This is a genomic window from Undibacterium sp. Dicai25W, assembly GCF_049340505.1.
Taxonomy (GTDB): domain Bacteria; phylum Pseudomonadota; class Gammaproteobacteria; order Burkholderiales; family Burkholderiaceae_D; genus Undibacterium; species Undibacterium jejuense.
The window spans coordinates 1-44546 of sequence record NZ_JBMPOQ010000025.1; the positions used below are offsets into that span (position 1 = coordinate 1).

Below are 44546 nucleotides of genomic sequence, written 5' to 3' on the forward strand. Positions count from 1 at the left end.
CTTCCACTATTTTTGTCTCCATGGGCTTTTGGATGATCTGAACGATCTTGTTCCCCAAGCCATTGAGCAGCGCATACAACAGCACTACGTGAAATGCTAATACCAGCCCCATGCCAAGGAACTTCTTACCCGGCTCTTGCTGGCGATCTGAAAAATCCATTAAAACTCCTCCCGAACCACTAGTTCTATTTCTACTATTTGACCCAAGTCAAAACGTCTCAAACAAAAAAATAATTATAAATGTTACGAGGCACTATACGGCGCATTAATTCGACCGTCACACATAAAACCATTTATAAATCAACTGGGAGCAGAAAGACCAAAATATATTTGTAATTTTCAATGAAAACGACTCATACAATTTTGCAAACCACTCATATCCTACGGTTCAATTCACATTCACCGAATTGAAATGCAATACCAAAAACTTGGTTTTTATTTTATTTGCTCGTTTTTGCTATTTTTTGTGACAACCGAACTTAACCAATAATCGCTTATATTTATACAAGTTGGTTTACATAAATCAACAATCAATCCGACACGACATCGCTCGATGTTCCACCCACAAAATGAACTACCTGTAACTTTTGGTAAAAAAAGTATATTTTAAGAAAACATTCTGAAAATTTTTACGCCAAAATTTTCCAAAGGCGCATAAAACCATTTCTTGACGCCGTCTGTCAATACTTTCACAACAGTTTTTCACTGAAATACAACATGGCGCATTTTGCCAAAAAAAAGAGACAAAAGGAAATGCATCTTTTTGTGCTTTGCAGCATATATTAACTGCGCTTAATTCTCATTTTTGAAGATTTCTTCGATAAATTTGCTTGGTACGCATATACAGCAAATAAAATTTCCTTTTTCACACAAGGGGGCCGCAAAACTCATAAAAATTGCGTTTAAATGGGAATAATTTTTAATGCACAACAGCAAAAAAAGATGCTTAGCAAACGTTTGCCACGTCATTTTTAGTAAAAAATTAAGGAATAATCCATTTTCGGATAGAAATTAAATTGATAAAAATTTTTGCTTTAAGTGCCCGAAGCACTGAAACATAGGCTAATGTTACGGCGCCATGAAAATGCGCCCTTCCCTAAGGAGTCGCGCCTACAAGCAATAACCAGGTTGTAACAAGCACTAACAAACCTTCACAGACCGTCAACAAGAACGGCATACAACGAATCTTCAATTCGTTGAAAAAATCACGAGCGGGAGATAAAGCTGTATGAAATACAAATTCGTATCAAAAAGGGACACTCGGTTGAATCTCGAAGGCACGCTTAAGAAAGTCATCGGTACTTTATCCGGAATATTTTTGATGGCGAGTGTTCCAATTATTTCATTAGGTATCTCTGCAGAAGCACTCGCACAAACGACAGCAACTAAGCTCAACAGTGCTAACACAACGGAATTCGCTGATCCAGACAAAGTATTACGGACCATTTTTCCGGTGGCCGAAACTGGCTTTGACCCGGCTGGCTCTCGAGATTTGTATTCTCACGCCATTGTTGAAGTTGTTTTCGAACGCCTGTATAGCTATGACTACCTGGCAACTCCAGCAAAAATTATCCCGCAGACAGCAGACGGCTTACCCGACATCTCAGCCGATGGCAAAACATACACCATAAAATTAAAAAAAGGGATTTACTTTACGCAAGACGAGGCATTCAAAGGAAGAACCCGTGAATTAACGATGAACGATTACGTGTATTCGATTAAACGTTTGATGGATCCACGTATCGCATCCAGCCACAGTTGGTTATTTGAAGGCAAAATCGTTGGTCTCGATGAGCTGGTAGCTAAAGCAAAAAAGACTGGAAAATTTGATTACGACGCCAAAATTGCAGGCATAGAAATTCCAGACAAATACACTTTACGTTTGCACCTGACCCGTCCTGACTTTAATTTACCAATGATTTTGGCTTACGTAGCGACTTCCGCTGTAGCGCGAGAAGTGGTAGAGCATTATCAGGATTTGCAAGGCTTAGTTATGGCCAATCCGGTCGGCACCGGCCCCTACAAGCTAACGGAATGGGTACGTGGTTCAAAAATGGTTTTGGATGCCAAACCAAATTACCGTCCCGTTTATTGGAACTTTCAAGGAAGTAACAATGCTGAAGATCAAAAAATAAGTGCTGCAATGAAAGGTAAACGGATTCCTCAAATTGGGCGCATCATCGTCACCGATATTCTGGAAGATCAATCCCGCCTACTCGCCTTTCAAAAGGATGAAGTCGATCTGTTTCAACTTTATGGGGGATTAGCACCACAAGCCATGCGTGATGGTAAATTAAAACCGGAATTCCAACAAAAAGGAATTCAACTATCACGCATAGTCGATCCGGAACTGACCGTTTATTACTGGAATATGAGAGACCCAGTATTCGGCGGTTTGTCTAAGGAAAAAATTGCGTTACGCCGTGCCATCGCAATGGCACACAATGTAGATGATGAGATTCGGATTGTGGATAATGGTCAAGCTGTCGCTTTAGAATTTCCCATTCCGCCGGGTGTCGTGGGTCACGATCCTGATTATAAAAGCAGTATTCAATATGACCCCGTTGCTGCCAACGCGCTGTTAGATAAGTTCGGTTATAAAAAAGGCGCTGATGGTTACCGTAATCTGCCTGATGGCAAACCGTTTCAAATCAATTACACCTCACAAACTGAATCGCGTGGGCATTTGCAAGCCGAAGTCTGGAAGAAAACCTATGATAGCGTTGGCATACGCATGAATGTGGAATTCCGACCATTCGCAGAGATTTTAAAAGCGGAAAAAGACTGTCATCTGACGCAACGTATTTCACCATGGATCGCAGATTATCCTGATGGCGATAATTTCATGCAATTATTTTACGGTGCCAACATTCATCTCAATAATGCAGGTTGCGTGGCAATTCCGGAATACGACAAACTCTATGAAGAATCGCAAAAACTTCCGGCTGGTCCTGAACGCGATTTGTTGTATCACAAAATGACACGCATCTTGGAAGTATACGCAGCGCAACGCATAGGCTATGCACGTTATCGCAATATGCTGTCGCAAGCGCGAGTTATCGGTTACAAAAAGCATCCGGTCATGTTGACGGAGTGGATGTATATCGATATCGACAAAAGCAAGTAACGAAGCAACCGAGTAAATACGTAACCAATTCTCTTGAATAAGATACTCGTGAATAATCAAGAAACGCCAATGAAGAATTTCTCATGATCACTTATATATTCCGCCGTTTATGGCAAATGGCACCGACGATGCTTGGTGTTATTTTGCTGGTCTTTTTCCTGTTTAACTGGGTAGGCGGCGACCCTGCCTATATCCTGGCCGGCAAAATGTCGAATCCGGCACAAATCGCTAACATCCGCACTCAGCTTGGGATTGATCAGCCCTACTACGTCCAACTGTGGATTTTCATCAAACAAATTGCCACCTTTAATTTTGGCAATAGTTGGAGCACGGGCGAACCGGTATCATCCATCATTCTGACCCGCTTAGGTCCTTCGCTGACGATACTCGTTCCATTAACCATTTTAGAAACGATGATCGCGATTGCGCTGGCTTTGGCAGTTGCGTTTCGTCGTGGATCTTTTACCGATCGTGCCGTAATGGTGATCTGCACAACTGCGATGTCTATCAGTATTCTGGTCTACATTATTGTGGGGCAGTATTTTTTTGCTTATCAATTAAATTTATTTCCAGTACAAGGCTGGGGCAATAGCTTTGCCGAAAATTTATTCAAGTATTCAGCGTTGCCGATTTTGATTAGTCTGGCAGTCAGCGTTGCGCCAAGCCTGCGCTTGTTCCGCACTTTTGTGCTGGATGAAGTGAATCAGGATTATGTCCGCACAGCCCGTGCCAAAGGCGTCTCTGAACATCGCATAAAATGGGTGCACGTGTTACGTAATGCAGCGATTCCTATCATCACTTATGTGATGTCCAATTTACCAGCTTTGTTGATTGGTGCATTTTTGATCGAGCGTTTTTTCTCAATTCCAGGCATTGGTCGAGAAGTAATTCTGGCCGTTGAGCGTAGCGATTTTCCGGTAATTAAAGCGATTACCGTGTACGTTGCTGCAGCCACGATGTTATTTAATTTGCTCACAGATCTGCTGTATCAGGCGGTTGATCCACGCGTTCAATTGAAATAAGGAATGAACATGCATCAAACGCTCTCACAGACAGCTTCTGGCACACACATGGATGATCCAAAACAAACTTCTCTTGGCCTATGGGCATTGGCATGGCGTCGATTACGCGCTGATAAAGTAGCGATGGTTGGGCTGACGATTGTCGCCGCATTTTTACTGACGATCGCGCTGTCATCCAGCGGCTTCATTGCCGCCGATTGGGAACAGGAAACTGGCGTTTCCTATGCACCTCCAAGTTTCACTTCCAGCACAGATAGTATAGACAGCAACCAGCATGACTCGCCAACGAGCAAGCATTCCGCAGTACAAGCGGAGGTTACCGATAATCCACTTGACCCTATACGTGATGTGATCAAAAGCCTGCGCCAGCAAGAAAATGGCACCAACGCGGTGATTGTCAATGATTACGGCATTCAAGATCCGATTGGCGCAGAAATGTCTGAAATCCGTACTGCCTTAGCAAAATCAGGCAAAGCGAAAATTGCGACACGTGCAGCCACCCTGCCCTTTGGCGCGGACAAATGGGGGCATGACATCATCAAAAAAACCATTAAGGGGGCAGAGACGTCCATCCTCGTCGGTATTATCGCCGCCTTTCTGGCAACGCTGCTGGGTACTCTATTTGGTGCGGTAGCTGGCTATTTTGGCGGAAAAATCGACGATCTGTTTAACTGGTTTTACAGCATTTTCACATCCATCCCTTACCTGCTGTTGATCTTATCAGTAGCAGCGGTACTACAACAAAAAGGGCTCTCAACGATTATTTTGATTCTGGCTTTTACTGGCTGGACTGGTCCTTTCCGATTAATGCGTGCCGAATACATGAAGCATAAAGCACGTGAATATGTATGGGCTGCAGACGCCATCGGTGCGTCACATTGGCGCAAGATGTTTATCCATATTTTCCCGAATGTCAGTCATGTGGCTTTGGTGCAAGTGTCTATTCTGGTGGTCGGCTTTATCAAATCCGAAGTCATTCTTAGCTTTTTGGGGTTTGGCGTGCCAGTCGGCACGGTATCGTGGGGCAGTATGCTTAATGAAGCGCAAAATGAACTGATCCTTGGTAAATGGTGGCAATTAGTGGCAGCAACGGCGGCAATGGCCGTGTTGGTCACCGCCTTTTCCTTATTCACCGACGCCTTGCGTGATGCGCTTGACCCTAAGCTGAAATAAGGACCGATATGAATACCCACTCTCAAACAGCAGCCTTGCTCAAAGTTGATAATTTACGCGTCTCTTTTCGCGTCAATAAAAAAGAAAACGTAGAAACCGTTAAGGGAATTTCGTTTGAGATTCCTTACAACGCCACCGTTGCCCTGGTAGGCGAATCTGGTAGCGGCAAATCTGTCAGCTCGCTCGCCGTCATGGGACTGTTACCGGCTGACACGTCCAGCATTTCCGGCGATAGCAAAATTACTTTTGAAGGTAAGAGTTTGCTGGAACTGAGTATCAGCCAGCGCCGTCAGTTATGCGGCAAAGATATCTCGATGATTTTTCAGGAGCCGATGACCTCGCTCAATCCGGTCTTTACGGTCGGGTTTCAGATCGCAGAAGTACTACGCTTACATATGGGCATGGATGCGAAGCAAGCGCGCGCGCGGGCAATAGAATTGCTTGATGAAGTTGGTATTCCTGACCCAAAAAATAAAATCGACGCCTATCCTAGCCAGATGTCAGGCGGCCAGCAGCAACGCGTCATGATCGCGATGGCAATTGCGTGTGAACCCAAGTTATTGATTGCCGACGAACCGACGACGGCACTGGATGTCACCATACAAAAACAGATTATCGATTTAATCAACGCTTTGCGTATCAAACGCAATATGTCGGTGCTGTTTATCACACACGATCTGGCACTGGTTGGTGAAATTGCCAGTCACGTGATTGTGATGCGTCATGGTGAAATCCGTGAAGCGGGTTCGGTTGAGCAAATCTTTGAGCGTCCGCAGGATACTTACACGCAGGCGCTCTTGCATTGCCGCCCTTCGCTCGATAGTCGCCCGTGGCGTCTGCCCGTCATTGCGGACTTCATGAATAATCAAGGTGCCTTACCAGAACAAAAAGAACGTCAGCGCGGCTTACGTGGTGATGAAGAAATTGTGCTAGAAGTTAACAACCTCGGTAAAAGTTTTTATACACGCGAAGGCCTGTTCGGTAAAAAAGAATTTAAAGCCGTCGATGATGTCTCGTTCAAACTCGCCCGCGGAAAAACGCTGGGCGTGGTGGGTGAATCTGGCTCAGGCAAGACCACTGTCGGCCTCTGCTTATTACGTTTGCATCAGGCGACCAGAGGGCAAGCGATTTTTGATGGCAAAGACATTTTATCGATGTCAAATAAAGATTTTTTACAATACAAACGCAGAATTCAAATCATCTTTCAAAACCCTTATGCCTCATTGAATCCGCGCTTTACCATCGGTCAAATTCTGATGGAGCCCATGCATATCCACCGCATAGGTAACAATGATAATCAACGCGCTGCCATGGCAAAACAATTGCTCGACAAGGTTGGATTACCCGTCGCCGCTTTTCATCGTTATCCACATGAATTCTCAGGAGGCCAGCGCCAGCGTATTGCAATAGCGCGCTGTCTGACCATGAAGCCAGAAGTGTTAGTTTGCGATGAATCGGTGTCTGCGCTCGACGTGTCTGTACAAGCGCAAGTTTTAAATCTGCTGCAAGATCTGCAAGAAGAATTTGGCTTGTCGTATATTTTTATTTCACATGATCTGGCGGTAGTCAAATACATCGCTGATCAGGTGATGGTCATGAACAAAGGCAAAGTGGTTGAACTAGCCAACGCCGATGATTTATACCATCACCCGCAACAGGCTTATACCAAGACCTTGCTAGGCGCTATCCCGCGCGGTTTGCAGCATGCTTAAAAATATAGACAGCTATTTATTTGAAAATTAGTAAAGGCTTTCATCGCGACAAAAATATAGTACTATCAAGACAATATTGCATTTTACACATTACCACCTTGTGAAAGCACAATCAGGGTGTAATAACAGAAGACGGAGCAAGACTTGGATGCCATAAAAAATTTGTTCAAAGAATTGATGCCAGCAGTCGACTTCTGTTCTATGCGCACCGTTGATGAACGCAGTGAAGAATTAAACGTCCGACAAAATGTCTTGCAGCCACTCAACAGCATGCGCAGCCATGGTGCGATGTTCACCGTGATTCATCAGGGTGGTTATGGTTACGCCGCAACCAGTAATTTGTCACGCAGCGGCGTAAAGCAGGCAATACAACGTGCGCATGACTGGGCAACAATGAGTGCGGGCAAATCAGTCACTGATTTTAGTACGATTCCACAATCGGCTGTGCAAGGTCAACATCGTGGTCCCAGCGCGCAAAGCTGGAACCGAAAAGAAATCATCGCACTATTGATGCAAGAATCACAGGCCTGTCAGATCGATCCCCGTGTCGTTGACTGGAGCGCCTCCATGTCGCGTATCAGCACGGATCAATGGTTCATCAGCAGCACGGGTGCCGATATCCAACAGCATTTTGATTATCTGATTCCGAATCTCAGCGTCACCGCCAATCAGGGTTCAGAAACTCAGACCCGCACCTTAGGCGGCCAATACAATGGTTTCTGTCATCAGGGCGGCATGGAAGTCTTGCAACGCGCAGGCTTTTACGGCTCCGGGCATAGAATAGCCCAACAAGCGATTGATTTGTTAAGCGCCCAAAACTGCCCTTCCGGACGCATGGATTTGTTGCTGATGCCAGAACAAATGATGTTGCAAATCCATGAGTCGATTGGCCACCCTCTGGAACTTGATCGCATCTTAGGCGACGAGCGTAATTTCGCTGGCACCAGTTTTGTGACGCCCGATATGTTCGGGCATTTCCAATACGGTTCGGCACTATTGAACGTCACACATGATCCGCAAAGAGCTGAAGAGTTTGCCAGCTATCGTTGGGACGACGACGGCACACCAGCCGAGAAAACCTGGTTGATCCGCGATGGCATTTTGCAGCGCCCTCTCGGTAGCGCACTATCACAAGCGCGCTCAGGCATGCCTGGGCTTGCCAATTCACGTGCATGCGATTGGAACAGACCACCGATTGATCGTATGGCAAATCTGAATATCGAACCCGGTAGCAGCAGTTTAACCGACATGATTGCGTCCGTTGAAAATGGCGTACTGATGAATACCAATGTGTCGTGGTCTATCGATGACTCACGTAATAAATTTCAATTTGGTTGCGAATATGGTCAGCTCATTCAGAATGGCGAACTCAAAGGTCTGGTCAAAAATCCCAATTACCGCGGTATCTCAGAAAGCTTCTGGCGCTCATTAAAAATGGTCGGCGATGCTTCCACCTACGCGGTCATGGGCACGCCGTTCTGCGGCAAAGGCGAGCCCTCACAAGTGATCCGCGTTGGTCACGCGTCACCGGCTTGCTTATTCGATCAGGTCGAAGTTTTTGGAGGAGAAGCCTGATGCAAGCCTATTTTCAGCAATTGACACACGCTCTACAACAACAGATATCTGATACCGAAAGTTTTACTTGCTGGTTGTCAGCGGAAGCAACCGATTTTGTCCGTTTTAATCGTAGCGCCATACGTCAGCCTGGTCACGTAGCACAAATCGTTTTGCGCTTACAACTACTCCAAGGCCAGACGCATGTCAGCAGCAGCCTGAATCTCTCAGGTGAGATGGAAAAAGATAGCGTCAGTGTCAGAGACACGTTAAATATGTTGCGCGAACAAATCGGCGATCTGCCTGCAGACCCCCATTTATTAATCGCATCTGACGTCAAGAATAGCAGCCACATTCAGTCGTCATCATTACCGGATGCGGAGCAAATAGTGGCTGATATTCTGGAAGCGTCTGCCAGTCTGGATATGGTCGGAATATTGACAACGGGAACTCAATACCGCGGCTTTGCTAATTCCCGCGGCCAACATAATTGGTTCGAAAGCAGAAACGTCAATTTTGACTGGAGCCTGTTTCACGCTGGCGACAAAGCAGTTAAATCCAACTATGCAGGTTTTAGCTGGGACAAAAACCAATTTCAGCAAAAATTTGAAGAAGCAAAGCAGCAATTAGCCTTACTGGCGTTTCCAGCCATCAGTATTCCACCAGGGAGTTACCGCGCTTATCTGACGCCGACGGCACTCAATGAACTATTAATGATGCTGAACTGGGGCGGCTTATCAGAAAAATCGTTGCGTACCCACCAAAGCTGCCTGCGCCGCTTGCATGCGGGTGAAGTCAGTCTGCATCCGCATGTGCATCTCAGTGAAGATAGTCTGGCAGGCCTGGAACCCGTGTTTCAGGCGCAAGGTTTTATTAAACCAGATCAAATTAAGCTGATTGACGCGGGTAAATTGGTCGGTAGCATGATTTCACCACGTAGCGCAAAAGAATATGGTGTTCAAAGCAATGGCGCAGATGACGCTGAGTCAGCTAAGTCTTTGCGTATGCAGGCTGGCACCTTAGCCATGAAGGATGCATTGAAGCAACTTGGCACTGGTATTTACATCAGTAATCTCTGGTATCTGAATTTTTCTGATCGCGCCAATTGTCGGATTACCGGAATGACGCGCTTTGCCAGCTTCTGGGTGGAGAATGGCGAGATCAAGGCACCGCTGAATGTGATGCGTTTTGATGAATCCCTATTCCGCATGTTAGGCGAAGATCTGCTCGCATTAACGAAAGAAACAGAAACGATCATGGATGATCGCTCGTATGGCGAACGCCACACCGGCGGCGCAATTTTACCGGGGGCTTTACTGAAATCGATGCGCTTTGTCCTTTGATAAAAAACGGACAGTCGTACGTTTTTTATGATGAAAAACACTGATGGGCCTGAGCGCATGAAATTGGTCAGCCAAGCTTGTTAAATAGAAACTCTTTGTTTCAAAGTCATGAACTTAGTATTTGCCCGATTTGCGCTTAACAACTACAATTCCGACCTATTGTCGTGAAACGGCTTGTCCGGACGCAACAAATTCTCGATATTCGGGTACATAAATAGATGTACTAGTGCGGCTAATGCAGCAAAATCGGCCAAAGCAGCTAAAACGTTTGTCGAGTATTCTGAGAATAAAAGAAATAAGGTTTCGCTGGCAAAGTGTCGCTGGCAAAAAGAATCCTGAAAAATTAGTTAGGTCTTACGCAAATCTAGCGTGCTTGCATGTGAAGTAGATGTGCGCGAGACCTATGAGTAAAGCTTGGATTGCGCTGCTATCGTCTTTAAAAGATGGGTAGGTAAAAACTAAGCAAAAACCACAGCGTAGGATTGGTGCAGGTTTCCAAGGCAATTTGCCCTGCAAGCCTTACCAGTATTACGATAAATACCTGGAGTTAACATGGCATTTCTGCAAGGCAAAAAAATTCTGATCACTGGTTTGCTGTCCAACCGTTCTATCGCTTACGGCATCGCGCAAGCATGCAAACGCGAAGGCGCTGAACTTGCATTCACTTATGTTGGTGAACGCTTCAAAGACCGAATCACCGATTTCGCTGCAGAATTTGACAGCAAACTGGTTTTCGACTGCGACGTCGCCAGCGATGAACAAATCGAAGCCGTATTCAAAGACCTAGGACAACACTGGGATCAATTGGATGGTCTGGTGCACGCTATCGGCTTCGCACCGCGCGAAGCGATTGCTGGTGAGTTCCTCGACGGTTTCTCCCGTGAAGCTTTCCGTATCGCTCACGACATCTCTGCTTACAGCTTCCCAGCAATGGCGAAAGCCGCATTGCCAATGTTGCGCGAAGATTCCGCTTTGCTGACTTTGTCTTATCTGGGTGCGATTCGCGCTATCCCGCATTACAACACCATGGGTCTGGCAAAAGCTTCCCTCGAGGCGTCTGTCCGTTACCTGGCAGAAAACCTCGGCAAAAAAGGTATTCGCGTCAACGGCATTTCTGCTGGCCCGATCAAGACCCTGGCTGCCAGCGGCATTAAAGATTTCGGTAAATTATTGGGTTTCGTGGCAGAACATGCACCACTGCGCCGTAACGTAACAATTGAAGATGTCGGCAATACTGCAGCTTTCTTGTTGTCTAATCTGGCTAACGGTATCACTGGCGAAATCACTTATGTTGATGGCGGCTTCTCCCACGTGATGGGCTTGAATGCGGAATCGTACAGCCAATAATTTCTGGCTTAAGATTTCAAAGTAAAAAAGCTGCGAGTGATCGCAGCTTTTTTACTTTCCGGCGCCAGGTTATATCTACGTCTCAGGGAAAAATCATAGGACTAAACGCCTTCGCTGCAATCGCAATCGTATCTCCAACACGCAAGTTCTCTACTTCATCCTGCGCAGCGATAATTTCCACAATATCCTGCCCGACTAACAGCGATAAAATAAACACCACGTCTTCTTTGCGTATCGCTAAAACCTGCGCTTGCAGTTGCAATTGACCTTTTAATTGCTGTTGCAAAAATACGGCGGATGGCGAGCCAGAACGAATCACTGCGCCTGCTTCAATCACAAACACCTGCTGCGATAATTTAAACACCTCAGCAATATCGTGACTGACCATGACCGTGGTCAGTCCAAACTCACGGTGCAAGGCAAGCAACTCATCCTGCAACTGCACGCGCAAAGTCGTATCTAGCGCAGACAAAGGCTCGTCGAGTAAGAGCAATGGTGATTTGCCATCAATCGCCCCGCTCAACACTCTTGCCAATGCACGCGCCAGCGCTACACGCTGTTTTTGTCCACCAGACAGATTCGCCGGTAAGCGATCTTGAAGCGCAGACAAGCCACTCAGTTCTAATAGCCGAGCCAAGCGATGTGCCTGTGACTTATCCAGTGCATACGCAACATTCTCAGCAACAGTCAGATTCGGGAATAAAGCATAGTCTTGAAACACCAACCCCAGTGAACGCTGTTGCGGTCGCAATGCGATCCGCTTATCGCTATCAAACCAGACCTCACCAGCGACTTCGATAACACCGCTATCAGGATGGGCAAGACCAGCCAACATGCGCAACAGCGTGGTTTTACCCGCACCTGAAGGGCCAAACAAAGTGACGAATGCATTGCATTCGATATGCATCTGCACGTTTAATTGCAAGCCACCTGTAGCACTAGCGAGATGTTTGCGACATTCAATTCTGATCATAAGCGCACCGTCCCTGCCCGCAGCAGATGAGCATGACGACGATTAATCAAATACACGATTAACAGCACGCTAAAACTGAGCACAAACAAAACGGCCGCATACAAATGTGCCGCCGGATAATTGAGGCTTTCAACTTCGTCATAAATCGCAATCGACGCCACTTTGCTGACGCCAGGAATATTCCCACCTATCATCAATACCACGCCAAATTCACCTATCGTGTGGGCAAAACTTAAAACGATGCCGGTCAAGATCGCAGGTTTAATATTTGGCAGCAAAATATGCCGCAAACTATACCAATCGGATTTGCCAAGAGTACGTGATGCCTCGAGCAAATTTGGCGGTAAATTTTGCAACCCTGCCTGAATAGGGTGCACCATAAATGGCAAACTGAAAATCATCGAACCGATAACTAATCCTGGAAAACTAAATACCAGCTTAATGTGCAGATATTGCTCCAACCAATGACCAAACGCATACTGCGGGCTGAACGCCAACAACAAATAAAATCCCAATACAGACGGTGGCAACACCAAAGGCATGCTGACCAAGGTTTCCAGTACAGGTTTAAAACGACTTTGTGTGTAGGCAATTTTGTAGGCAAGCGGGATGCCGCAAAGAATCAGCAAACAAGTCGTCCAGCTCGCTAATTTAAACGTCAACCACAGTGGTTGCCAATCAAGATCCATCATGATGAAATTTCCGTATCAGATAGAGCCTGTATCGTCATTTCGTTCGATTTCACTAACGCTTCGACTGTATCGCCTATCGCCAGATTTAAATGTGTCGCGGAACGGGTAGTGATGACGGAACTGATGGCAACAGCCTTGAAATCTTGAACGGCAATAACGACGCGCGTCAAAATCTGGCCTTTTTCTATCGCCAGAATCACGCCCGGTATACGATTGCGCAAACTAATCTGGCCTTGCAAATTTTTTGCAAGTGCAACTTCCGTTTCTTTAAACAAGACCTTGACTGACTGAGTCAGGCGCCATGTTGCGAGCTGATCTGGATGTCCCAGCAAAGTTGCTGATAAGCGCAAACCACCTTCTACGCTCACATCCACCAGCGCCACACTGCCATGTGCTTCGACCGCTGCGATCAACCCTGTCAATTGATTCATGGCAGCAAATAACCAAAACGTTCAAAAATCGCGCGCGCTTTGGCGGAATACAAGAAATCGTAAAACTGCTGTGCTGTTTTAGCGTGATGCTCTTTACCGTAATTTAAGATGACTGCACCTTGCGCAATCGGCTGGTAAGTTGACTTGGGCACATCAACCCATTTTCCCTGTCCCTGCATTTCCGGTGAAAGCACAACCGATTTTGCGGTAAAGCCCGCCTCTACTACGCCAGAATGAATATATTGATTGGTTTGTGCAATGCTTTCACCAAACACCAGTTTAGGCTGCAAGCTCTGATCCAACTTCAGTGCTGACAAGACTTTCATGGTTTCGCGTCCATAAGGTGCTGCCTTCGGATTGGCCACTGCGATATGTGCAACCTGATTGCTGGTCAGCGCCGATTGCCACTGCGTCAGATCGATATTTTTTGTTGTCCACAATACCAGCGCACCGTAGGCATAGACTTTTGGTGCAGCAGTGGCGAACCCATCTTTGTATAATTTTTCAGGAAACTCCATGTCCGCAGATAAAAACACATCAAATGGTGCACCATTACTAATTTGAGCGACAAATTTGCCAGATGAATTAAATGTGCCAACCAGATCATTGCCGGTTTCTTGCTTAAACGCAGTTTTTAAATCTTCAAACGCATATTGCACATTGGCTGCCACAGCAACGGAGATAGTTTCTGCATAACCCGCACCAGCGAGCGCGGACAAAGACACAAACAATGAACCGACGATCAGATTTTTGAATCTCAAATTTGCCTCCATAGATTACACTGTCGGACGACAGCAAAAACACTTGTAGTTTATCGGTATTTAATATGTCAGGCATCGTATCAGGCTCACTTGCTTTACTCAACGAAACTATGAAACCACCAAAGTACTTTTTACGACACTCATTGCGCCAGCAATGGAAAAAAGCGCTCATTGCCGTCTCTGCCGGACTCGTCAGCCTTTTCACTTCACAATCAGTAATAGCCAGCGCCACTTGCTCAGGCACATGGTCAGAATGGGAGCAATTCAAACGCACCTTCATCACCGCCGATGGTCGCGTGGTTGATCATAGCGGTAGCATCAAACCCACGGTGTCTGAAGGCCAGGCTTACGCGATGTTTTTTGCCCTTGCGGCTAACGACAAGGCTAGCTTCCAATCACTCCTGACATGGACCGAAAATAATCTTGCCAGTGGCGACCTGACGGCCCATTTACCAGCGTGGCAATGGGGACAAAGGCCAGACAATACTTGGGGTGTGGTCGACAATAACTCAGCATCTGACGCCGATTTGTGGATCGCCTATGCACTCGGGATTGCGGGTGAAGTCTGGAAAGATAAACGGTACACGGCCCTTTCAACACTGCTTGCCCAGCGTATACTCAGTGAAGAAACCGCAGAGTTGCCTCAACTTGGGCTAACGCTCCTACCCGCTCCCAAGGGTTTTGCATTAGCGAATAATCAGTGGAAGCTCAATCCCAGCTATACCCCACTGCAACTACTGCGTTGGTTTGAGCACAGCGACAAAGATCCGCGCTGGAAAAAATTAATTTCCTCGTCACTCAAAATTATTCTGGGCGCTTCGCCCAAGGGATATAGTGCCGACTGGATACTGTTCAATCCAGAACAAGGTTTTACGGTAGATAGCCAAGGCACAGAAAAAGGTTACGGTGGCTACAATGCGATCCGTGTTTATTTGTGGGCTGGCATGATGGCCGATAAAGATAGCGATCGGCCTATTTTGCTTAAAACCCTGCAACCCATGGCGAACTTAACTGAGAGCAAAGGCTACCCGCCAGAATTTGTTGATATCCAGACTGGCGAGGTTAAAAGCGTAGGAAGTAGCGGATTTTCTGCTGCCTTACTGCCTTTTTTGCATGCCAGCAAAAATACCAAAACATTGCAACAACAGCAATTGCGCCTGCAAGCATTACCAATCAAGCCCGATCTCTATTACGACCAGGTACTGGCCTTATTTGCCCAGGGGTGGTTGGATCAGCGTTTCCGCTTCCGCGCGAATGGCTATGCGGAACTGGACTGGCAAGGCGCATGTAAGCCAAAAAGCTAGTGTAACCAGCATAATCAACGTGTTAGGTGCAAATACTTCTGCGATATTCTTCAAAATCATGTATCATTCTGTTTTTGCACCGCAATAAATCGCAGCAAAAGAACTGTAGCATCGCAAGCCTGTGCTCATCCATCTGGATAGAGCATGTAAAAGCCCTCCCGCCCAGCATGTCTAGTCTCACCAAAGACATCATCCCGGCGCAAAGCTTTTGTGCCGAAATCTCATTGTCGTCCGTAGTTGGATTTTCTGTGTTCATTTCGTTTGGTTGGCGCTGCATTTTTGCGCGCGTTACGTTTGCATCGCGCTAAATTTTTACGAAAGAATTCCATGAGTTTTGAAGCACTAGGCCTCCACGTTAACCTGATCCGCGCATTGACTGACTCTGGCTACACCAAGCCAACATCGGTACAAGAACAAGCTATTCCTGCTGCGATTGAAGGTCGTGACCTGATGGTCTCCTCCCAAACTGGTTCCGGTAAAACAGCAGCATTCATGTTGCCAGCTTTGCACAAATTGATTTCCGCTGAAGTTGTCAGCTATGACAACAGCAAAACACCTAACCAGGAACGTCAATCGGCACGTTCTCGTGGTGATCGCCCACGTTTCGTTGCTGCAAAACCAAAAATGTTGGTACTGACACCAACACGTGAACTGGCTTTGCAAGTTACAACAGCGACTGACAAATACAGTGCTTATTCCCGCCGCATCAAGGCCGTATCGATTTTGGGTGGTATGCCTTACCCAAAACAAATGCAATTATTGTCCCGTAATCCAGAAATTCTGGTGGCAACACCTGGTCGTCTGATCGACCACATGGAATCTGGCAAGATTGACTTCTCCGAACTGCAAATGTTGGTTCTGGACGAAGCTGACCGTATGTTGGATATGGGTTTCATCGACGACATCGAAAAAATCGTTGCAGCTACACCTCCTACACGTCAAACCATGTTGTTCTCTGCGACATTGGATGGCGTTGTTGGCAACATGGCAAAACGTATCACGACTGAACCATTGATCGTTCAGATCGCCGGTTCTGCAAGTAAGCATGAAAACATTCAGCAAAAAGTCCACTTCGTGGATGATTTGTCGCACAAAAATCGCATGCTGGATCACCTGTTGCGTGACGTTTCTGTTGATCAGGCTGTGGTATTTACTGCAACTAAGCGTGATGCAGATACGATCGCAGATCGTCTGAACATCGCTGGTTTCGCTGCTGCCGCATTGCACGGCGACATGCATCAAGGCGCCCGTAACCGTACATTGGATGGCTTGCGTCGTGGTCAGATCCGCGTTTTGGTTGCAACTGACGTTGCTGCCCGCGGTATCGACGTACCAGGCATCACACACGTATTCAACTACGATTTGCCTAAGTTCCCAGAAGATTACGTACACCGCATCGGTCGTACTGGTCGTGCGGGTCGCAAAGGTCTGGCAGTTTCTTTGGTGAATCATGCAGAAAGCATGCACGTCAAGCGTATCGAACGTTTCACAAAGCAATTGATTCCTGTCGATGTCATTGAAGGTTTTGAACCAAAGAAAACGGCTGCACCATCGCGCTCTTCTACAGCACGTAAGCCAACCGGTTGGAAACCAGGCGACAGCCGCAAAACTGGCAACAACTTTGGCGCCAACAAGCCTGCACAACGCTCTTTCAGCAAACCAGCAGGTTCCGGTAACGGCACTGGCTCAGGTCCACGCAAAGAAGGCAGCGGCGGCTACAAGGGCAATCGCTCCAACGAAGGCAGCACACGTCGTTCATTTGGCGACTATTGATACCTGATATGCCAGACTGATAAGGTCAATATAGCCATTATCAGATAAGCCATATCATCAAAAAGCGATCACTTCGGTGGTCGCTTTTTTTATACTTAGAGAAATGATAAAAATCAGACCTAATCAGACCTAATAAGACCTAATAATACCTAACAAGCTCAATGGCTCTTTGCCATAAGTTTTATTGTGTTACCGCTAACCAGTCAATGTCGGGCGTATAATCAGATGTTTGATGAACGCCACAATAGAAAAAGCCATGACAACGAATACCGAGCCACCAATACGTTTAACCTCTTTTTCCCACGGTGGCGGCTGCGGCTGCAAAATTGCACCAGGCGTTTTGTCTGAAATTCTCAAAAAATCGACTGGCTTTCCGGTTCCACCCGCGCTCATGGTCGGCATAGAAACCTCCGATGATGCCGCCGTCTACAAACTCAATGATGAGCAGGCACTGATCGCGACCACTGATTTCTTCATGCCTATCGTCGATGATCCATTTGATTTTGGGCGCATTGCTGCCACCAACGCAATTTCTGACGTGTACGCCATGGGCGGCACACCTATCATGGCATTGGCACTGGTCGGTATGCCGATCAACAAGCTGCCTTTGGATATGATCGGCAAAATCATTCAGGGTGGAGAATCCATCTGCGCCGAAGCAGGCATTCCTATTGCTGGCGGCCATACAATCGATTCAGTTGAACCCATTTACGGTCTGGTCGTAATGGGTTTAATTCATCCATCTAAAGTCAAACGCAATGCCGACGCCAAACCTGGCGATAAGTTAATTCTGGGCAAACCCCTGGGCGTAGGAATCCTTTCCGCCGCACTCAAAAAACAAGCACTGGACGAGACTGGCTATGCAAGCATGATCGCCAGCACCACCAAATTAAATCGTCCCGGTCAACATCTGTCGCAACTCGTTGGCGTCAATGCCATGACAGATGTGACTGGTTTCGGACTGTTAGGCCATTTATTAGAAGTCTGTCGTGGTGCCAAAGTACAAGCGAATCTGACGATGCAACATATTCCGCGGCTAGACAAAGTCGAACAATTAGCAACTGATGGCTTTATCACCGGCGCTTCCGCCAGAAACTGGGCAGCCTATGGTGCCGACGTCAAATTACACACCGACATCAGCCCGGCACAGCAAGCATTACTCACCGACCCGCAAACCTCGGGCGGCTTATTGGTCTCGTGCGATGCTGGTGCTGTAGAACAAGTTTTAGCTATTTTCCGTGAGGGTGGCTTCTATGAAGCTGCCGTGATTGGTGATATCGTTACAGGATCACCTATCGTTGAAGTCAACCCCTGATGTTTTTGATATTGTCCACACTATGAATCAATTAGAACAACTCAAGCAGTACACAACTGTCGTTGCCGACACTGGCGATTTCCAGGCAATCAAGGCTTACACTCCGCGCGACGCGACCACCAACCCATCGCTGATTTTAAAAGCGGTACAAAAACCAGAATATAAGCATTTGCTGGAAAAAGCCGTTGCCGACACCAAAGGTAAATCGATCGACGAAACCATCGACCATTTGCTGATCGCTTTTGGCTTAGAGATCTTAAAAGAAATTCCAGGGCGCGTTTCTACGGAAACAGATGCACGCTTGTCTTTTGACACTGAAGCAACCGTCGCCAAAGGCCGTCAACTGATCGCCATGTACGAAGCTGCTGGCATTTCACGTGAACGCATTCTGATCAAGATCGCCTCTACTTGGGAAGGCATCCGCGCTGCGGAAGTTCTGGAAAAAGAAGGCATCCGCTGCAACATGACCTTGTTATTTAGTCTGGCACAAGCAGTTGCATGCGCAGAAGCGGGCGCGCAATTAATTTCACCGTTCGTTGGTCGCATTTACGACTGGTATAAAGCAAAAACCGGTCAGGAAATTTTCGGCGCCGATGACCCGGGCGTGTTGTCGGTTAAACGCATTTACTCGTACTACCGCAAGTTTGGTTACAAAACCGAAGTCATGGGTGCAAGCTTCCGCAATACGTCACAAATTCTGGAATTAGCAGGCTGCGACTTATTGACCATTAGCCCGGATTTATTGCAAAAACTGGCTGACTCTAGCAGTACCGTAACCCAAAAACTGAGCACAGAACTGGCTCAGGCATCGGATGTCAGCAAAATCGACATGAACGAAAAGGTTTTCCGCTTCCAGCTCAATGAAGATGCGATGGCAACTGAAAAACTGTCCGAAGGCATACGTGCATTCTGTGCTGATACAGTCAAGTTAGAACAAATGATTGCAGCAATGCGTTAATCGTTAATTAAACCCTTGCGCTAAGGCATCGCTAGGCTCGTACTGAGTTAGCACAAGAAAAAATTTGCTAAGCATGACAAAATAGGGATAGTCTGACTATCCCTATTTTTTTGGCAATGGCCATCGCATTGCCCTCAGCCGCACTGACCACCGAATATGAAAAAAATTCTCGACCTTAGCACCTGGAATCGCCGCGAACATTACCAATTTTTTTCGCAATTAGATGAGCCATTTCACGGCATTATTGCCGATGTCGATTGCAGTAAGGCATATGCATTCTGCAAACAAGAGCAACAATCATTTTTTCTGTATTACCTGCACAAAACCCTGATCGCCATCAATCACACCGAAGCCATGCGATATCGGATTGAAAATCAACAAGTGGTCGTGTATGACACTATCCACGTCAATGCCACGATTAGTCGCGCCGACCATACATTTGGTTTTTGCCCGATTTACTTCAAACCAGATTTTTCGCAATTTGCGCCTGAGGCACAATTGGCAATGCAAAAAGTGAAGGACAGCAGCGGACTATGCTTCAATGACGAATGCGCACGTGATGATGTGATCCATTTCTCGGCGATGCCATGGATTAAATTCACTGGGATCACACATGCACGCCAACTCGATGGCCGTGACAGTGTGCCGAAGATTTCAGTGGGAAAGTGTGAACAAAAACATGGAAAAATGCTGATGCCAGTCGGTACATTTGTCCATCATGGCCTGGTGGATGCGTATCACGTGCATCAATTTTTACAGCGTTTGGAAATAGAACTGCAATCATAAGACGCTACTCAGTAAAAAAAAGAATACGTAGTTTTCCTGATACGGAAGTCATTGAAAAGTCATTAATTTGTTCTACCATGACTTTACAAAAACAACAAAAAAGGAGATCAAATGTTAATAGAAAATCTAAATGGCCAACTGGCGCAATATCGTGCGACGTGGTTTATACGCCAGTCTCGTTATCGCTCACGCTTACTAGCAATGCCGCCATCGCTTTTTATGTACTGGCAAAAAACAGCGCAATTCGAATTTCCGGGCATTCCACAGAATGCCTTTTTTTTCGCCCAGGCGAGCGAAGGACTCATGAATTTTTTCGACTGCGTTACATGCAGCCAGCAAGCTTGCGCCCTGCCATCGAAGGCAGCCGACTCTGTATGGCATGCCTGGAATAAATTCTCATCCATTTCTCTCGATAAATTTTGCATGGAACATTTTGGCCGCACCATTCCACATATAGAACATTCGGATATGCCGGGCTCGATAGAAAATGCACTTGCCGTTTGTCTGGTGACCGCCAGAAGGTTAGATGGTATATCGGAAGTAAGTTCCGAAGTTCCGTCTTTATTCACCTTAGATCTACGCCTGAAAATGCCGTATGGATACGCGTATCAACACATCGCAGACAGGCTAGGATTTCAGCCTATAACCTCCAAAGGAAAAGCATCCGGCAGCATGCATTTCCCTCACAGTTTTCAACCAGCACAATTACTCGCCCTCGGACTAATCAATCAGTACACTTTCGAACAACTTCTTCAACCAAGCCTGGCGAGTAACAGAAATCGAGCAGCATCAAAAACGAATCATTCCTCGAGTGATGGCTCAAGCTGTGGTAGTTTTTCTATCGACAGCGGATCAAGCAGCGACTGTAGCCCTGGACATTCGGGCGACTGCGGCGGTTCTAGCTGCGGATCGAGTTGCGGCTCCAGCTGTGGCGGAGGATGCGGAAGCAGTTAGCTCTTAAACCCTCTGCAAGCAGAGATATTTGCACGATTAGCTGTTCCATTTAGACTCCCTGGCCGTTAATCGAACAAGTTCAATAAAAATCTCTAAAATTACAATGTGATTTCAATCAATCTCGCATTTCGCCAAAATCTAACACGATGCCGACGAATTTGATCCTCATTTTTTCGTCGGTATTGGGATGTATTTTCGTGTTTTCACGTGACTTGCTGATATTTTAAGCATTTCTTAGAAAGAATTTAATTGAGATTGACAGATTAATCTCTCAACAATCGCTCAATATCTCCACTTCGCCAACCTGCATCAATTGCATGATTGAGCGCATCCATCAGGAATTCGCTCGCTTTATCTTTTAAAATTGCTTTTTGCTACACAACCACCGGATTTCTTATTTTTTATTTCCAGCGAAATTTAGATCGATTAATTTAATTCACTGTATTGTTGCTTATTTAACATGTTTAACAATATCTCAAATAAATACGTTTTAGATAATTAATGTAGTATATGATGCAATTTCTGCGTCATCTCAATGAGAGCAGTGAATATCAAATAGCAATTCAGGTTTGCAATTTTAAGAAGTTAATGTTCGCCGTTCCTTACAAGAATCGAGGCAATTAATGAATAAAATCAGCACCAGAAATATCGATCCCGCGCACATTTGGCAAAACTGGGGACAATCAGTCACTACTACCCCGGAAAAAATTTATACCCCCCATTCTATTGCTGAAGTCATCACTATTGTCAATGATGCGCGCCAAGCGGGAAAAACTATTCGTGTCGTAGGAACAGGTCATAGCTGGAGTCCCTTAGTACCAACGAATGACATCCTGATTTCAATGTCCAAATTCAATACTATATTCGTGGCACCAGACCGTAGTCAGGTAACGATCGGTCCTGGAGTTACCGTGGATCAACTCACGCCTATCCTGATCGAAAATTCAGTCTGCCTGCCATCGGATGTAGGACAAGGTGTCGGTGAGGCCACCTACGGTGGCATTGTCTCCACCGGCTGCCATGGATCTGGCATCAATATGCTGACCACGTCAGACTATGTTGTAGCGCTCGAAGTTATCACGTCTCATGGAGAGGTGGCTAGCTTTGATGAGACCGATCCCGCTTTATTGAATGCTGCTAAACTGGCATTAGGGATGTTTGGAATTATCGTCAACATTACCTTTAAGGTACCGCCTGCATTCAATGTACAAGTTAATGAATTCAAGTGTTCAATTGTCGACTGCCTAAAAGAGCTGAAGTCCTTTGTATTAGATAATGACTACGCAGAAGTATCCTGGTTTCCATTTAATGATCAGGTCTTTATGCAGAAGGCTAACAAAACGACCTTACCTGTCACACGTGTCGGCCCCGCACCACCAAGCTCTGCTTTTGATGTGACGTTAAATGCTGCGATCGGAGCAACTTCATTGAGCGCATTAGAAACGGATCCGACACAAACTCCCGATATCATCAGAGCTGGTTTTCGTATGATGAGCTTGTACGACTATGTCTGCAATATCACCGACTACCTACATAACACCGATTACAGTCCGATACTCCCGTACAAAATATTAGATATTGAATTTGCCTTCAATATCGATGAAGAGTTCAACGATGTACGCAAGGCATTCCGCATTTGTATTGAGCGCGTTGAGAAATGGCAGCAAGCTGGCCTCTATCCACTCAATGGTGCAATGGGATTTCGGTTCACAAAAAATAGCCATGCAACGCTCTCACCAGCCAAAGGAAATACCTATACAGCATGGATGGAATTCAACAGTTTTTATAAAACTGACCTGTTCACTGAGTTCGCCGGTCAATTAGTACAAGACCTGCTCCATGAATTGCCACAGGCTCGTCCACATTGGGCAAAAGGTTTTCAATTTATGCCGGAAACCATACCCAATATGAAACGCGCTTTCGGAGCACAGCTAAACGAATTCAATGCTTTAAAAGCAAAAGCTGGCGTTGATCCTGAGGGCGTCTTTGTCAATCAATATTTGAAGTCCCTCTTTTTTACCTGATGTAGACGTATTGGCTGGGCGGGAATACCTCTGGCCACATTGTTTGGCGGCGCTTTCTTTGTAATGGCAGCATCCACTTTTCTACACCGGGAAAAAATGATGACAACCGAATATATAGATACCATCCAATTCACCAAATGGTGGTTAAAAAACCCTCAGGGCAACGAGCAGGTTATGGCAGCATTTCGTGAGTTTGTGAAACAAATAAACGAAACCGAACCGGGCACTTTTACTTATTTGATGTATACGCCTAATCTGCAAGTCGCAAATCAACCATCCCAGGTCCCAACAGAACTATTTTTCATCGAAAGCTATGCTAGCCCAGCGGCTTTTTCCACGCACATCGATGCGTTCGTAAAAGCAATTAGTGACCCATATAAGAATAGCTTTTATCCCTATGCAATGAACACTGCAGAGCCTTTGGTCTTGACGGATTGCTGTGCGCGTTTTCGCCCCACATCAGGAGGTGCACCCTGTGGATTTATTCGCCCGGATGGATTCAAGCACGCCCAGGTTACACAAAATGCGAGATGGTGGGTAAAGCCAGAAAAAAACAAGCATGAGCTCCTCAACGCCCTTTATGAATTTTCGTTATGGGTGAAAAAAAATGAGCCAGGAACGTTGATGTACTTCTTTACAAATCCAGAGCAAGGTAAGACTGCTCCTCCGGCACCAGACGGTGAAATCAATTTCATCGCGGCTTATCAAAATGAGCAAGCACAGACAGAACACTACGCCAATTGGAATGCACGTTTTCTCAGCAAGTACAAAGACTATTTTGTCGCGTCATGTAATGCCCCATCCGTACCTTTTATTGAAGAACAAAATTTGCGCTTCTTTGATGGATTTATTCGCCAAAAAAACTGGGATTGAACATGGTTACGATGAAACTTATCGATGAATTAAAAAGTATTATCGGCGGCACGGTCGCATTGCCAAACGAATCGGCCTACCTGCATGCCATCACTCTAGACAATGGAAGAGCCCAAAGAGAACCAGCGGCGATTATTTTTCCGATCAATGCAAAAGACATTGCCAATGTTTTAAAGTTCTCCAAACAGCATAAAATCACCGTCACCGTTCGTGGCGGTGGGCACAGTGCTAATGGGTATTGCTTAAATAATAGTGGTTTTGTTATCGATATGTGCAACTTAGTGGCCAAACATATCGATACAGAACAAAGCACCTTACGTATGCAGGCAGGTGTTTCCTGGTTAGATGTCTATCAATTTCTTGGTGCGAGTAATACCGGACTGATACCGGTTGGTGGTGCCTGCTCAACCGTAGGTGTCGGTGGTTTTATTTTGGGGGGCGGCTTAAGTTGGGTTTCACGCTCTTTGGGTATGGCCATTGATAGCTTACTTGAAATAATGATTGTTACTGCTGATGGCGACATAAAAACGATACAACGCGACGCCTACAAGTCGAAAGAAGACGAAGATTTGTTTTGGGCTTGCCAAGGCGGTGGCGGCGGCAATTTTGGTATTGTAGTTGAAATGAAAATTCAACTTCATAGAACAAATACACCAACTATCTTTGGTGGCTCATTAAGTTTTCCGATAGAACAAATTCAAGAAATACTTTCCTTTTACAATGAATGGATTCTCACCGTTCCAGATACCTTAGCAGTCTATGGTTATTTGGGAATGACGCCACCAGAAGCAGGGCAACAGGTTCAAGCCTTGTGTTTGACCGCAGTTTATAACGGCAGCTACGAAGAGGGATTTGAGTTAATTTCTCCACTGCTTAAATTCAAGCCTATCTACACCAACATCTACAATACCAGCCTGATTGACTATGAAATCGCCAATGGAAAATTTACCTTGGTCGAAAATCGAGATGCCTATATTCGCTCAGCGGTCTTTGCACCAGGTGCATTAACGCCAGAAGTGGCAGAAATATTCAAACGAAATATGCTCTCAGCACCGTCGTCGGAAAGCTTTGCGACGTGGATGCATACGGGTGGGCGTATCAAAGCCAAACGTCCGGACGAGACGGCCTATCCTCACCGTGAAGCAGAGTTTGTCTTCCAGCTAAAGACCATCTGGGACGACCCTACTACTGCTTTTTCGAACGTCGCATGGGGCTATCAATTCGTCGAGGAATTGCTCGTTCATGCGGATGGTGGCTATGTTAATTATATTGACCCGCTACTACATGATTGGAAAGTGCAATATTACGGGCCAAATATAGAGCGTTTGGAAAAAATCAAAAAACACGTTGATCCAGAAAACGTATTCCATTTCCAACAGGCCGTGAATTCAGATTTTAATCCTGAAAAACTTGATTTCAGTCGACCAGAAACTGTTGATTTAAGTCCGCTTAATCGAACTAATTTTAAATAATCATAGCAAATAATACATGATTCAGGATGCTGATTTACCGTCTAAAAATTGCTTCAAAAAGCCGCTTATAAACAATGTAATTCAACTATTTTTAAATTATGAATACACACAAAAGTAATGCAGATTTATTTCTGACTATTTCAGTTTGGCTAACCGGTTTTGATGAAGTTGAACTACAAGGTACGGGAATGGTTGACACGTATTTTCAAACGATCATCACCAAGAATACGGCGTCATGCATCGATCATTTTTTTCAAGCTGTCCAGACTGTTCTGGCTGAGGGCGGGGGCGATGAAGAAAAAACGAACGCACTCATATCGCGCTTATTATTTCCAACTTCCTGCTATAACAATCTGGCGCAGAACATCATCAACATGTGGTACAACGGCGCGTGGATGCCCGATGTCAATGCGCCAAATGCCAATATTGCGCAAGTCAGCAATATCAGTCCCGATGCCTATGTAAAAAGTCTTGTTTGGCCGGCATCTGAGACGCATCCACCAGGTGCCAAGCAACCCGGATATGGGTCGTGGGCGGTTCCTCCGGTTCAGATTTCAAAGTAATGCGTTAGTACATATCTCAAGTCAAATAATGCATCAATTCAGCGACTAAAAGCAGGCATTTTCCATTGCACGTAAGCTGCAATTGAAAATGTAATTCATGAATCAACGGCGAAGAAAACTATGACTCAAGAATTCGATGTGGTGATTGTAGGTACCGGTATTGCTGGCGCCATTATGGCTAAAACACTGACCCAAGCGGGTAAGTCTGTTCTTATGTTAGAGGCAGGATTGGAAGCTGGCATCGCCATGGATCGTGATATTGCATACAAAAATTATCAACAATACCTTACGACCTTTTACAGTAAAACAAACAAAGCGACGAACGGCCCTTATCCAGATTTGACCGATGCGCAATCAGTAGACGTATTACAAATTCAAGCAAAAACACCTTACAACTCGGGCTATTTAGTTCAGATGGGACCGCTACCCTTTGCCAGTGATTGTTTGCGGGGGCCTGGCGGTACGACGCTGCATTGGCTAGGAAGCGTACCACGCATGTTGCCGCGTGACTTTCAGTTAAAGACACTCTATGGTCAAGGGGTGGACTGGCCTATTTCATATGATGACCTAAAACCATATTATGAAATGGCGGAAAATGAGATCGGCGTCGCTGGCGATGTCGCATCTCAAATTGGACCAGATATGAGTCCAGCGAATTATGGCAAAGATTACGTTTTTCCGATGTTGGAAATTCCGCCGACTTATCAAGATCAGATGTGGAAGAAAAATACAGAAAATCTGAAAGTCAATCTGTATGGAAAACAATATACCTTGTCATGCCTGACCATCCCTCAAGGTCGTAACTCTGTTCCGAATCCTCAATATCGTTATGGAGATGTCGTGTGGGATCCTTCTACCCAAAAACTTAAATTACTTATTAACAAGCTCACCTATCAGGTGGTAGGGTCTATTTGGAGTCCTTACACAGGAGAACGATGCGAAGGCAATGCAAGTTGCACACCTATTTGCCCCGTACAGGCAAAATACAATGCGCTCAAAACGCTCAAAAAATCGGATCGCACCAAACTAAAAATCATCACTCAAGCGGTTGCCTCAACATTAAATATTGACGATAAAACGAAGGAAATTACAGGTATTGTTTATAAAATGTATGACCAACCCGATTCCACGTATTACACGACAGCGGTAGCAACCGGCAAGATTTATATTCTGGCGGCGAGTGGGTTTGAGAATGCAAAAATTTTATTGGCGTCCAATGCGGCCAATTCCAGCGACCAGGTCGGGCGTAATATCATGGACCATTTGGTCATGCTGACCTGGGGACTTTTTCCTGAAAAAGTCTATCCATATCGTGGCCCGGGTTGTACAAGTTATATACCAACCTTCCGCGATGGTGAGTTCCGTAAAGATTTTGCTAGCTGGATTTCTCCTTTTGATAATTGGGGCTGGGCATGGCCAACTTTTGCCCCGGGCACCGATGTTAGTAATGCTCTGGCTGCTGGTAAATTTGGTAAAGCATTGCGACAACATTTGAATTCAACAGTGACCCGACAAGCTTTATTGCACTTTGAATGTGAACAACTTCCTGAGCCAACAAACCGAATGACAATTGATCCTAATTATATGGATCAACTCAACAACTACAGACCTGTTATTCAATATGATGCTTCGGACTATATGCGCAAGTCTTTTGCTGCAGCAAAGATCGTATCTGATCAAATTTTTGCTGCAAATAATATTGAAGACCATACGCAATATAACCCTACCGATCCCGATTATGTGACATGGGAGGATCGTGGTTATACATTTTGGGGGGCCGGCCATATTGTTGGTACGCACCGTATGGGTTCATGCAAAGAAGATTCCGTTGTCAATTCTTCACAACGCACCTGGGATCATGACAATCTGTATTTGATTGGCTGTGGAAACATGCCCACATTAGGGACATCCAACCCAACCCTTACCATGGCTGCAATGACATATATGGCAGCCGAAGCGGTCATTAAACAATTGGAGGAGATCAAAAAATGAACAAGCACCCATCCCCAGATCAAATGCCACGACGTCGCCAGCAGTTGTTGTTCGTAGAGACCGATTTTAAAATATGTGGAAGCATCACCTCAATTGACAAGCTGCGTGGTCACCTGCAAACGGCGATAGAAATCGAGCACTCAACGATTCCGACCTACCTTTGTGCGCTGTATTCTATCAATGCCCAAAGTAATTCATTTGCTTATCAAACGATACAAAGCATTGTCATGGAAGAAATGCTACACATGATTCTGGCAGCGAATATCCTTAATGCAATCGGCGGCAGTCCGGCCATCAACAAACCTGAATTCATTCCAGAATATCCAACGTATTTGCCGCACAGCGACAAAGCATTTTTAGTGCCCTTACAAAAACTCTCCAAAGACACATTGACCATATTCTTGGATATTGAAAAACCAAAAAAACGTCTCGCACCGCCAGAAGCAGATAATTATAAAACGATTGGACAGTTTTATGATGCGATCAAACATGCACTTCGCTACTTTGACTTCATCACTCCGGGTGGCATTTTTACTGGAAAAAAAGAGCGCCAGGTTTCCTCTCACCACTACTACGGTGGTGGTGGAAAACTTATTCCCATTTTCGGTCTTTCCGACGCCATAGAAGCGATCAATGAAATTATTGGCCAAGGTGAAGGAATGAATGGTTCGATCATTGATCCTGACCACAAATTTTTTGATGAAGAAATTGAGTACGCACACTATTTCCGTTTTAACGAAATTATGCTCGCGCGTCGTTACCAACCAACGGATGCGCCGCAAGATCCACCGAGCGGCTCCCCAGTGCAAGTTAACTGGGATGATGTTCTGAATATGCAACCAAATCCAAAAATGAAGGATTACCCAAAGGGAAGCGAACTTTGGAATAAAACTTATGAATTCAATCGCACCTATATAACGTTATTAACCAGCATTCATGATGCATGCAATGGTAATCCTGAGTTATTAATGAAAGCTATTCCACTTATGTACGATTTGAAATATAAAGCACTGGATTTGATGAATACACCAATCGGCAATGGCAAAACAGCAGGACCCAGCTTTGAGTATGTACCGTTGTAGATGTAAATTCACAGGCCATTGATTTTGGTGATGGGCACATTGCTGGAAGTTAAATTTCTTTGGAGTATAAACCATGAACTTTTTTTCCTTTTTTGCAGGCGTATTACTTTTTTGCGTTTCAAGTATTACGTGTGCCCAAAACTTACCACCACTTAACAGTAATGCGTGGAATTTTATTTTTGTTCAGAATTTCGAATCAAATCCAGAAACTAACAATTTATCTGTTCAAGGCTTTAATCATGCTAATTTATATGGGCAATTGCTAAGTACAGCAACTGCTGGAAAATTAAAAGATATCAGAAAAATTTACGCCTTCGATCTGCAATCTAAAGCTAGCAGCATGAAGTCGGTAGAAAGTATAGAACCCTTCGGCATATTGAGTAACCTTGGCATCACACGTAGTATCGTCAACGCCGGTGATCGCACCACTTATAATTCTCCGTCCTACATTATCAGCAATATTCTCGCCAATCACCCCCATGGAAATTATGTTGTTTCTATGCCGGTCGAGTTAATCAATAGTACCGTCAGTGAAATCCTTAATTCACCAACTCCAGCGCCTGTCATTAGCAATAACAATTACAATCAATATATTGTTTTATCGATCGAGAACGGCATTAATTCTGCAATTGTGTACGATGACAACATTGTTTCTGGTAAAACTTACCCCTCTCTGAAGTTAAAAGGCGGCGAAACCTGCAGTCAGGCAGCGGTAAAATTTCATGCCGATAAACCCATCGCATCGTCATTCGCTTTTAACAAAAATCAGATAGTACATTTGCTCAGACATGTCGAAGCACACCCTACTTCAACGTTTGAGAATGGAAATTTAGTTTGCCAAGGTGCATGGCGTGCGATCGGTGTGAATGAAATTTTAAAACGTAAAATTGGCGTTCCGGCTCATTTTTTCACTTCCAACCCCAGCAATATTATTTCTTGTGATTCTACGTGCTCCTATATCAGACCATCACTTACCATTGCCCCGTTTGCTATTGAGCAGAATAAGCAGTTGGAACTAGCATCGTTTCAGTGGAATGATCCAGCATCATTGGCAACTGCTTTATTTACTCGTAATGCGCCATATGGCGGCAGCTTTGATCAATCAAGTGTATTGGTGGGATGGGAGCATGGAAATATTAAGAACGCGGTGACTTATTTATTCAACACGATTTACAACAATCCCGCTGCTGCAAAACAGATACCAAAATGGAATTTCGATGACTATGACACTATTTGGACTATCAGCATAGATGAAAAAGGAGGCGCTACATTTTCTAATTCATGTGAAGGTGTGCCAACAGAATCGCTACCATCAACATGTCCTGCCTTTATGCCAAATGTAAGGTAAATTTTGAAATAGAGCAAATTAAGGTTTTGTCGCATTAGTAAAACCAGTCGTCTTTCTAGTAGACGGTTGCATCCACCTTCGCAATTGACGGAATTATCCTGCCCACGCATAAAATTGGTCAGCAAAATTCAGATCATCGCGGCCTTCTTTCATCAGCTGACCTTTGCGAATCATATGCATCAGTTCGATTCCAGCTAAAACGTTTTTAGCTGCTCGAAAGGATTTGAGTCCAAGCATAGGTCTAGTCACTCTTCTAAAGATGCGCGAATCGGATACGCAGTTGTACTTGCTTTCATTCAATGTGGTCAGCTCATGGAAGGACTTTCACCTCCATGATCGCACCCATGCTGGGCGCGCACATCCTCCCCGCCCTAAACGACGGAGATTCCTACGGCGCTGCGCAATGATTTGCGGCGCCAGCCGTTGCTGGCGGATACGGTAGCAGTTACCCCTTAAGCCCTCTGTAAGCAGAGACATTTTCACAATTAGTTGCAAAAAAAATTGATATAATCATATTTCCAATTCCTTTCATATTGCCTTGCATGCACATCACGCTAATTGCAATGCCCGGAAGTCTGGCGATCGTCAACACAATACAAATCATCCATGAATAAAGCGCAATCAAAATCAGCTCTTTTGTTCTTTTTTGCATTGATTGCTGGCTCTGCTACATTTCTTTTTGTTCCTAAAAATTCGATAAGCGATTTTGAATCTAAGCATCAGCCTCAATCGCCTGAAACGTGGAAGCACTCTCCGTTTGACAAAACTCATGCTGCATCAACAATATCCACTCCACGGCTAGCGTTTGTCTTCTTATCTGATTAACGTTTGCAGGAAAGCTAAATCCAGCTCTTTACGCCTCACCCGCCAACACTTTTTCCACACCACGATTAGCAAGTTGATCCGCGCGTTCATTACCGTGATGTCCGGTATGGCCACGCACCCAGCGCCAGTCGATTTTGTGGGTGGACTGCGCTGCATCCAGCGCTTGCCATAGGTCGACGTTTTTGACGGGTGCTTTGGAGGCGGTTTTCCAGCCCTTTGCTTTCCAGCCAGTAATCCACTCGGTAATACCCTTGAGCACATATTGGCTATCGGTATGCAAAGTGATATGACATGGACGCTTTAAGGCACCCAACGCTTGAATCACCGCCATCAATTCCATGCGATTGTTGGTGGTCTCTTTTTCACCGCCGCACATTTCTTTTTCTTTGTCACCAGCAACAAGTAGCGCCCCCCAACCACCAACGCCGGGGTTACCTTTGCATGCGCCGTCCGTATAAATTTCAATTTTATCCATGGTTTATTTTTTTGCTTTGTTAACGACGGCAACCGCATTTCCACGTGCCATACGTTTTTGCTTCCAGGCGGGGCCGATCAGGTGCATACCGCGTACGCGCTTGACCGCTTGCACCATGTACACAGCGCCCAGGTATGGCCACCATTTTTGACCAGCGTTTTCCATAAAATGAAAGCGCTGTAGCCATTTTTCAGAACGACATGGTGGCACATAACAACCAAACTCATGTCCACCCACTTCCATATTTAATAATTTTAACCAGTCCTTCATCCGCGCAAAGCTGATAAATTCGCCTTGCTGTGGCAAAAAATAATTCTTATTCAAACGCCCAGCGAACTGTCTCGCACCCCACAAACTGGCTTGATTAAAACCACTGATGATCAAACGACCTTCTGGTATTAAAACACGCTCCACCTCACGTAAGAGTTGATGCGGCTCTTTGGCGAATTCCAGTACATGCGGCAAAATAATAAGATCAATGCTTTGCGTATCAAATGGCAATTCAGAAAAATCGTGCAATAAGACTATGGGTCTTTGCGCCTTTTCATTGTCATCCGGATTTGCGTCGCGCAATATGGTATTGGTCAGCCATCGGTTTGGCATCCGGCTCGCAGCCAGGCCATCAATTTGCGGCATCCCAATTTGCACAGCGTTATAGCCAAAGATGTCCACGGTCAATTTAGCCAGTAAGGCTTGCTCCCATTCGAGCACATAGCGCCCGGCCGGTAACTGCAACCAGGCATCGAGGTCTATAATGTTCTTTTCCATTGCATCCATGTGTCTATGAAAAACTCTCTGACGATATTGACTGTGCCTGCGTTTCAGGACAATTATTTGTGGATCATACACAATGGCAAATACGCCGCTGTCATCGATCCGGGTGACGCAACGCCTATATTACATGCGCTGGCACAACATAAGCTCATATTATCGGCGATTTTACTCACGCACCACCATGCTGATCATATTGGCGGTGTTAAGGAGTTGCTAGCGTCCAATGCAGCACATCTTACAATTCCAGTGTATGGCCCGGCAAATGATAGCATTTCGTCAGTTACGCATCCCTTACATGAAGGAGATACGGTTCATCTACCAGAACCAGGTATTGTTTTATCAGTGATCGACGTTCCGGGTCATACTTTAGGTCATATCGCTTATTTTGCAGCGCAAGAACACTGGCTGTTTTGTGGCGACACCCTGTTCGCTGGAGGTTGCGGACGAATATTTGAAGGCACGCCAGCACAAATGCTATCGTCCCTCGATAAACTGGCGCGCCTGCCGGATGACACGGCGGTTTATTGCGCCCATGAATATACGATGGGAAACTTGCGTTTTGCTGCGACCGTTGAACCCGACAACCAACAACTTGCACAACGTATCGCCGTTGAGCAAGCAAAACGCGATCGGGGGCAGCCTACTGTACCGACGCAGATTGGATTAGAAAAATTGACCAACCCGTTTCTGCGCATCAGAGAACCTAGCGTGATTGCTGGCCTGCGCAAGCATCAAAAAATTAGCCCATCAACATCTGATGCAGCGATAGATGAGTCAGAAAACTTTTATGCCTTACGCGAATGGAAAAACAATTTCGCGTGAGCGCGATCTCGCTCTAAAATACCGACATTTTTTGGTTCAGGGTTCAAATTACCATGCTCGAAGTCAGTAACAACAAAGATGCTCAAACAACGCTCGCCTTATTTTGTAAGGTAGTTGATAACTATGGTGACATTGGTATCTGCTGGCGTTTGGCAAGACAACTTGCGCATGAGCATGGAATCACCGTAAATTTATGGGTCGATGATTTAATCAGCTTTAAACGTATTTGCCCAGAGATACACACAAATCAAGCCAAGCAAGATGTCGCTGGCATCAAGGTTACACATTGGCGTGATCAGGATGGTGTTTTTAAGGTGAATGATATTGCCGATATCGTCATTGAATTTTTTGGCTGCGATATTCCACCTGCCTATATTGCAACGATGGCGCAATGCACTCCGCGCCCGCTCTGGTTTAACCTCGAAGGGTTAAGCGCTGAAGAATGGGTAGAAGGCTGCCATCGCTTGCCATCGCCGCATCCACAGTACTCGTTGACCAAGTATTTCTTTTTCCCGGGCTTCACCAATAAAACTGGTGGCTTGATCAAAGAAGCCCAATTAAGCGAACAGCGCCAGCAATTTCAATCTGATCCCCAAGCCGTCATGCAGTTTTTGTCGCAACTTGGGGTCACTGCAGCCGAACAAGAAGCAATCAAAGTCTCTTTGTTTTGCTACCCACATGCGCCCGTGAATGAATTATTTGAGGCCTGGAAAAACAGCCCGGTCGCTGTAACTTGCCTGGTACCAGAAGGCGTAGCGAGTGATGCAATCACCCATTTCCTCGGGCAAACTGCCGTTGCCGGTACTCATGCGACACAAGGTGCATTAACGGTGCGTGTACTGCCATTCATACCGCAATCGGATTACGATCGCCTGCTATGGGCGTGTGACCTGAATTTTGTCCGTGGTGAAGACTCATTTGTGCGGGCACAATGGGCGAACAAGCCCTTTGTCTGGCATATTTATCCTCAGGATGAAAATCTGCATCACGTCAAACTAAAGGCGTTTTTAAATCGCCACACAGCCAAAACCGCCACCTTGGATAAGCTCTCCCTGACATGGAATGCCGCAAGCGACCTTCACGGTAACTGGGCAGATGTATGGCAAACTTTGCTCACTGAGCTACCCCAAATTACACTTTTGAGCACCGAATGGGAGCAAGAAATGCTCAAAAATGGCAATTTCAGCACTAATTTACTGCAGTTTGCTACGACACTTGCTTAATTACTGGCAAAAAATGGGGTAAAATATGCGGTTAATTTTTACCGTATTTTCAAATTCAATCGGACGTGGGCTTGCAGGGCTTTTACCAGTAGGCAACAGATGATTTTTATGCAATCACCTTTTTACGTATATTTACTATGAAACCTGCAAAAGAAATTCGTGTTGGCAACATCATTATGGTCGATAGCAAGCCTATGATCGTTTTGCGCTCTGACGTCAATGGTTCAAGCCGCACGGGCTTCACCTACAAGTGGAAGATGAAAAATCTTTTGACTAACAGCCCACAAGAATCCGTTTTCCGTGGCGATGACAAGTTTGACGTAGTTGTTCTGGACAAAAAGCCAGTCACCTACTCTTACTTCGCTGACCCATTGTTCGTATTCATGGACGCAGATTACAACCAGTACGAAATCGAAGAAGAAAACCTGGGTGATGCATTGCACTACCTGAAAGACGGCATGGAATGCGAAGCGGTATTCTACGACGGTAAAGCTATCTCCGTAGAATTGCCAACAACAATCGCTCGTCAAGTTGTGTACTCCGAGCCAGCAGTTAAAGGCAACACTTCCGGTAACGTATTGAAAGAAGCAAAAATCGAAAACGCAATCGAAGCACATTGCCATATCGTTCAAGTGCCACTGTTCGTGAGCCAGGACGACGTGATCGAGATTGATACACGCACTAACGAATACAAACGCGTTGTACGTAACTAAAATATTGCATCTCGTTGAGATGCATACTAAAACGCCGCATCATTTGCGGCGTTTTTTTTCGACCTAAAATCTCCGTAGGGCGGATGCAACCCACCTCGTTTTACAACGCCAGGTTTGAGATTAAACGTAAAAAAACCTCACTTACTTTCATACAAAAATAAGTGAGGTATAAACTTGTCACCTTGAGACAATTTCTACTAAACGGCATGGCACAGCCACGCCGAATTTGATACTCAATTAAAACGCTGGAACCACAGCGCCTTTGTATTTTTCTTCGATGAATTTCTTCACTTCTGGCGATTGCAAAGCGGCGATCAGTTTTTTGAAAGCTGGGCTGTTTTTGTTATCATCACGCGCTACCAACAGGTTCGCGTAAGGTGAATTTGCATCTTCGATGAATAAAGAATCTTTGACTGGATTCAGTTTCGCTTCAATCGCGTAGTTGGTATTGATCAATGCCAAATCAACCTGATTCAATACACGTGGCAGCGTTGCGGCTTCCAGCTCCTTAAATTTCAAGTTCTTAGGATTGGCGATGATATCTTTCTTGGTCGCCGAAATATTGGTTGGATCTTTCAGCGTCAACAAACCCTGCTTTGCCAACAACAATAAGGCACGGCCAGAATTGGATGGATCGTTAGGGATCGCCACTGTTGCACCGTTAGGGATATCAGCGACTTTTTTATATTTCGTTGAATAAGCGGCAAACGGCTCAACGTGTACCTTAGCAACAGGTACTTCGATATCATTGGAATGGCTTTTCTTAAATTCATTTAAATACGGTTGATGCAAAAAGAAATTACCATCTAAGTGTTTTTCATTCACTTGTACTGCTGGTTGAATGTAGTCAGTAAATACTTTGACTTTCAGATCCACGCCTTCTTTTGCCAATTGAGGCTTAATGAATTCCAGGATTTCTGCGTGAGGGACCGGGCTTGCAGCGATCGTCAACACATCAGCGGCATGCGCCATGCCAGCAGCAAAAACGCTGGCAACAGTCAAGCTCGCGGCGACTGCAGTACGCACACTATGTTTAATTGTTTGTTGAAATGAGAGCTTCATATTACCTATCCTTATTTTTATTAAGAGTAAAAGAGTAAAAAAGAAAAACAAACTACTTACGGGTAAATCTTGCGACCAACTTGTCGCCAGAGAACTGCAATACCTGTACTAACAAAATCAAAATCGCGACCGTCACGATCATCACATCGGTCTGGAATCGTTGATAGCCAAAACGTAAAGCCAGATCACCAAGACCACCACCACCAATCACACCAGACATTGCCGCATACGAAACCAAGGCAATCGTCGTCACCGTTGCTGCAGCAATTAAACCTGGCAAAGCTTCCGGCAAGAGTGCGTGAATGATGATTTGATGAGTCTTTGCGCCCATCGCCTGGCACGCCTCGATAATGCCGCGATCCACATCACGCAACACGTTTTCGACTAAACGCGCAAAAAATGGCGTGGTACCAATCACCAAAGGTGGAATTGTTCCAGCAACCCCCAAAGACGTGCCGACCAAAAACAAAGTAAACGGAATTAAAACGATCAATAAAATAATAAATGGCACCGAACGTAATACATTTACCAAGACCGATAACAAGGCATAAATGCCGCGTTGTTCCAGCAACTGTTTTTTGCCGGTAACGAACAACAAGACGCCCAAAGGCAAACCTAGCAAGACCGTAAAAAACAACGAACACCCCGTCATCGTCAGCGTATCCAGCGTTGCCTGGGCAATGTCTTCCCAATCAATATTCGAAAAATCCATTAGTACTTACTCCCACTCAAACCCAACACATCCGCTCGCACATCCGCCGCACGCAAAGAAACCAATACCGTATTGATCTCATCCGTCGAACCAATCAGCTCGACTAGCAATTGTCCGTATGGTGTATTTTTGATGCGAGAAATAGTTCCCTGCAAAATCACCATCTGCACTTGGGTTTGCGCTGCGATGCGACTCAAAATAGGCTCATGGGCAGCAGCACCGACATAAGTCAACCGGATCAATAATCCGTTTTCTCGTTCATTGCGAATTTGTAATACATCGAGATCGAGTGCGAGATTTTCCGCCACCATACTTTGCGTCACGGCGTGCTTTGGATGCAGAAAAACGTCAGCGACATCACCTGTTTCGACAATTTCACCCGCATCAATCACCGCAACCTGATCACAGATCGTACGAATGACCTGCATTTCGTGGGTAATCAAAACGATCGTCAGACCCAACTTCTGATTAATGTCTGACAGCAAACGCAAAATGGATTGCGTTGTTTCTGGATCAAGCGCCGAAGTCGCTTCATCACACAACAACAAAGTTGGATAATTCGCCAATGCACGAGCGATGCCGACGCGTTGCTTTTGACCACCTGAGAGTTGCGCCGGATATTTATCGCGTTGATCGGCTAAACCGACCAAATCCAATAATTCATCCACGCGCTGACGACGTTGTTCTTTGCTGTAAGAACCTGCTAACTTGAGCGGGAAATCAATATTCTGTGCAATGGTTTTTGCACTGAGCAAATTAAAATGTTGAAACACCATGCCGATACGCTGACGCAAACCGTGCAATTGGTCAGCATCGAATTGGGTAATATCAGCACCGTCGATCAGGATCTTGCCTGAAGATGGTCTCTCCAATAAATTCAGAGTTCGAAGTAACGTACTTTTACCCGCCCCTGACCGCCCGATAATGCCGAAAACTTTTCCTTGTTCTATTTGCAAATTAATGTCACGTAAGGCCTGCACTTGCGCACCGACACCACCACGACCCACTTGATAAAACTTCTGTACTTGCTCAATCCGTATCACTGATAACCACGCCAAAAAATCACAGAAGCCGATCTTACCTAAAGCTTCAAATGCTTTCCAATCATATAAATTCACTTGCATATATGAAATTTCATATATAAAGACAGTCAATTAAAAAATTGCTCAGACTTGATAAATCCGGCTTAGCCAAGAAATTCCATCTCGCGAATTATTTGCAACTTCTAATAAAATTCGAGATCTTCGTGGAACTAATTCTTCTACTCGCCATCTGAGTCAGCAACATATCGCTTTCAATGCAAGGATGATAAGTTCAATTTTCTTTGTTATGATATGGTGCTATGCAGTAAAAAACCCGAGGCAATAAATGAGTACTTGCGGAGTACTTGCTGAGTACTTGCTTCAAACCTGAACCTGAAAAATATCCATTTTAATGTTGAGCAATAAACTTCCATCTGTGCAGTACCGACAGAGACATGCCACACAAAGCCTGCCCATGGCCTTGGTGCAGTCTTTCGTTGTGCGCGGCTGGAAGGCAGGCGTTGCTTTAATTACCGCCCTGACTTTTGCTTTACTGATTTCGACGGCAGCCACGCATCATCATGCGAACTCCATCGAAGATCAGGCTTGCTCACTTTGCAGTGCGATCTCAGATAAACTTGACCACGTCACACCGACCGCGCAAGCGCCGCTCACACTGCAATTGTTTGCATATACACTGCAAACTGGCGTTGCTTATCTGTCAGATTTCGCTGCACCGTCATTACTTCCTCCTAGTTGCGGTCCACCCGACCTCGCTCGATCCAAGCTGCTTAATTCCTGATTTGCAGGATGTGTTGATGTGTATTGCTGAGCGTTTTTTGCGCTTAGTACCCCTCATCAACTCGCTTATGTCTGCGCGTCTGCATCGAAAATGCTGAGCGCATAGAAGACAGAAGCCCTGCACTTCATAACTAAAATAAGCATCTCCAGTAACACACCAAAAACAAGATCTCGTGCGCCCTAAGCGGTGACGCCGTTTCGCTTGTTACTACTTCATTTTTTAAAATACGCATTAATAAAAGGTTCACCATGACTACGCAAGTTCTTCGCGCCTCTCTCCGCTTACGCCCACTTCCTTTGCTGTTAGCTGGCTTATTTGTCGCCACCTCAAGCTATAGCATTGCAGCAGAAAATGACGATGCCAATTCCGACGCAGCCACAACAGCAAGTGCAGGCGCAGGCGCAAATCCCATTACGGATCAGGCGATATCTACAGTAGAAGTCACCTCTGCACATCTGAAAAGCGCACGTATAGAACTGTCACCAAAGGTGGGAACAACGGTCTATACCATCGATAAACATATGGTAGACATGATGAGTCAGGGTGATTCGACACCGTTTAATGAAATCTTGTTGCGCTTGCCTGGTGTCGCACAGGATTCGAAGGCATCTGGCGGCCTGCATGTGCGTGATGATCACGCAAACGTTCAATACCGCATCAACGGTGTGCAATTACCTGAAAGCATTACTGGTTTTGGTCAATCCATCGATACTCGCCAGATTGACTCTACCGATTTCATTACCGGCGCATTACCAGCGCAGTTTGGTTTGCGTACGGCTGGTATTGTGGACATTCAAACCAAGGAAGGCTCAACTAAACCCGGCGGCCGCATAGGCATCCTGGTCGGAGGAAATAATTACTACAATCCTAGCGCAGAATTTTTCGGTACAGTTGGTGCTTTCAATTACTATTTATCTGGCAGCTATTTGTCGAATGAGCTCGGCATAGAAAATCCAACTTCCGCTAAAAGCGCCATTCACGACAAAACCCAGCAGACTAAATCCTTTGGCAATTTGTCGTACTTTCTGGATGACGACACCCGTCTTGGGATGATGTTCGGCACGTACAACGGCAAATTTCAGATCCCCAACAATCCCTCACAAGCACCGGCTTTCTCGTTGGCTGGCGTTAGTGACATGACTAGCGGAATCAGCACCTTACCATCATCACAACTTGATGAAAATCAGCGCGAACTAAATCGCTTTGTTGTTTTGTCTTACCAAAAAAATCTGGGTCCATTGAATTTTCAATTATCCGGATTCAAACAATATTCTGAACTTCATTTCACACCAGATCGGGTCGGTGATTTAGTCTATAACGGTGTATCTACTGATACTTTGCGTTCAAATTCATCAGCAGGTCTACAAGGTGATGTGAGCTACAAAATCAATCCGCAACACACGTTCAGAACTGGTTTTGCGTACACGCGCCAATCAACTGAAAGCAATAATACCGTCGGTGTTTTTAATGTGGATGCTAATGGTGCGCAGTCATCCAACACACCGCAATATATCGTCGATAATTCCGGCAAAGTTGGCCAACTTTATAGCCTGTACGCACAAGATGAATGGCACATTTCTGACCCACTGACACTGAATTATGGCGTGCGCTTTGATCGTGTGTCGGCATTTGTGGAAGAACAACAGTGGAGCCCACGTCTGAATCTGGCATATAAAATGAACGATGCCACTGCTTTCCATGCAGGTTACTCACGTTACTTCACGCCACCACCGCAAGAATTGGCTTCGCAAGCAAGTATCAACTTATATTCAAATACAACAGCAGCACCACAGATTCCGACGTCGGACAACGTCAAATCTGAGCGCACGCATTATTTTGATGTCGGGATCAGCCATAAAGTGAACGACAAGCTCAGCCTGACTGCCGACGCCTACTACAAAAATATCAGCAATATGCTCGATGAAGGCCAGTTTGGGCAGGCATTGATTTTGTCACCGTTCAATTACGCCAAAGGTTTTGCAAAAGGCCTGGAAATATCCGTGGTGTATAGCGAAAAGAACTGGGGAGCGTTCTTAAACACTTCTATCCAAAAAGCGCAGGGAACAAACATCGTCTCGGGTCAATCCCTATTTGCGCCGGATAAGTTAGCGTATATCGCGAATAATTACGTCTATGTCGATCACGACCAGACTTACACCGTTTCCGGTGGAGCCCATTACCACTTTGGAGATTCACAAATCAGCGGTGATTTTTTATATGGTAGTGGCTTGCGCAGAACGCCTGATGGTGGCGCACCGAACTCAGCGTCGCTCAATTCTTACACTACGTTTAATGCAGCATTTGTTCATCATTGGAAAAAAACAGCAGTTGGCGATATTGAAGGACGTCTGTCCCTGGTGAATATTTTCGACAAATCCTACTTACTGCGTGATGGATCTGGCGTTGGCGTAGGTGCCCCACAATACGGCGCGCGCCGAACTTTGTATGCAGGCATTTCTACTAGCTTCTAAAAAATTTAAAACACTACACTAACAGCTCAAGCAAAAAAAATGCGACCAACTGGTCGCATTTTTACGCCTTAACATATCCAGACCCTGTCGAAGTACCGACAATCAAGACTTCGTCAAAACGGTCTGGCAGCTTGCTTTTTGTGGGTCGTTCGCTGGTAATTTGGCACAAATGCCGTCTAACTGTGCATGGATTTTCTGGAACACAGCTTGATGCTGACCATCTTTATTCCAACTGATCAATTTCTTACCCATTTTATCCAGAGACGCGCGATTACGTTCGTAAAAAGCGTTTTCTGTTTTCGACAATTCAGTAAAAATACCGGTGACGGTACGCTCGATCCGTGCATCATCGCCTGGCGCCAGATCCACCAGATTACCGACGTAGTTTGCACCCCACTGCAAACGTGTTGCAGGGCCTTTTGACGCATCGTAAGCCTGCGAATACCAACTCAACGCCGCTGCCTTATCACCACGTTTTTTTGCATTACTACCAAGGGTGGACATAAAGTAATACGGTGAATGCGAACGTTGTAATTCGGCTTTCAACAAGGTATCTGAATCATCCAGTAAATCGGCACTCCCCAAAGCCTCCGCCGCAGAATGCACAACGGATTGTCGCTCGTAGGCATCTGTCGTTGCATGATCAATGGCGGCTACACGCTTTTTAACGTCTTTTTGTAAGGATGGGCTTAATGCCGCATTATCCAATTTAGCCAGTGCAACTTGTGCAATGACGGCACCCAATCTATCGGCCTTAGAAATGGTCGCATCATCAGATGACTTCACCAATGCCTGATTCCAGACTGTGACCAGTTTTACACGTTCTGGCGATTTTGCAGTCGTCAGATAGCCAGTCACCTCTGCCGCCGGACCAGCAACTAAATCCAGATTATCACGTGCCACCTTAGGACTAGCAAGCGCATTGGAAAGTTTGCTGATCGCCTTTGCTTTATCTATCGTCGCAGATTTCGCAGGCTCAGCGGTAGCGAGTGCAAACAAACCTTTCAGATAAAGACGCGTTGCCGCTGCTCCTGGTGGGCAAATCTCTGCCAGACGCAAAAGGGTAGCCGGTACTTCTTTAGCAGCAACTAACTTTTGATCAGGATCATCCCAGGAATAATCTGCTAACAAACTCCAGTCTTCGGCTTTCAGCGTTTTTGCGCCAGCCAATGCAGCTTTGTAGGTATCATTGACGGACGTGGAGGTGTTCATTGCCAGACTCAAGACTTGCAAATAACGCTCAGAGTCAACTTCACCTGGCAAACGTGTAATCTCGGTACCATCTGGCTTTAATAAGATCATGGTTGGATAACCGCGCACTTTGAACTGCGCACCAAATTTTTGTGCGCTCGGGCTATCACCATCCAGATATACAGGAATGAAATGGCGAGATTTTTCGATGAATTCCTGACGATTAAAAATCGTTGCCTTCACCTGATTGCAAGGTGGGCACCACACTGCACCCCAATACAGGAATAAAGGTTTATTGCTGGACTTTGCCAACGCAAATGCCGCATCCAGATTATTATCCTTGCGCCACTCTATACCGCCGGGTTGCACCGTATGCAGATCTGGGGCAACGGATTCCGCCGCAAAGCTGCTTGAAGTCGCCAGCACGGCAGCAACCAAACCTGCCAATAATTTAACTGAAAAAGGAGAAATAATTTTCATAAAACTTCAGTAATCAAAGTGAAGCGAACAGTGTAACAAAGTTATCTTCTCACATGAAAATTTTCAGTTCAAACGAAATAGAATGTTTTCATCTATCCATATATCCTCAAAATCTGAATCTCTGCCCCGATATTTATACCCAAATCATCTATACATAGAACAATAATGTTCTTTGTTTTGCACTAGGAATTAGAGAAGATACTTACTATCGAACCAAGGATAGCCATCACTTATGAAAACAAACTCCAAAGTTACAGCCAAAACGGCAAACGTCGCAAATAACCGTCGTGTGTTAATCGGTATGCTTGCCACGATAGCGATCACTTACGTCGGCATCCAATCTGCTGCCCGCGCCGGAGAACCGCTATTGAACGCTTCTTACGATGTGACCCGTGAATTATTTAAAGAGGTCAATCCAGCCTTTGTCTCAGACTGGAAGAAAAAAACCGGCGAATCGATCACTATCAATCAGTCCCACGGCGGCTCTAGCAAGCAAGCACGTTCCGTCATTGATGGCCTGAATGCATCTGTCGTGACAATGAATCAAGCCAATGATATTGATGCCATTGCTGACAAGGGGTTAATTTCGCCAAATTGGGATAAAGCGTTTCCGAACAACGCCGCCCCTTTTTATTCAACAATGGTATTTTTAGTCCGCAAAGGCAATTCTAAACATATCGCTAACTGGGACGATCTGGCGAAGCCAGGCGTACAAGTCATCGTGCCGAATCCAAAAACCTCGGGCAACGGTCGCTACACCTATCTGGCAGCATGGGGTTCAGTCATTAAAAATGGCGGCACCGAAGCACAGGCCAGAGATTTAGTAGGACGCTTATTCAAAAATGTACCCGTGTTAGATGCTGGTGGCCGCGGTGCTACAACCACTTTCACTCAAAGACAAATCGGTGACGTCTTAGTGACGTTTGAAAATGAGGTGCAATTAGTCAGGCAAGAATTTGGCGATAATTACGATATTGTTTATCCAAAATTCTCTATCCTCGCTGAATCACCTGTTGCTGTCGTTGATAAGGTTGTCGATAAGATAGGCACACGCAAAGTAGCAACGGCTTATTTGCAATTCTTGTATTCAGATGTTGGACAAGATATCGCTGCGAAACATTTTTTCCGTCCACGTTCTGATGCTGCTGCAAAAAAATATGCAGCTAACTTTAAACCTGTGAGTTTATTTACGATTGATGAAGTATTTGGAGGCTGGAAGCAAGCGCAGAAAAAGCACTTTGATGATGGCGCGGAGTTTGACAAGATTTATCAGGGCAAAAAATAGTTTTACTCTGATACACGGGCGCAGGCCGCTGGCTCGCTTGCAAGCTCGCCCCTTCGAATCCCCTACACGAGGAGCAAAACTTTTTGCTCCTCTCTGCTCCGGAAAAAATA

The 44546-nt window shown here is 45.5% G+C and carries 37 protein-coding genes and 1 pseudogene; 27 read left to right on the forward strand and 11 right to left on the reverse strand.

The genetic code is table 11. The annotated features are described in order from the left end of the window. Positions 1 to 1264: 1264 nt before the first annotated feature. The 7 genes from ACO0KY_RS17905 (at position 1265) to fabI (ending at position 11278) form a co-directional block, all read left to right on the forward strand. Complete coding sequence (locus ACO0KY_RS17905; protein WP_423048341.1) at positions 1265 to 3127, forward strand: ABC transporter substrate-binding protein; 1863 nt, start codon at positions 1265 to 1267, stop codon at positions 3125 to 3127. A gap of 83 nt (positions 3128 to 3210) precedes the next feature. Beyond that, positions 3211 to 4149, forward strand: a complete 939-nt coding sequence (locus ACO0KY_RS17910; protein ID WP_423048343.1) for an ABC transporter permease — start codon at positions 3211 to 3213, stop codon at positions 4147 to 4149. Between the two features lie 9 nt (positions 4150 to 4158). Beyond that, positions 4159 to 5322, forward strand: coding sequence for an ABC transporter permease (locus tag ACO0KY_RS17915; RefSeq protein ID WP_423048345.1), 1164 nt, complete (start codon positions 4159 to 4161; stop codon positions 5320 to 5322). Positions 5323 to 5330: 8 nt separating this feature from the next. Further along, on the forward strand, positions 5331 to 7034 hold the full coding sequence (locus ACO0KY_RS17920; RefSeq protein WP_423048347.1) for an ABC transporter ATP-binding protein: 1704 nt from the start codon (positions 5331 to 5333) through the stop codon (positions 7032 to 7034). Between the two features lie 177 nt (positions 7035 to 7211). Continuing rightward, on the forward strand, positions 7212 to 8609 hold the full coding sequence (locus ACO0KY_RS17925; protein WP_423048418.1) for a TldD/PmbA family protein: 1398 nt from the start codon (positions 7212 to 7214) through the stop codon (positions 8607 to 8609). After that, a complete protein-coding gene (locus ACO0KY_RS17930; RefSeq protein WP_423048349.1) occupies positions 8609 to 9931 on the forward strand; it encodes a TldD/PmbA family protein in 1323 nt (440 codons plus the stop codon). The genes ACO0KY_RS17925 and ACO0KY_RS17930 overlap by 1 nt, the downstream gene beginning before the upstream one ends. Positions 9932 to 10483: 552 nt before the next feature. Beyond that, on the forward strand, positions 10484 to 11278 hold the full coding sequence (fabI, locus tag ACO0KY_RS17935; RefSeq protein ID WP_186914040.1) for an enoyl-ACP reductase FabI: 795 nt from the start codon (positions 10484 to 10486) through the stop codon (positions 11276 to 11278). Between the two features lie 82 nt (positions 11279 to 11360). Here fabI and ACO0KY_RS17940 read toward each other — a convergent pair whose 3' ends face one another. The 4 genes from ACO0KY_RS17940 to modA are packed head-to-tail and all read right to left on the reverse strand — an operon-like array spanning position 11361 to position 14135. Beyond that, positions 11361 to 12251, reverse strand: coding sequence for an ABC transporter ATP-binding protein (locus tag ACO0KY_RS17940; protein WP_423048352.1), 891 nt, complete (start codon positions 12249 to 12251; stop codon positions 11361 to 11363). Further along, positions 12248 to 12943 carry a molybdate ABC transporter permease subunit gene (modB, locus tag ACO0KY_RS17945; protein ID WP_423048355.1) on the reverse strand — a complete coding sequence of 232 codons (696 nt, stop codon included), beginning with the start codon at positions 12941 to 12943 and terminating at the stop codon, positions 12248 to 12250. The genes ACO0KY_RS17940 and modB overlap by 4 nt, the downstream gene beginning before the upstream one ends. Next, entirely contained in the window at positions 12940 to 13374 is a 435-nt protein-coding gene (locus tag ACO0KY_RS17950) for a TOBE domain-containing protein (RefSeq protein WP_423048357.1), read from the reverse strand. Before ACO0KY_RS17950 ends, modB begins: the two co-directional genes overlap by 4 nt. After that, a complete protein-coding gene (gene modA / locus ACO0KY_RS17955) occupies positions 13371 to 14135 on the reverse strand; it encodes a molybdate ABC transporter substrate-binding protein (RefSeq protein ID WP_423048359.1) in 765 nt (254 codons plus the stop codon). The genes ACO0KY_RS17950 and modA overlap by 4 nt, the downstream gene beginning before the upstream one ends. Positions 14136 to 14200: 65 nt before the next feature. On the opposite strand from modA, the gene bcsZ reads away from it, so the two are divergent. The 13 genes from bcsZ (at position 14201) to ACO0KY_RS18020 (ending at position 30579) form a co-directional block, all read left to right on the forward strand. Then, positions 14201 to 15439, forward strand: a complete 1239-nt coding sequence (gene bcsZ / locus ACO0KY_RS17960) for a cellulose synthase complex periplasmic endoglucanase BcsZ (protein WP_423048361.1) — start codon at positions 14201 to 14203, stop codon at positions 15437 to 15439. A 327-nt stretch (positions 15440 to 15766) separates the two neighbouring features. Then, the gene (locus ACO0KY_RS17965) at positions 15767 to 17212 is read left to right on the forward strand and encodes a DEAD/DEAH box helicase (protein WP_422994205.1); all 1446 of its coding nucleotides are present in this window, start codon (positions 15767 to 15769) and stop codon (positions 17210 to 17212) included. A 256-nt stretch (positions 17213 to 17468) separates the two neighbouring features. Next, positions 17469 to 18527, forward strand: a complete 1059-nt coding sequence (gene selD, locus ACO0KY_RS17970; protein WP_423048363.1) for a selenide, water dikinase SelD — start codon at positions 17469 to 17471, stop codon at positions 18525 to 18527. A 22-nt stretch (positions 18528 to 18549) separates the two neighbouring features. Beyond that, positions 18550 to 19485: a transaldolase gene (gene tal, locus ACO0KY_RS17975; protein ID WP_423048365.1), complete on the forward strand. Its 936-nt coding sequence runs from the start codon at positions 18550 to 18552 to the stop codon at positions 19483 to 19485. 156 nt (positions 19486 to 19641) lie between these two features. Beyond that, a complete protein-coding gene (locus tag ACO0KY_RS17980) occupies positions 19642 to 20271 on the forward strand; it encodes a CatA-like O-acetyltransferase (protein ID WP_423048367.1) in 630 nt (209 codons plus the stop codon). A gap of 111 nt (positions 20272 to 20382) precedes the next feature. Continuing rightward, positions 20383 to 21225 carry a hypothetical protein gene (locus ACO0KY_RS17985; RefSeq protein ID WP_423048369.1) on the forward strand — a complete coding sequence of 281 codons (843 nt, stop codon included), beginning with the start codon at positions 20383 to 20385 and terminating at the stop codon, positions 21223 to 21225. A gap of 623 nt (positions 21226 to 21848) precedes the next feature. Continuing rightward, on the forward strand, positions 21849 to 23249 hold the full coding sequence (locus ACO0KY_RS17990; RefSeq protein WP_423048372.1) for a D-arabinono-1,4-lactone oxidase: 1401 nt from the start codon (positions 21849 to 21851) through the stop codon (positions 23247 to 23249). A 99-nt stretch (positions 23250 to 23348) separates the two neighbouring features. Continuing rightward, on the forward strand, positions 23349 to 24122 hold the full coding sequence (locus tag ACO0KY_RS17995) for a putative quinol monooxygenase (RefSeq protein ID WP_423048388.1): 774 nt from the start codon (positions 23349 to 23351) through the stop codon (positions 24120 to 24122). Between the two features lie 11 nt (positions 24123 to 24133). Beyond that, positions 24134 to 25594, forward strand: a complete 1461-nt coding sequence (locus tag ACO0KY_RS18000) for an FAD-binding oxidoreductase (protein WP_423048390.1) — start codon at positions 24134 to 24136, stop codon at positions 25592 to 25594. Positions 25595 to 25692: 98 nt separating this feature from the next. Next, positions 25693 to 26157, forward strand: coding sequence for a hypothetical protein (locus ACO0KY_RS18005; RefSeq protein WP_423048392.1), 465 nt, complete (start codon positions 25693 to 25695; stop codon positions 26155 to 26157). A 120-nt stretch (positions 26158 to 26277) separates the two neighbouring features. Continuing rightward, positions 26278 to 28149: a GMC family oxidoreductase gene (locus ACO0KY_RS18010; protein ID WP_423048394.1), complete on the forward strand. Its 1872-nt coding sequence runs from the start codon at positions 26278 to 26280 to the stop codon at positions 28147 to 28149. Then, on the forward strand, positions 28146 to 29231 hold the full coding sequence (locus tag ACO0KY_RS18015; protein ID WP_423048396.1) for a ferritin-like domain-containing protein: 1086 nt from the start codon (positions 28146 to 28148) through the stop codon (positions 29229 to 29231). Before ACO0KY_RS18010 ends, ACO0KY_RS18015 begins: the two co-directional genes overlap by 4 nt. Before the next feature lie 73 nt (positions 29232 to 29304). Beyond that, positions 29305 to 30579: a hypothetical protein gene (locus ACO0KY_RS18020; RefSeq protein WP_423048398.1), complete on the forward strand. Its 1275-nt coding sequence runs from the start codon at positions 29305 to 29307 to the stop codon at positions 30577 to 30579. A gap of 93 nt (positions 30580 to 30672) precedes the next feature. Here ACO0KY_RS18020 and ACO0KY_RS18025 read toward each other — a convergent pair. Next, positions 30673 to 30822, reverse strand: a pseudogene (locus ACO0KY_RS18025) (IS6 family transposase); the annotation flags it as partial. Between the two features lie 363 nt (positions 30823 to 31185). On the opposite strand from ACO0KY_RS18025, the gene ACO0KY_RS18030 reads away from it, so the two are divergent. Continuing rightward, positions 31186 to 31404: a hypothetical protein gene (locus ACO0KY_RS18030; RefSeq protein ID WP_423048400.1), complete on the forward strand. Its 219-nt coding sequence runs from the start codon at positions 31186 to 31188 to the stop codon at positions 31402 to 31404. A gap of 28 nt (positions 31405 to 31432) precedes the next feature. Here ACO0KY_RS18030 and rnhA read toward each other — a convergent pair whose 3' ends face one another. Next, the gene (gene rnhA, locus ACO0KY_RS18035) at positions 31433 to 31879 is read right to left on the reverse strand and encodes a ribonuclease HI (RefSeq protein WP_423048402.1); all 447 of its coding nucleotides are present in this window, start codon (positions 31877 to 31879) and stop codon (positions 31433 to 31435) included. A gap of 3 nt (positions 31880 to 31882) precedes the next feature. Continuing rightward, positions 31883 to 32647, reverse strand: coding sequence for a class I SAM-dependent methyltransferase (locus tag ACO0KY_RS18040; protein ID WP_423048404.1), 765 nt, complete (start codon positions 32645 to 32647; stop codon positions 31883 to 31885). 15 nt (positions 32648 to 32662) lie between these two features. On the opposite strand from ACO0KY_RS18040, the gene gloB reads away from it, so the two are divergent. The 3 genes from gloB (at position 32663) to ACO0KY_RS18055 (ending at position 35411) form a co-directional block, all read left to right on the forward strand. Beyond that, entirely contained in the window at positions 32663 to 33475 is an 813-nt protein-coding gene (gene gloB, locus ACO0KY_RS18045; RefSeq protein WP_423048406.1) for a hydroxyacylglutathione hydrolase, read from the forward strand. Positions 33476 to 33528: 53 nt separating this feature from the next. Then, positions 33529 to 34698 carry an elongation factor P maturation arginine rhamnosyltransferase EarP gene (gene earP, locus ACO0KY_RS18050; protein WP_423048408.1) on the forward strand — a complete coding sequence of 390 codons (1170 nt, stop codon included), beginning with the start codon at positions 33529 to 33531 and terminating at the stop codon, positions 34696 to 34698. 137 nt (positions 34699 to 34835) lie between these two features. Further along, positions 34836 to 35411: an elongation factor P gene (locus tag ACO0KY_RS18055; protein ID WP_186914055.1), complete on the forward strand. Its 576-nt coding sequence runs from the start codon at positions 34836 to 34838 to the stop codon at positions 35409 to 35411. Positions 35412 to 35648: 237 nt separating this feature from the next. On the opposite strand, the gene ACO0KY_RS18060 is transcribed toward ACO0KY_RS18055, so the two are convergent. Genes ACO0KY_RS18060 through ACO0KY_RS18070 form a run of 3 tightly spaced genes read right to left on the reverse strand, consistent with a single transcriptional unit; the run spans position 35649 to position 38228 of the window. Continuing rightward, positions 35649 to 36473 carry a MetQ/NlpA family ABC transporter substrate-binding protein gene (locus ACO0KY_RS18060; RefSeq protein ID WP_423048410.1) on the reverse strand — a complete coding sequence of 275 codons (825 nt, stop codon included), beginning with the start codon at positions 36471 to 36473 and terminating at the stop codon, positions 35649 to 35651. A 52-nt stretch (positions 36474 to 36525) separates the two neighbouring features. Beyond that, entirely contained in the window at positions 36526 to 37185 is a 660-nt protein-coding gene (locus ACO0KY_RS18065; RefSeq protein WP_422994155.1) for a methionine ABC transporter permease, read from the reverse strand. Further along, a complete protein-coding gene (locus ACO0KY_RS18070; protein WP_423048420.1) occupies positions 37185 to 38228 on the reverse strand; it encodes a methionine ABC transporter ATP-binding protein in 1044 nt (347 codons plus the stop codon). The genes ACO0KY_RS18065 and ACO0KY_RS18070 overlap by 1 nt, the downstream gene beginning before the upstream one ends. Positions 38229 to 38622: 394 nt before the next feature. Between ACO0KY_RS18070 and ACO0KY_RS18075 the strand changes: the two genes are divergently transcribed. Together ACO0KY_RS18075 and ACO0KY_RS18080 are read left to right on the forward strand one after the other, a co-directional pair. Continuing rightward, the gene (locus ACO0KY_RS18075) at positions 38623 to 39009 is read left to right on the forward strand and encodes a hypothetical protein (RefSeq protein ID WP_423048412.1); all 387 of its coding nucleotides are present in this window, start codon (positions 38623 to 38625) and stop codon (positions 39007 to 39009) included. Between the two features lie 248 nt (positions 39010 to 39257). After that, a complete protein-coding gene (locus ACO0KY_RS18080) occupies positions 39258 to 41480 on the forward strand; it encodes a TonB-dependent receptor (protein WP_423048414.1) in 2223 nt (740 codons plus the stop codon). 102 nt (positions 41481 to 41582) lie between these two features. Here the strand turns inward: ACO0KY_RS18080 and ACO0KY_RS18085 are convergent, their stop codons facing one another. Next, on the reverse strand, positions 41583 to 43151 hold the full coding sequence (locus ACO0KY_RS18085; RefSeq protein ID WP_423048416.1) for a thioredoxin family protein: 1569 nt from the start codon (positions 43149 to 43151) through the stop codon (positions 41583 to 41585). A gap of 301 nt (positions 43152 to 43452) precedes the next feature. Between ACO0KY_RS18085 and ACO0KY_RS18090 the strand changes: the two genes are divergently transcribed. After that, a complete protein-coding gene (locus tag ACO0KY_RS18090) occupies positions 43453 to 44436 on the forward strand; it encodes a sulfate ABC transporter substrate-binding protein (RefSeq protein WP_423048422.1) in 984 nt (327 codons plus the stop codon). Positions 44437 to 44546 lie beyond the last annotated feature (110 nt).

Excerpts from the sequence above, each read along its gene's own strand:
- ACO0KY_RS17910 (WP_423048343.1), top strand. The coding sequence starts at position 3,211 with ATGATCACTTATATATTCCGCCGTTTATGGCAAATGGCACCGACGATG.
- ACO0KY_RS17915 (WP_423048345.1), top strand. The coding sequence starts at position 4,159 with ATGCATCAAACGCTCTCACAGACAGCTTCTGGCACACACATGGATGAT.
- ACO0KY_RS17920 (WP_423048347.1), top strand. The coding sequence starts at position 5,331 with ATGAATACCCACTCTCAAACAGCAGCCTTGCTCAAAGTTGATAATTTA.
- ACO0KY_RS17925 (WP_423048418.1), top strand. The coding sequence starts at position 7,212 with ATGCCAGCAGTCGACTTCTGTTCTATGCGCACCGTTGATGAACGCAGT.
- ACO0KY_RS17930 (WP_423048349.1), top strand. The coding sequence starts at position 8,609 with ATGCAAGCCTATTTTCAGCAATTGACACACGCTCTACAACAACAGATA.
- fabI (WP_186914040.1), top strand. The coding sequence starts at position 10,484 with ATGGCATTTCTGCAAGGCAAAAAAATTCTGATCACTGGTTTGCTGTCC.
- ACO0KY_RS17940 (WP_423048352.1), bottom strand. The coding sequence starts at position 12,251 with ATGATCAGAATTGAATGTCGCAAACATCTCGCTAGTGCTACAGGTGGC.
- modB (WP_423048355.1), bottom strand. The coding sequence starts at position 12,943 with ATGATGGATCTTGATTGGCAACCACTGTGGTTGACGTTTAAATTAGCG.
- ACO0KY_RS17950 (WP_423048357.1), bottom strand. The coding sequence starts at position 13,374 with ATGAATCAATTGACAGGGTTGATCGCAGCGGTCGAAGCACATGGCAGT.
- bcsZ (WP_423048361.1), top strand. The coding sequence starts at position 14,201 with ATGTCAGGCATCGTATCAGGCTCACTTGCTTTACTCAACGAAACTATG.
- ACO0KY_RS17965 (WP_422994205.1), top strand. The coding sequence starts at position 15,767 with ATGAGTTTTGAAGCACTAGGCCTCCACGTTAACCTGATCCGCGCATTG.
- selD (WP_423048363.1), top strand. The coding sequence starts at position 17,469 with ATGACAACGAATACCGAGCCACCAATACGTTTAACCTCTTTTTCCCAC.
- tal (WP_423048365.1), top strand. The coding sequence starts at position 18,550 with ATGAATCAATTAGAACAACTCAAGCAGTACACAACTGTCGTTGCCGAC.
- ACO0KY_RS17980 (WP_423048367.1), top strand. The coding sequence starts at position 19,642 with ATGAAAAAAATTCTCGACCTTAGCACCTGGAATCGCCGCGAACATTAC.
- ACO0KY_RS17985 (WP_423048369.1), top strand. The coding sequence starts at position 20,383 with ATGTTAATAGAAAATCTAAATGGCCAACTGGCGCAATATCGTGCGACG.
- ACO0KY_RS17990 (WP_423048372.1), top strand. The coding sequence starts at position 21,849 with ATGAATAAAATCAGCACCAGAAATATCGATCCCGCGCACATTTGGCAA.
- ACO0KY_RS17995 (WP_423048388.1), top strand. The coding sequence starts at position 23,349 with ATGACAACCGAATATATAGATACCATCCAATTCACCAAATGGTGGTTA.
- ACO0KY_RS18000 (WP_423048390.1), top strand. The coding sequence starts at position 24,134 with ATGAAACTTATCGATGAATTAAAAAGTATTATCGGCGGCACGGTCGCA.
- ACO0KY_RS18005 (WP_423048392.1), top strand. The coding sequence starts at position 25,693 with ATGAATACACACAAAAGTAATGCAGATTTATTTCTGACTATTTCAGTT.
- ACO0KY_RS18010 (WP_423048394.1), top strand. The coding sequence starts at position 26,278 with ATGACTCAAGAATTCGATGTGGTGATTGTAGGTACCGGTATTGCTGGC.
- ACO0KY_RS18015 (WP_423048396.1), top strand. The coding sequence starts at position 28,146 with ATGAACAAGCACCCATCCCCAGATCAAATGCCACGACGTCGCCAGCAG.
- ACO0KY_RS18020 (WP_423048398.1), top strand. The coding sequence starts at position 29,305 with ATGAACTTTTTTTCCTTTTTTGCAGGCGTATTACTTTTTTGCGTTTCA.
- ACO0KY_RS18030 (WP_423048400.1), top strand. The coding sequence starts at position 31,186 with ATGAATAAAGCGCAATCAAAATCAGCTCTTTTGTTCTTTTTTGCATTG.
- rnhA (WP_423048402.1), bottom strand. The coding sequence starts at position 31,879 with ATGGATAAAATTGAAATTTATACGGACGGCGCATGCAAAGGTAACCCC.
- ACO0KY_RS18040 (WP_423048404.1), bottom strand. The coding sequence starts at position 32,647 with ATGGAAAAGAACATTATAGACCTCGATGCCTGGTTGCAGTTACCGGCC.
- gloB (WP_423048406.1), top strand. The coding sequence starts at position 32,663 with ATGAAAAACTCTCTGACGATATTGACTGTGCCTGCGTTTCAGGACAAT.
- earP (WP_423048408.1), top strand. The coding sequence starts at position 33,529 with ATGCTCGAAGTCAGTAACAACAAAGATGCTCAAACAACGCTCGCCTTA.
- ACO0KY_RS18055 (WP_186914055.1), top strand. The coding sequence starts at position 34,836 with ATGAAACCTGCAAAAGAAATTCGTGTTGGCAACATCATTATGGTCGAT.
- ACO0KY_RS18060 (WP_423048410.1), bottom strand. The coding sequence starts at position 36,473 with ATGAAGCTCTCATTTCAACAAACAATTAAACATAGTGTGCGTACTGCA.
- ACO0KY_RS18065 (WP_422994155.1), bottom strand. The coding sequence starts at position 37,185 with ATGGATTTTTCGAATATTGATTGGGAAGACATTGCCCAGGCAACGCTG.
- ACO0KY_RS18080 (WP_423048414.1), top strand. The coding sequence starts at position 39,258 with ATGACTACGCAAGTTCTTCGCGCCTCTCTCCGCTTACGCCCACTTCCT.
- ACO0KY_RS18085 (WP_423048416.1), bottom strand. The coding sequence starts at position 43,151 with ATGAAAATTATTTCTCCTTTTTCAGTTAAATTATTGGCAGGTTTGGTT.
- ACO0KY_RS18090 (WP_423048422.1), top strand. The coding sequence starts at position 43,453 with ATGCTTGCCACGATAGCGATCACTTACGTCGGCATCCAATCTGCTGCC.